Annotated in this window: 37 protein-coding genes and 2 tRNA genes (1 of these 39 running past the window's edge); 19 read left to right on the top strand and 20 right to left on the bottom strand. The window is 60.7% G+C overall.

Annotated features, from left to right (window positions below; translation table 11 throughout):
• Positions 1 to 136 precede the first annotated feature (136 nt).
• Positions 137 to 868 carry a Sir2 family NAD-dependent protein deacetylase gene (locus QZ460_RS07255; protein WP_290540907.1) on the bottom strand — a complete coding sequence of 244 codons (732 nt, stop codon included), beginning with the start codon at positions 866 to 868 and terminating at the stop codon, positions 137 to 139.
• 94 nt (positions 869 to 962) lie between these two features.
• On the opposite strand from QZ460_RS07255, the gene QZ460_RS07250 reads away from it, so the two are divergent.
• From QZ460_RS07250 to QZ460_RS07230, 5 genes are all read left to right on the top strand, one after another.
• Positions 963 to 2,378, top strand: a complete 1,416-nt coding sequence (locus tag QZ460_RS07250; protein ID WP_290540906.1) for a glutamate decarboxylase — start codon at positions 963 to 965, stop codon at positions 2,376 to 2,378.
• 519 nt (positions 2,379 to 2,897) lie between these two features.
• A complete protein-coding gene (locus QZ460_RS07245; protein WP_290540905.1) occupies positions 2,898 to 3,659 on the top strand; it encodes a DUF1295 domain-containing protein in 762 nt (253 codons plus the stop codon).
• A 203-nt stretch (positions 3,660 to 3,862) separates the two neighbouring features.
• Positions 3,863 to 5,077 (top strand): NADH:flavin oxidoreductase, encoded by a 1,215-nt coding sequence (locus QZ460_RS07240; RefSeq protein WP_290540904.1) that lies wholly within the window; start codon positions 3,863 to 3,865, stop codon positions 5,075 to 5,077.
• Positions 5,077 to 6,024 carry an SDR family NAD(P)-dependent oxidoreductase gene (locus tag QZ460_RS07235; RefSeq protein ID WP_290540903.1) on the top strand — a complete coding sequence of 316 codons (948 nt, stop codon included), beginning with the start codon at positions 5,077 to 5,079 and terminating at the stop codon, positions 6,022 to 6,024. Before QZ460_RS07240 ends, QZ460_RS07235 begins: the two co-directional genes overlap by 1 nt.
• A gap of 140 nt (positions 6,025 to 6,164) precedes the next feature.
• Positions 6,165 to 6,806 carry an HAD family phosphatase gene (locus QZ460_RS07230; RefSeq protein WP_290540902.1) on the top strand — a complete coding sequence of 214 codons (642 nt, stop codon included), beginning with the start codon at positions 6,165 to 6,167 and terminating at the stop codon, positions 6,804 to 6,806.
• An 81-nt stretch (positions 6,807 to 6,887) separates the two neighbouring features.
• Here QZ460_RS07230 and QZ460_RS07225 read toward each other — a convergent pair.
• The 4 genes from QZ460_RS07225 to QZ460_RS07210 all read right to left on the bottom strand — a co-directional run bounded on the left by QZ460_RS07225 (position 6,888) and on the right by QZ460_RS07210 (position 8,957).
• Positions 6,888 to 6,961 (bottom strand) — tRNA-Pro (locus tag QZ460_RS07225).
• A gap of 68 nt (positions 6,962 to 7,029) precedes the next feature.
• Positions 7,030 to 7,104 (bottom strand) — tRNA-Pro (locus QZ460_RS07220).
• 479 nt (positions 7,105 to 7,583) lie between these two features.
• A complete protein-coding gene (locus tag QZ460_RS07215; protein ID WP_290540901.1) occupies positions 7,584 to 8,657 on the bottom strand; it encodes a TIGR04133 family radical SAM/SPASM protein in 1,074 nt (357 codons plus the stop codon).
• 3 nt (positions 8,658 to 8,660) lie between these two features.
• Positions 8,661 to 8,957 (bottom strand): hypothetical protein, encoded by a 297-nt coding sequence (locus QZ460_RS07210; RefSeq protein WP_290540900.1) that lies wholly within the window; start codon positions 8,955 to 8,957, stop codon positions 8,661 to 8,663.
• 139 nt (positions 8,958 to 9,096) lie between these two features.
• On the opposite strand from QZ460_RS07210, the gene QZ460_RS07205 reads away from it, so the two are divergent.
• The 3 genes from QZ460_RS07205 to QZ460_RS07195 all read left to right on the top strand — a co-directional run bounded on the left by QZ460_RS07205 (position 9,097) and on the right by QZ460_RS07195 (position 11,664).
• On the top strand, positions 9,097 to 9,297 hold the full coding sequence (locus QZ460_RS07205) for a cold-shock protein (protein ID WP_290540899.1): 201 nt from the start codon (positions 9,097 to 9,099) through the stop codon (positions 9,295 to 9,297).
• A gap of 153 nt (positions 9,298 to 9,450) precedes the next feature.
• Complete coding sequence (locus QZ460_RS07200; RefSeq protein ID WP_290540898.1) at positions 9,451 to 10,686, top strand: 6-phosphofructokinase; 1,236 nt, start codon at positions 9,451 to 9,453, stop codon at positions 10,684 to 10,686.
• A gap of 87 nt (positions 10,687 to 10,773) precedes the next feature.
• Positions 10,774 to 11,664: a hypothetical protein gene (locus tag QZ460_RS07195; protein ID WP_290540897.1), complete on the top strand. Its 891-nt coding sequence runs from the start codon at positions 10,774 to 10,776 to the stop codon at positions 11,662 to 11,664.
• 48 nt (positions 11,665 to 11,712) lie between these two features.
• Here QZ460_RS07195 and QZ460_RS07190 read toward each other — a convergent pair whose 3' ends face one another.
• Positions 11,713 to 12,222 (bottom strand): SLOG family protein, encoded by a 510-nt coding sequence (locus tag QZ460_RS07190; protein WP_290540896.1) that lies wholly within the window; start codon positions 12,220 to 12,222, stop codon positions 11,713 to 11,715.
• Between the two features lie 68 nt (positions 12,223 to 12,290).
• Here QZ460_RS07190 and QZ460_RS07185 point away from each other — a divergent pair, with 68 nt between their 5' ends.
• Together QZ460_RS07185 and QZ460_RS07180 are read left to right on the top strand one after the other, a co-directional pair.
• Positions 12,291 to 12,500 carry a YtxH domain-containing protein gene (locus QZ460_RS07185; protein ID WP_290540895.1) on the top strand — a complete coding sequence of 70 codons (210 nt, stop codon included), beginning with the start codon at positions 12,291 to 12,293 and terminating at the stop codon, positions 12,498 to 12,500.
• A gap of 21 nt (positions 12,501 to 12,521) precedes the next feature.
• On the top strand, positions 12,522 to 12,857 hold the full coding sequence (locus QZ460_RS07180) for a hypothetical protein (RefSeq protein WP_290540894.1): 336 nt from the start codon (positions 12,522 to 12,524) through the stop codon (positions 12,855 to 12,857).
• A gap of 58 nt (positions 12,858 to 12,915) precedes the next feature.
• Here QZ460_RS07180 and QZ460_RS07175 read toward each other — a convergent pair whose 3' ends face one another.
• From QZ460_RS07175 to QZ460_RS07165, 3 genes are all read right to left on the bottom strand, one after another.
• Entirely contained in the window at positions 12,916 to 13,647 is a 732-nt protein-coding gene (locus tag QZ460_RS07175) for a DUF5036 family protein (RefSeq protein WP_290540893.1), read from the bottom strand.
• Positions 13,648 to 13,743: 96 nt separating this feature from the next.
• Positions 13,744 to 14,298: an NADH peroxidase gene (locus tag QZ460_RS07170; RefSeq protein ID WP_290540892.1), complete on the bottom strand. Its 555-nt coding sequence runs from the start codon at positions 14,296 to 14,298 to the stop codon at positions 13,744 to 13,746.
• 346 nt (positions 14,299 to 14,644) lie between these two features.
• Positions 14,645 to 15,577 carry a DUF5106 domain-containing protein gene (locus tag QZ460_RS07165; protein ID WP_290540891.1) on the bottom strand — a complete coding sequence of 311 codons (933 nt, stop codon included), beginning with the start codon at positions 15,575 to 15,577 and terminating at the stop codon, positions 14,645 to 14,647.
• Between the two features lie 150 nt (positions 15,578 to 15,727).
• Here QZ460_RS07165 and gadC point away from each other — a divergent pair, with 150 nt between their 5' ends.
• Positions 15,728 to 17,275 (top strand): putative glutamine/gamma-aminobutyrate antiporter GadC, encoded by a 1,548-nt coding sequence (gene gadC / locus QZ460_RS07160; protein ID WP_366934997.1) that lies wholly within the window; start codon positions 15,728 to 15,730, stop codon positions 17,273 to 17,275.
• A 151-nt stretch (positions 17,276 to 17,426) separates the two neighbouring features.
• Positions 17,427 to 18,431 (top strand): glutaminase A, encoded by a 1,005-nt coding sequence (gene glsA, locus QZ460_RS07155; RefSeq protein ID WP_290540889.1) that lies wholly within the window; start codon positions 17,427 to 17,429, stop codon positions 18,429 to 18,431.
• Positions 18,432 to 18,579: 148 nt separating this feature from the next.
• Here glsA and QZ460_RS07150 read toward each other — a convergent pair whose 3' ends face one another.
• From QZ460_RS07150 to QZ460_RS07125, 6 genes are all read right to left on the bottom strand, one after another.
• A complete protein-coding gene (locus QZ460_RS07150; protein WP_290540888.1) occupies positions 18,580 to 20,304 on the bottom strand; it encodes an acyl-CoA dehydrogenase family protein in 1,725 nt (574 codons plus the stop codon).
• Positions 20,304 to 21,323 carry an electron transfer flavoprotein subunit alpha/FixB family protein gene (locus QZ460_RS07145; protein WP_290540887.1) on the bottom strand — a complete coding sequence of 340 codons (1,020 nt, stop codon included), beginning with the start codon at positions 21,321 to 21,323 and terminating at the stop codon, positions 20,304 to 20,306. The genes QZ460_RS07150 and QZ460_RS07145 overlap by 1 nt, the downstream gene beginning before the upstream one ends.
• A 14-nt stretch (positions 21,324 to 21,337) precedes the next feature.
• Positions 21,338 to 22,219: an electron transfer flavoprotein subunit beta/FixA family protein gene (locus QZ460_RS07140; RefSeq protein ID WP_290540886.1), complete on the bottom strand. Its 882-nt coding sequence runs from the start codon at positions 22,217 to 22,219 to the stop codon at positions 21,338 to 21,340.
• 319 nt (positions 22,220 to 22,538) lie between these two features.
• The gene (locus QZ460_RS07135) at positions 22,539 to 23,804 is read right to left on the bottom strand and encodes an adenylosuccinate synthase (protein WP_290540885.1); all 1,266 of its coding nucleotides are present in this window, start codon (positions 23,802 to 23,804) and stop codon (positions 22,539 to 22,541) included.
• A 232-nt stretch (positions 23,805 to 24,036) separates the two neighbouring features.
• Entirely contained in the window at positions 24,037 to 24,645 is a 609-nt protein-coding gene (locus tag QZ460_RS07130; RefSeq protein WP_290540884.1) for a leucine-rich repeat domain-containing protein, read from the bottom strand.
• 8 nt (positions 24,646 to 24,653) lie between these two features.
• Complete coding sequence (locus QZ460_RS07125) at positions 24,654 to 24,989, bottom strand: hypothetical protein (RefSeq protein WP_290540883.1); 336 nt, start codon at positions 24,987 to 24,989, stop codon at positions 24,654 to 24,656.
• A gap of 149 nt (positions 24,990 to 25,138) precedes the next feature.
• On the opposite strand from QZ460_RS07125, the gene ligA reads away from it, so the two are divergent.
• Genes ligA through QZ460_RS07105 form a run of 4 tightly spaced genes read left to right on the top strand, consistent with a single transcriptional unit; the run spans position 25,139 to position 30,325 of the window.
• Positions 25,139 to 27,166, top strand: a complete 2,028-nt coding sequence (ligA, locus tag QZ460_RS07120; RefSeq protein WP_290540882.1) for an NAD-dependent DNA ligase LigA — start codon at positions 25,139 to 25,141, stop codon at positions 27,164 to 27,166.
• 33 nt (positions 27,167 to 27,199) lie between these two features.
• Positions 27,200 to 28,090, top strand: coding sequence for a 4-hydroxy-tetrahydrodipicolinate synthase (dapA, locus tag QZ460_RS07115; protein ID WP_290540881.1), 891 nt, complete (start codon positions 27,200 to 27,202; stop codon positions 28,088 to 28,090).
• Between the two features lie 28 nt (positions 28,091 to 28,118).
• Positions 28,119 to 28,856 (top strand): DUF4919 domain-containing protein, encoded by a 738-nt coding sequence (locus QZ460_RS07110; protein ID WP_290540880.1) that lies wholly within the window; start codon positions 28,119 to 28,121, stop codon positions 28,854 to 28,856.
• A complete protein-coding gene (locus QZ460_RS07105) occupies positions 28,853 to 30,325 on the top strand; it encodes a clostripain-related cysteine peptidase (protein WP_290540879.1) in 1,473 nt (490 codons plus the stop codon). Before QZ460_RS07110 ends, QZ460_RS07105 begins: the two co-directional genes overlap by 4 nt.
• 60 nt (positions 30,326 to 30,385) lie before the next feature.
• Here the strand turns inward: QZ460_RS07105 and QZ460_RS07100 are convergent, their stop codons facing one another.
• Complete coding sequence (locus tag QZ460_RS07100; RefSeq protein WP_290540878.1) at positions 30,386 to 31,792, bottom strand: pseudouridine synthase; 1,407 nt, start codon at positions 31,790 to 31,792, stop codon at positions 30,386 to 30,388.
• Between the two features lie 308 nt (positions 31,793 to 32,100).
• Between QZ460_RS07100 and QZ460_RS07095 the strand changes: the two genes are divergently transcribed.
• Positions 32,101 to 33,423, top strand: coding sequence for an MATE family efflux transporter (locus QZ460_RS07095; RefSeq protein ID WP_290540912.1), 1,323 nt, complete (start codon positions 32,101 to 32,103; stop codon positions 33,421 to 33,423).
• Between the two features lie 233 nt (positions 33,424 to 33,656).
• Here QZ460_RS07095 and QZ460_RS07090 read toward each other — a convergent pair whose 3' ends face one another.
• The 4 genes from QZ460_RS07090 to uxaC form a co-directional block, all read right to left on the bottom strand.
• Positions 33,657 to 35,114: an MFS transporter gene (locus QZ460_RS07090; RefSeq protein ID WP_290540877.1), complete on the bottom strand. Its 1,458-nt coding sequence runs from the start codon at positions 35,112 to 35,114 to the stop codon at positions 33,657 to 33,659.
• Between the two features lie 70 nt (positions 35,115 to 35,184).
• Entirely contained in the window at positions 35,185 to 35,859 is a 675-nt protein-coding gene (locus QZ460_RS07085) for a bifunctional 4-hydroxy-2-oxoglutarate aldolase/2-dehydro-3-deoxy-phosphogluconate aldolase (RefSeq protein WP_290540876.1), read from the bottom strand.
• 178 nt (positions 35,860 to 36,037) lie between these two features.
• Complete coding sequence (locus tag QZ460_RS07080) at positions 36,038 to 37,063, bottom strand: sugar kinase (protein WP_290540911.1); 1,026 nt, start codon at positions 37,061 to 37,063, stop codon at positions 36,038 to 36,040.
• Positions 37,064 to 37,072: 9 nt separating this feature from the next.
• Positions 37,073 to 38,485 (bottom strand): glucuronate isomerase, encoded by a 1,413-nt coding sequence (gene uxaC, locus QZ460_RS07075; RefSeq protein WP_290540875.1) that lies wholly within the window; start codon positions 38,483 to 38,485, stop codon positions 37,073 to 37,075.
• A gap of 196 nt (positions 38,486 to 38,681) precedes the next feature.
• Between uxaC and QZ460_RS07070 the strand changes: the two genes are divergently transcribed.
• Together QZ460_RS07070 and QZ460_RS07065 are read left to right on the top strand one after the other, a co-directional pair.
• Positions 38,682 to 39,803, top strand: a complete 1,122-nt coding sequence (locus tag QZ460_RS07070; protein ID WP_290540874.1) for a DUF4861 family protein — start codon at positions 38,682 to 38,684, stop codon at positions 39,801 to 39,803.
• A gap of 164 nt (positions 39,804 to 39,967) precedes the next feature.
• Positions 39,968 to 40,933, top strand: partial view of a sugar kinase gene (locus QZ460_RS07065; protein WP_290540873.1) — the 5' portion only. The gene runs 81 nt beyond the window's last position; 966 of the gene's 1,047 nt are visible here — the first part of the coding sequence; it begins with the start codon at positions 39,968 to 39,970; its stop codon lies beyond the right edge, outside the window.

Below are 40,933 nucleotides of genomic sequence, written 5' to 3'. Positions count from 1 at the left end.
GTCCGCCCAAAAGCCAGCAGACAAAAGCTGACGAACAAAAAACAACAGATAAAAACCAACCGCCAAAAAGCCAGCAGACAAAAGCCGACAGACGAAAATCGGCGGACGGAAACCGGCGAACAGACGGAAAAGCAGATTATGCCTCTCCGTCCAGAAGTGACTCGGGGCGGAGCAGCCCACAGGTCTTGAGCAGGCGGTCGGCCAGTTCGGGGACTCCCTCGGCGGCACGTTTGCGGATCACCTCCAGTGGATTGCGCACGCCGTGGATCGCCGGGGCTCCCGGGTCAACCACGTAAACCGGGATGTCGGGACGCACGCAACGCACCAGCGATGCCGCAGGATAGACCGCCAGCGAAGTCCCGACCACCACCAGGATGTCGGCTCCGGCGGCAAGTTCCGCCGCACGCTCGAATTCGGGAACCGCCTCGCCGAAGAAGACGATATGCGGACGCAGCAGCGACCCGTCCGGAGCCCGGTCGTCGAGACCCTGCTCGACGCCATCGAACGGCAGAATGAGCGACGAATCGGCCGTAGAACGAAGTTTGACAAGCTCCCCGTGCAGGTGGAGGATATGTGTCGAACCCGCCCTTTCGTGCAGATTGTCGACATTCTGGGTGATGACCTGAACGTCGAACGCGCGCTCCAGACCGGCAATGGCCAGGTGGGCGGCATTCGGCTCGGCACGGAGCATCTCGGCACGCCGCTCGTTGTAGAAACGAATGACGCCCTGACGGTTGAACTCAAGCGCTTCGGGGGTGCAGACCTCCTCGATCCGGTAATTCCCCCACGTTCCGTCGGAGCCGCGGAACGTCGCCAAACCGCTGTCGGCGCTGACTCCGGCTCCGGTGAAGACAACAAGCTTTTTCATTGGATGATGTGGTTTCGTCCCGTAAAGGTAGCAAATTTATGGCATAGTTCGTGCAAGATCGGTCCGATGTAAACCAAATAAATATTTTTACACCATGGATCAACAAAAACACACTGCCGAAGACACCCTGACCGATATTTTCGGCTCGAAAGAGATGCGTTCGCCCGCTCCCACGGAATTCATCCCCAAGCACAAAACCGCACCCGAAATCGCCTATCAGATGGTCAAGGACGAGACCTATCCCCAGACCCAGCCACGGCTCAATCTGGCGACATTCGTGACCACCTATATGGACGACTACGCCACACGGCTGATGAACGAAGCCATCAACATCAACTACATCGACGAGACGGAGTATCCGCGCGTCGCGGTGATGTGCGGCCGCTGCCTCAATATCGTGGCCAACATGTGGAACTCGCCCGAAAAGGCCGAATGGAAAACTGGAGCACTGGGCATCGGATCGTCCGAAGCGTGCATGCTGGGCGGTGTGGCCGCATGGCTGCGCTGGCGTGCGCGCCGCAAGGCCGCAGGCAAACCCTTTGACAAACCGAATCTGGTGATGAGCTCCGGATTTCAGGTCGTGTGGGAGAAATTCTGCCAGTTGTGGCAGATCGAGATGCGCACCGTGCCCCTGACGCTCGACCACCCGACGCTCGACATCGACGAGGCGCTGAAGGCCTGCGACGAGAACACCATCTGCATCGTGCCCATCGCCGGTGTGACGTGGACCGGTCTCGACGACGACATCGAGGGTCTCGACAAGGCGCTCGACGCCTACAATGCCCGGACTGGCTACGAAATCCCGATCCACGTCGATGCGGCCTCCGGCGGTTTCATCCTGCCGTTCCTCCGCCCCGAGAAGAAGTGGGACTTCCGGCTCAAATGGGTGCTGTCGATCTCCACGTCGGGCCACAAGTACGGACTGGTATACCCCGGACTGGGATGGGTCGTATGGAAGGACAAGAAGTATCTGCCCGACGAAATGTCGTTCTCGGTCAACTACCTCGGCGCGAGCATCACGCAGGTGGGCCTGAACTTCTCACGCCCGGCGGCGCAGATTCTCGGCCAGTACTACAACTTCATCCGGCTGGGATTCGAGGGATACAAGGAGGTGCAGCAGAATTCGATGGACATAGCCAGGTACTGCCACGAGCAGATCGGCAAGATGCCGTGCTTCAGAAACTACGCCAAGGAGGTCGTCAACCCGCTGTTCATCTGGATGATGGATCCCGAATACGAGAAGAAGGCCAAATGGACGCTCTTCGACCTGCAGGCTGCCTTGCAGCAGAGCGGATGGATGGTCCCGGCATACACCATGCCCAAGAACATCGACCGGATGATCGTCATGCGCGTCGTGGTCCGTCAGGGCATGTCGCGCGACATGGCCGACATGCTTCTGGGAGACATCCGCAATGCCGTGGCCGAGTTCGAGAAGCTCCGCTACCCCACCTCCTCGCGCATCAAGTTCGAGAACGAGGAGCACCAGAAAGGCAAGGTCTATACGCATTGAAACGGCACGGGGTCACCGGACCCCCAAGCGCCGGAACACTCGCGGGCAGAGCGCCCAGCGGAGGGCATGTTCCGGGCGCAGCATCCAACCGAGGCTTCCCAAGCCGCCCCGAAGGGCGCTTTCTCGCGGCTGGAAACGGCTGATTGAACATCCCGGGAACCTTCCCCGCGACACGCGCCCCCTCCGGGCGGCAGGATGCCGGACGGCTCACGCTTCACCCCCGAAGCGGAGCCGTCTTTTTTCATTTGCAGGCCACGGCGCTTCCCGTTCCGCACCGGCCGCCGAAACCCGGCACAGCCGCCACTGGCAGGGCCCGGGGCTGCCGCTGCAGGCCCGACACAACCCGGCACAGCCTCCGCAGGCAGGGCCCAATCTCCGCAAACAAGGTTCGCGCCCGGGCGCCCGGGCCGGACAAACAGCCCCGCAGCGGCACGACGCAACGAACAAAACATAGGGCACACAGGACTTGACGAGCCCGGAAAAAATGTCTATCTTTCGTGCGTTTTATCCCCAACGTCTATGAAAGAAAATTTCGACATTTTTCTGATCATCATGACTCTTCTGGCCGCCGTAGTCTACGCTGCGCTGCACTTCGTAGAGGCGGGCTACGGCTATCTCTTCGACCGCCGCTTCGGGCCGCCCGTACCCAACCGCGTAGGCTGGATGGTGATGGAAGCTCCGGTTTTCATACTCATGTGCGTGCTGTGGGCCTCGTCCGAGAGGATGTGGCAGGCCGGACCGCTGGTGCTGTTCTGCCTGTTTCAGGCCCACTACCTCCAGCGGGCCTTCATCTTCCCGCTGCTGATCCGCGGCAAGGGCCGCATGCCCCTCGGCATCGTCGCGATGGGCATGGTCTTCAACACGCTCAACGCCCTGATGCAGGGAGGCTGGATCTTCTACGTCTCGCCCCCAGACTACTACGCCGGATGGTTCGCACAACCCTACATCTATATCGGCGGAGCCCTGTTCGCGGCAGGGATGGTCATAAACCTCCATTCGGACCACATCATCCGCCACCTCCGCCGCCCGGGCGACACGCGCCACTACATCCCCCGCGGGGGCATGTTCCGCTACGTCTCGTCGGCCAACTACTTCGGCGAACTGCTCGAATGGGTGGGATTCGCCGTGGCTTCGTGGTCGTGGGCCGGAGCGGTCTTCGCATGGTGGACCTTCGCCAACCTCGCGCCGCGCGCCGCGTCGCTGCGCCGACGCTACGAACAGGAGTTCGGCGAAGAGTTTTCGCGCCTCCATCGGAAACGGATCATCCCCTTCGTCTACTGACCGGCCCCAAGAAGCCGGGGCGAATTGCGGGAAGGGCCGCCACGACACGTGCCGCCCGGGGTCGCTCCCGACGCGCGAAATGCCGCGATGCAGGCGGCTGCCGCAGCGCCGCCCGGAATTGCGATCCGGAGTTGTGACCGGTAGCTGCACCCGGATTTGTACCCCCAATTGTTTTCAACCGTCCATTCATAACTGTCAACCCAATGTCCTCTTTACTTTTCACCCCTTATAAGTTAGGTCCCATCACGCTGCGCAACCGCACGATCCGTTCGGCGGCCTTCGAATCCATGGGCAAGGACTTCGGTCCCACCCGCCAGCTCAAGGACTACCACGTCGCCGTGGCCCGCGGCGGTGTGGGCATGACCACACTGGCCTATGCCGCCGTATGTCGCAGCGGACTGTCGTTCAACAAGCAGCTGTGGCTGCGTCCCGAAATCGTCCCCGGGCTGCGCGAAATCACCGACGCCGTGCACCGCGAAGGGGCCGCAGCAGCCATTCAGATCGGGCACTGCGGCAACATGACCCACTGGACCACCGCCGGACAGATACCCATCGGCGCCTCGACGGGATTCAACCTCTACGCCTATACCCCCGTTCGGGGCATGAAGAAACGCGAGATCGAACAGGTGGCCCGCGACTTCGGGACGGCCGTGCGCACGGCCCGCGATGCCGGCTTCGACTCGGTGGAGGTGCACGCCGGGCACGGATACCTCATTTCGCAGTTCCTCTCGCCCTACACCAACCACCGGCACGACGAATACGGTGGTTCGTTCGAAAACCGCATCCGCTTCATGCGCATGTGTCTGGGCGAGGCCGTGGAGGCAGCCCGGTCATGCGGCATGGCGATCACCGTGAAGCACAACATGTACGACGGATTCAAAGGAGGCATCGAGATCCCCGAAAGCATCGAGATCGCAAAAGTCATCGAGTCGTTCGGCGTGGACGGCATCGTCCTCTCGGGCGGTTTTGTCTCGAAGGCCCCGATGGCCGTCATGCGGGGGCTGATACCGATCTACACCATGAGCTACTACTCGCCGCTGTGGCTGCGCTACTTCATCCGCTGGTGCGGCCCCTTGATGATAAAACAGTTCCCATTCGAGGAGTGCTATTTCCTCGAGGACGCCAAAAAATTCCGGGCCGCGCTGAAGGGTCCGCTGATCTATGTCGGGGGACTCGTCAGCCGCCAGGGCATCGACCGCGCGCTGGACGCGGGATTCGAGCTGGTCCAGATGGCCCGGGCACTTGTCAACGACCCGGCATTCGTCGCAAAACTCCGCGAGGGCGATGCGGCGACACGCAGCGCCTGCGACCACCGCAACTACTGCATCGCGCGGATGTACTCCGTGGACATGAAGTGTTGCAAGCACTGCGACAACCTCCCGCGACGGATCGTCGAAGAACTCAAACGCCTGCCGTGATGAAAAGCGAAACAAACACACGACGCGGGGAGTGCGGCGCCTCGCACGCAGACCGTTCCGGAAGCGGCCGCAGCACCGATCGGCGCCGACCGGCGGGGTCCGTCGCCCCGGGAAGCGCCTGGGCACTGGTCACGGGTGCCGGGTCAGGCATCGGACGCTGCTATGCCCTGCGGCTAGCGGCACTGGGTTACAATCTGGTGTTGGCGGGCAACTGCCGCGAACCGCTGGAGGCGGTACGGGACGAGATATGCTCAGCCGGAGCAGCGGCGGACGGCGCCGACCGGAAAGCGGCGTCCTCCACCGCCGGATTTCGGCCCGACGTGCGGATCGTGGAGATCGACCTGGCACGCGTCGATGCCGCCGCAGCATTGTGGGAAGCCGTGCAGCGCGAAGGAGCCGTCGTCGACGTGCTGGTGAACAACGCCGGGATCTTCTCGTTCCGCGACATCCTGCAAACCCCCGCCGAACGCATCGAGCGCATCATCCTGCTGCATGACCTGACGAACACCCAACTGTGCCGGATGGCGGCCGCCGATATGGTGCGCCGCGGCTGTCGGGGCCATATTCTCAACATGTCCTCCTTCTCGCTGTGGATGCCCTTTCCGGGACTGGCCCTGTACAGCGCGTCGAAGGCTTATCTGCGGTCGTTCTCGGTGGCCTTCGCGAAGGAGGTTCGGGAGCACGGCATCCGCGTCACGGCGGTCTGCCCGGCAGGCGTGGCCACCGACCTCTACGGCCTGCCTCCCCGCTGGCAGCACATCGGCACGCGTCTCGGAGTGCTTATCACGGCCGACTCGTGTGCCCGGCGCGGACTGCGCGCCCTGTGGCGGGGACGTCGGTGTATCGTCCCCGACTGGTGGAACCGCATGTGGATCCCCCTCTGCAAGATGCTGCCGATGTGCGTATTGCGTCCGATCCGCAAGTTCACGATGAAATTTCAGAAATAGGCGCTTCGGGCAGAGTGTCCTGCCGCCGGAGGAGGAGGCGTTGTCCGTCATCCGGGCAAAAGGGCACGATCGAAGGAAGCGCAGCGGGCCGAAGCCGGCTCAAAAAAAGAAGTATAACACGAAGAAAAAAACGACAGATCATGAACACAATCAAAACGGTCGTCTTCGACCTCGGAGGCGTGCTGGTCGACCTGGACAAGGACCGCTGCATCGCCGCTTTCCGGACTCTCGGAATGGATGCCGTGGCCGAGTTGATCAACCCCTACTACCCCGCCGAGATGATCGGACGGCTAGAGCGCGGCGACATCTCGTTCGGCGAGGCATGCGAGGAAATGCGCCGTCTGTCGGGCACTCCCCAGGTAAGCGACGAGCAGATCGCCTGGGCTTACGGGGAGTTCCTCGCGGGGATATCCCTCGCGAAGCTCCGTCAGATAGATGCTCTGCGCGGGCGCGGAATCCGGACCTGCGTGCTCTCGAACAACAACCCCGCGTCGATGGAGTACATCCGGCGGATGTTTACGGCCGACGGCAAGGCGATGGACGACTATTTCGACGCCGTCTACCTCTCCTACGAGCTGAACGAACTGAAGCCCTCGGAGGCGATCTTCCGCAAGATGATCGCTGCAGGCGGCATGTGCCCCGAAGAGACGCTCTTCATCGACGACGGACAGAAGAACATCGACACCGCGCAAAGGCTCGGATTCGCGGTTTACATGCCCGGTCCGGGGGAGGATTTCGGCCACATACTCGAAAATCTCAACCTCTACGACGAAATCCGGTAAAATAGCGGCGGGAGCCGAACGAGAGAACCCCTCCGATCGTACGATCAGAGGGGTTCTCGTTTCATCCATTTTCATTGTCTGTCGGAGTGACAGGATTCGAACCTGCGACCCTCTGGTCCCAAACCAGATACGCTACCGGACTGCGCTACACTCCGAACGCTGCGGCTTCCGCCGGATTTTCAATAAAAAAGCAGACTACCCTCTCAAGCAGTCTGCCGATTTGTCGGGGAGACTGGATTCGAACCAGCGACCTCCAACTCCCGAAGCTGGCGCGCTAACCGGACTGCGCTACACCCCGAACAAGTACCCTTATCATTTCTAAGAGCGCACAAAGATAAGTTTAAATTCCGAAAAGACAAAATTATTTCCGAAAAAACATGCTGCAAAAATAACAAACCGCCTCAAAAATCTCATTGCGGAGGATTATCAGGCCGGCCTTCAAGTCTTGCAACAATCTGTTTTCCCGATATTTCAGCCATACGAACTCTCTCCCGCTCCCCCAAAAGCAATTTTCCACAGTCCACTTCGCAGAAACAAGGAACGGAGAGGAGCTGGCAGAAAAGGGGCTGGCGGGAGCGAGCAAGCAGAAGCCGAGGCAAGGAAAAGGGGGCTGGCGGGAGCGAGCAGGCAGGAACCGGGGAACGGGAAGGGAGTTGACGGAAAGAAACCGGCGGGAAAAAACCGGCGGGAAAGGACAAACAGAAAAAGCCGGGAGGTCGGGCGGGAGGAAATGAGGAAATGAGGAAACGCGGAAATATCCGGCTCCGGACCGGACGGTCACAGCCGGTGGTAGTGGCAGTAGAGCAATTCGCCGTCGTCGCCCCGCAGGTGCATGCCCCCGCCCAGGCAGTAACGGAACATCGAGCATGAGGCACATTCGCCCTTGCGGGCCCATTCGCGGTCGCGGAACGGCTCGAAGCGGTTTTGCCACACGTCCCAGAACTTATCCCGGTAGATGTTCCCCTGATGGTAGTTAGCCCGGATCGACGTGCACCCCGAAATGGCCCCGTCGACACGGATCGAAGCCACCGAAACACCTGCGGCGCATTGGTAGAAATGGTCGCGGACCTCAGCCTCGTAACCGCCCAGGAAGCCTTCGCAGGCATAGCTGACCCCAATCCTGCCCTCCTGCCGCGTGCGGCGGATGAACTCCAGCATCTCGCGGAACTGGGCATCGGTCATCCGCAGCGTCGGGTCGTTCTTGGCCCGTCCCATCGGGAAAATCGAAAAGAGCCGCCAATGGCGCACCCCCTCCGCGAGGAGCATGTCGCCGAACGCCTCCAGATGCGGGACCATCGCCCCCGTGACGCAGGTGACCACGTCGTACGACAGCGAGGGTTCGCGCACGATCATCCGCACGGCCTCCAGCGCGCGGTCGTAACTGCGGGGATTCCCGCGGATATAGTTGTGCTCGCGCTCGAAACCGTCGAGGCTCACCGAGACCGTTTTCAGCCCCGCATCGAGCAGACGCCCGAACCGTTCCGGGGTCAGGGCCATGCCGTTGGTCACCATGCCCCACGGATAGCCGCGGCGCGTAACCGCGGCACCCGCCTCCTCCAGGTCCGCACGGACGAGCACTTCGCCCCCCGAGAAGATGATCAGCACATCGACGGGATCGACATGGGGCGTCACCTCCTCGTCGAGCACCTGCAGAAAATCAGCCAGCGGCATGTCCGCCACGCCGGGATCCACCCGGCAGTCGCTGCCGCAATGGCGGCACGAGAGGTTGCAGCGCAGCGTGCACTCCCAGAAAAGCGTATCCAGACGATGCTCGCGCACCGTCGAAGCATAGAGATCGGAAAAAATATTGAGGGCCAAACGTTTGCGAAGACCCAACCGGCGGCGTGACATGATCTATTTCGTGTCGACGGAAGGGTCCTCCTCCTGCGGACGTTCGGCCACGGGAGGCAGCGAATCGGGACGGCCGCGTTCCAGGCGTTTGAGCCGCTCGTTGTGGATGCTGTCCCGGTGGGGTGTAGGCACGCCGTACATGACCACCACGCGGCGGGGAAATTCGGAGTATCCCTTTACGGCCGTCGTATCGACATCCTGCCTCTTCGCATCCTCCTTCCGGGGAGCGTTTTTCACCGACGAGCAGGCTGCGGAGAAGCCCAGGAGGGCTGCCAGTGCGAGTTTCAGATTTCTATTCATAACGCCATGAGGTTAACATTCTCAATGCAAAGATAGAAATTTTCCGCATAAGACGAAAAAACATGCCAAAAAGTTTTGAAAGCCAACGATTTTTATTTTACTTTGCCGAACAAATTAACATTTTAATTCTCTAATTTTTATGACAGGTAAGGTAAAATGGTTCGATAGCAAGAAAGGCTACGGATTCATTACGGCGGAGAACGGAAAAGAGATTTTCGTACACTTCTCGGGCATCGCAAAGGATGGCTTCAAGTCGCTCAACGAAGGTCAGGCGGTCGAGTTCGAAGTTGGCTCCGGCGCCAAGGGAGAACAGGCTATTAACGTAACTGTAGTTGAGTAATCACGCAAACTATAAGTACAAGAGTGCAAAAAAGGAGGTCCCCGACTCACAAGGTGGTCTCCTTTTTTCTTGCCCGTTTGAAAAAAAAACAGTACTTTTGGGCGTCCGAAATCGAAAAAAAGGTTCTCAAAACATAAAAAACCTATCAAAAACATGAAAGAAGCAATCGCAATTCTGACCGGCGGCGGACCGGCTCCCGGCATGAATACCGTAGTGGGCAGTGTCGCCAAAACGTTCCTGCGCAAAGGCTATCGCGTCATCGGCCTGCACGAAGGATACACGGGACTGTTCAACCCCTCGCCCCGCACCGTAGACATCGACTACCCGATGGCCGACGGCATCTTCAACCAGGGAGGTTCGTTCCTGCAGATGAGCCGTTTCAAACCCAAGGACTCGGATTTCGAGAACAATTTCAACCTCAAGTTCTTCACCGACAACAACATCAAACTGCTGGTGACCGTCGGCGGCGACGACACGGCTTCGACCGCCAACCGTATCGCCAAGTTCCTGGAGGCAAAGAAATACCCCATCGCCAACATCCACGTGCCGAAGACCATCGACAACGACCTGCCCCTCCCCAAGGGAACGCCGACGTTCGGATACGAATCGGCCAAGGACAAGGGTGCCGTCATCGCCCGCGCCGTCTATGTCGACGCACGCACGAGCGGAAACTGGTTCGTGCTGGCTGCCATGGGCCGCTCGGCCGGACACTTGGCATTCGGTATCGGTGAGGCTTGCCACTACCCGATGATCGTCATCCCCGAGATGTTCGACAAGACAGAGATCACCGTCGAGAAGATCGTCAACCTGGTGATTTCGTCGATCATCAAGCGTAAGATCATGGGCATGGACTACGGTGCTGCCGTGATTTCCGAAGGCGTGTTCCACGCTCTGTCGGACGAGGAGATCCGCAAGAGCGGCATCCACTTCACCTACGACGAGCACGGACATCCCGAACTGGGCAAGGTTTCGAAGGCACACATCTTCAACGAGATGATCGAGATGAAGCTCAAGGAGCTGGGTCTCAAGGTCAAGAGCCGCCCCGTGGAACTGGGCTACGAGATCCGCTGCCAGACCCCGATCGCCTACGACCTGACCTACTGCTCGGAGCTGGGTATCGGCGTGCACAAGCTCTTCGCCGAGGGCAAGACGGGCTGCATGGTCTACGTGGATTCGGAGGGCAATGTCTCGCCGCTCTACCTCAAGGACCTGCAGGATCCCACAACGGGCAAGATTCCGCCCCGTCTGGTGGACATCCAGTCGGACAAATTCACGTCGGTGGTGGAGAACATCATCAACGCCATCACGCCGGCCGACTACGAAGCTGCCAAGGCATACGTCCCCAATCCCGAGGAGTATGACTTCCACAAGATCCTGAACTGGAAATAATCCAAGAACGATCCGATAAAATCCCGGAAAGCGCTTGCGCGGACTTTCCGGGATTTTACGTATCACACACTTTACCGAAAACCAATCATGAAACAAACCCAGGAACCGGTGTTCGAGCCGATGCCCGAAACACCTGCGGAGCCGGAATCCCCAACTCCCAAACCCGCCGGACAGCCGGCGGAATCGCTCGCCGAAGCGAAAAAGAACATCCTCGTCGGTCTGCTGTGGTGCATCGGCGGACTGGCTTTCAGCTTCATCTCCTACTACCTCACCGAGGCCGGAGGCCGCTACATCGTCGCCACGGGAGCTATTCTCTGGGGTGCCTGGCAGGCGATCAGAGGATGGTACATCTGGCTGAAAATCAAATACAGCGCGGGTGAATACGCCGCATTCTGGCGCATGCTTGCGGCGGCCGTCTGCACCGTCCTGCTCATCGGATACCTCACGGTGCTCTCCACACAGCTGGTGAACGAAAGCGGCGAACTGGTGCTGCTCGACGACGAACAGACCTACGACTGCCCGGACCTCGGGCTGCGAATCCGGATTCCCGCCGGATACACCGCCGTGGAAGAGGAGGCAGAGCCCGAAACCGACTCGACCTATGCCCGTTACACGATGTACGTTCTCGACGGCCAATGGGAGTTCAACATCGACGCCCTGCAAAACGCGATCGAAACGGACGTGGAGAACGTCGCCGACCTCTCGGACTTCTGCCAGAGCCGCGACTCGGCCTACTACGACGGCGGAATCATCAAGGCTTCGCGTCCCTTCACGGCGAACGGCATCGACATGCTGCGCAGCGAAGGCCGCCGGACGGAATACCCGGGATTTGTCTTCACGAACTACGACCTGAAACAGGGGCAGTCGCTCATCACCATCGGGATCAGCTTCCCGGCGGACGAATACGGCAAAACCTCGACGCTCCAGCGCATCGAGGGGCTGCTCCAAGGGATCGAACTGACAGAACCGACCGAATAGGAACATTCGCACCATCGACAAAGGCGGGCCCGGCGGGTCCGCCTTTTTTCATCCGAAGAGCATGGGCCCGGGAGCCGGCAGCGCGGGACCCGCCGGATGGAGGTCCAGAATCTCCAGCCCGCGGCCGAGGGCGCGGCGGAGGGTGTAATGCGTGCCGCCGGGCGTGCCGTCGTACCAGGCAACCAGCACCCGGACATGGTCGACGAGGTAATTGTTGCGGACGGCATAGCAACCCCGGTGGTAGACCGGGGAGAGGACCACGCTATCGGCGGCTTCGGCCAGCACACGGACGAAGCGGTCGCGGTCGGCCGGGCAGAAGCGCGTCTCCTGCCCCCGGAACGGAACCACGGCAACAAGCCGCACGTCTGCATGCCGACGCCCCAGTTCCAGCACGGCCTCGGCGGCGGCCAAATCGAATCCAACGGCCATGCCGCTCAAAAAGGTGCGGAAACCCCGGTCGTAGAGGGTCTCCAGCGTCCGACGCAGGATGTCGGCAGCCTCGCCGCGATAGGTGCGGTGGCCGGTAAAGGCGACGGATGTGCGGGGATCGGTGATCATGTGTCCAAAGGTAAGGTTTTGGCCCGGACTTTGCAAGCCTCATCCGTGCATTTAAACGCTTAACGACTATGAAAAACACAGGAATTGCCATCGTATCGCTCGTGGGCGGCATGATCATCGGCTCGGCCCTCACAATGCTCTTCACCCCTCAGTCCGGTCCGGAACTGCGGCAGAAAATCAAGGATTCGCTCGACGAGGAGATCGACAAGATGAAAGACAAACTCGGAAAAGTCGAGAAGGAGATCGAGGAAGCCCGCTGCAAATGCGACGAAAAATGACCCTCGCGGCACGCCACAACGATGGGGAATAAACCTTCCGGCGGCCATTTCATCGCCGCACTGCTCTTTTTCGCAACAACGGCGGGCATTGCCATCCTGCTGCTGCTCCTGGCGCTGGTCATCTGGCTTTCGTCCGTCACGGGTTCGGTCATCGCCTCGGCGCTGATCGCAGGCGGCTTTTTCGCCGTCCTCGCTCTGCTCGTCTATCTGTTCGCGATCCGCAATGCCGTGGAACAGATCCGCAGGCAGGCCGATACGGTTTACGAGGTGGCCCGCAGCGTGCAGACGGGCTACGAATGGATCGCCGGAAAGGTTTCTCTGTTTCTGAAACTCCGCGAGGAGTTGCTGAAAAATTGAAAAATCCGGAGCAGCAGATGCTGCTCCGGATTTTTCAATAGCGCCACGGCCGAATGTGTCACAGCGGCGCATCCACGTAGACATATACCTTCGTATAGCTCTCATTCATACGCAGAAAGAGTTCGAAACTTTCGTCAGCCATCCAGTAGTTGAGCCGGAATACCAGTTTTCCGCCGCGCCGCTCACATACTATTTTCTCGTTGCCATGGAAAACGTATTCGGCAGCGCCGTCCGGCAGCGACAACGACACCTCCTGTCCGAGATAGTCGATGTCGGAACTGGTGATCCGCAACACCGTACTCCCGTATTCGGGCAGTTTATAGGGCTTGGGCCGGTCGATAACGTACCGGATCGCTGCACCGACGGTCTTGGACTCCTCCATAAGCGGCGACACCACATAGATCTTCAGGTAATTCACCGCCTGATCCCCGATGGACATGGCGTGATTTCCGGAGGGGAACGCCATCAACGCCCCCGGACGCACGGCCACGTAGCCATGACCGACCTGCACGGCGGCCGTCGACGTACCCGTCACCAGCGACTTGGGCGTAATGGCACCCAGACCGCTGACCTTACCGAGCGCATAAAGAACGCAATTGTCTCCGCTCACGAAATTCTGCGCCTTGTCGATATAGATACCCGAATCGTCAAGTATGGTTTTGCCGTTGTTTTCGTCCATCATATTGAGGGAAACGGTCCCTTCGGGATCGCCGGGAATCTTGTCGTCTGAACAGGAAGAGGCACCGACCGCGAATGCCGCAAGAAGCAGCGGCAGGAGGATCTTTTTCATTGCAAAAATCAGTTTAAGTTACATGTAGCCGCGGCAAAGGTATAAAAAAAAAGCGGATCCGCAAAGGATCCGCTCCATGATTCCCTGAACGGGAAATTATTTGCCGAAATAGCGTTTGTAGAGGCCTTCGAAGCCTTTGCCGTGACGGGCCTCGTCCTTGGCCATCTCGTGGACGGTATCGTGGACGGCGTCGAGGTTTTCCTCCTTCGCCAAACGAGCCAGGCGCATCTTGTCCTCGCAGGCACCGCACTCGGCATTCATGCGCTTTTCGAGGTTGGTCTTGGTGTCCCACACGACCTCGCCGATCAGCTCGGCGAACTTCGAGGCATGCTCGGCCTCCTCCCAGGCGTAACGCTTGTAAGCCTCGGCGATCTCGGGATAACCCTCGCGGTCGGCCTGACGGCTCATTGCCAGATACATGCCCACCTCGGTGCACTCGCCCATGAAATGATTCTGAAGGCCCTCCCAGAGTTCCTTGCTGGCGCCCTTGCCGTCGCCGATCTTGTGTACCGTTACGAAATCCAGGTCGCCCTCGGACTCAACCAGTTCTACGAACTTCTCTTTGCCGACCTTGCACATCGGGCACTGATCGGGAGCCTCGGGACCTTCGTGAATGTAACCGCATACGGTACAACGCCATTTCTTTGCCATAATTTTCTACTGTTTAATGTGTGTGTGTGTGATTGTGTTCTGTTTGCGATGCAAAGATAGTAATTCGGAGCAAAGCACGTATCAATTTCCGATTGTCTTTTCTGATGCAGCAATAACATTTACTTATAGTCGCCCTGCAAGCCCCGACAAACAGCCTCCAGGCGCACGCACGCCGCCCCCAAAAGCAGCCGTCTTGTGCCGGGCGCAGAACCGGTCCGGGGTCGTCCGGGCCGTGGTCTCTCCGAAGAAGGGCACCGGAACACTCCGGGTCGTGGTCCATCCGAAGAAGGACACCGGAACGCTCCGGGTCGTGGTCCTCCGAAGAAAGGCGGCACCGGACGCCGGGTCAGGCGTGGCGGTCGATCACCTCCTCGATATGGGGGACATCGGTCGAATCCTTCACCAGCACCCGCTTGTTGCGGTCCAACAGGTACAGGGCCGGAATGGCATGCAGGTTGTACAGGTTCTTTTCGCGGATGACGCATCCCTTGTCGTAGGCATTGATCCACGACGCCGGAATGTGGTCGCGGTAGTTGTGCCACTCCGTAAGGTCCTCGTCCGGATAGAGGGTCAGCACCTTCAGCCGCCCCCGCTCGATCATCTCCGAAAGCATCGGCGAGGAGGAGATCGCCTCGCGGATTTCACGGCACATCGCGCAGCCGGGATTGTTGATGAACAGCAGCACGTATTCGGCATTCAGTCCGTAGAGCGTCCCCGAGGCGCCCGAGGCGAGTGTATAGCGGAAATCGTTGGCCGGCTCTCCCAGGCGGTTCTGCAGGGCCAGATTGAGCTCATACTGCGGAGCGATGCGTTCGTAGTCGTTGTAGAAGGGACTGGCGAGCTGCGCCCGGAGCACGGGAATGTAGAACTCGTCGTTGCGCAGCGGCGAGTTGGGGTCGTACAGCACCGTCGCGGCGAGCATCGCGAAATAGTCGAGCATCGGCTTCGACGACGAAGCCCGGTGCATGAGCGAATCCATCGGTGCGGAATCTGCCGGACGGTCGGAAAGCACCGCAATGTAGCGCGCAAAGGCCTCGATCATCTGCAGCGTGTCGGCTTCGGAGACGAAAAGCGAGTCGGAGAAGTCGAAACGGTCCCAATAGTGGCTGCGGAGATAGTCGCGCTGCTCGTCGGGAGCAAGTCCCGCAGGGGCGATGGCCGGGAGAAAAACCCGCGGACTGGGTGCGGGAGCCGCACTCTCCGGCGAGGATGCGCTCCGGCGGCGACCGCACGAGGCGACGCACAGGACTGTCAGGAGGAGGATCAGGATGCGTTGCATGGGCTTGAAGGTTATTTACACAGGCAAAGATAGAAATTTCCGGCAACAATCCTGCTCCCGAAGGCTACAAAGGAGGCCGTCCGGCGGTTTTGCACGGTAGTTGCAACACTCAACAGCGACAAAAAACCAAATCAACCAAATCAAGTCATTATGGATGTAAAGAAAACTACCACAAGCACAGGGTTCAAATTGAGTGTCATGACACTGGCAATTATGAACGTGACTGCCGTAGTGAGTCTGCGCGGACTGCCGGCCGAAGCGGTCTACGGACTTTCGTCGGCATTCTACTACCTGTTTGCAGCCATCGTGTTTCTGATCCCGACGGCGATGGTCGCCGCCGAACTGGCCGCGATGTTCTCCGACAAGCAGGGCGGTGTGTTCCGCTGGGTCGGCGAAGCCTACGGCGCCCGCACGGGATTCCTCGCAATCTGGCTGCAATGGACCGAATCGACGATCTGGTACCCGACGGTGCTGACCTTCGGCGCCGTGTCGATCGCCTTCATCGGCATGAACGACACGCACGACGAGATGCTGGCCTCGAACAAGCTGTTCACGCTCTGCGTCGTGCTGGCCATCTACTGGATCGCAACGTTCGTCGCCCTGAAGGGCCTCGGATGGGTCGGAAAAATCAGCAAATGGGGCGGTATGATCGGTACGGTCATTCCCGCGGGACTGCTGATCGTGCTGGGTGTCATCTACGTGGCCACCGGCGGACACAACCACATGGACATGTCGCAGGGATTCTTCCCCGATCTGTCGAAATTCGACAACCTCGTGCTGGCAAGCAGTATCTTCCTCTTCTATGCAGGTATGGAGATGATGGGTATCCACGTCATGGACGTGAAGAACCCCTCGCGAAACTACCCCAAGGCCATCCTCATGGGTTCGCTGGTCACGGTGGTGATCTTCATCCTGGGAACCTTCTCGCTGGGACTGATCATCCCCGCCAAGGACATCAGCCTCACGCAGTCGCTGCTGGTTGGATTTGACAACTACTTCCACTACCTCCACATGTCGTGGGCCGGGCCGATCATCGCCGTCGCCCTGATGTTCGGCGTGCTCGCAGGCGTGCTGACCTGGGTGGCAGGCCCCTCGAAGGGTATCTTCGCCGTGGGAAAGGCCGGCTATCTGCCCCCGTTCTTCCAGAAAACCAACAAACACGGCGTACAGAAGAATATCCTGCTGATCCAGGGTTGTGTCGTGACGCTGCTCTCGCTGCTCTTCGTCGTGATGCCCTCGGTGCAGTCGTTCTACCAGATCCTCTCGCAGCTGACCGTGCTGCTCTACCTGATCATGTACATGCTGATGTTCGCGGCAGGCATCACCCTGCGCTACAAGATGAAAAACACTCCCCGGCCGTTCCGTCTGGGCAAAAGCAACGGCCTGATGTGGTTCATCGGAAGCCTCGGATTCCTCGGTTCGCTGCTGGCCTTCATCCTGAGCTTCGTGCCGCCCAGCCAGATTACGACCGGCAGCAACGCCGTCTGGTTCTCGGTGCTGATCATCGGCTGCGTGGTGGTCGTTATCGCCCCATTCGTCATCTACTCCATGCGCAAACCCTCGTGGAAAGACCCCGAAGCCGCCGCCGATTTCGCTCCCTTCCATTGGGAGGAGCAGGCCGGGGCGGCAGCGCCCGCCGCAGCTCCGGCAGCCGCGAAAGCGTCGCCGGCCACAACCAAGTCAAACGGCAACAAATAACATCCGGGCCTGCGGTTCTCACTCTCCCAAACTCCCGCCCTTGCGCCGGGGAGGGAGTTCGGAGCAGGTCGGGTCTGCAGTCGCGGCATCGCGCCGTGACTGCGACCGACGACCGCAGACACACAGGTCCAATTAAAATCCATATTCCATCATGATTCAGAAAATCGACAAGAAAGCGGTTCAGGATGCCGTGCAGATGGCATACGAGCGCTGCAAGAACGAAACCGGCGGCAAAAACGCCGACTATATCCCTTATCTGGCCGATGTGCCCTCGAACCTATTCGGCATCGCGGCCTGTCTTCCCGACGGCGAGGTGGTGGCCGCGGGCGACACGGACTACAAATTCGGCATCGAATCGGTGTCGAAGGTCCCCACGGCGATCCTGGCCATGAACCAGTACGGCGGCCGGGAGGTGCTCGACAAAATCGGCGCCGACGCCACGGGACTACCCTTCAACTCGATCATGGCCATCCTGCTCGAAAACGACCACCCCTCGACACCACTGGTGAACGCCGGGGCCATTTCGGCCTGCTCGATGATCAAGCCCGTGGGTGACAGCGACGGCAAATGGAATGCCATCGTCTCGTTCATCGCCGACATGGCGGGATCGGACGTGGCGGTGATCGACGAACTCTACAAGTCGGAATCGGCGACCAACTTCAACAACAAGTCGATCGCGTGGCTGCTCAGGAACTACAACCGCATCTACGACGACCCCGACATGGCGCTGGACATCTACACGCGCCAGTGCTCGATCGGCGTGACGGCCCGGCAGCTGGCAACGATGGCCGCGACGATTGCCAACAGCGGCGTGAATCCCGTGACCGGCAAGGCCGTGTTCAAACCCGAGCTGACTCCCAGGATCGTCTCGATGATGGCGACCGTGGGTTTCTACGAGCACACGGGCGACTGGCTCTTCACGACAGGGCTTCCGGCCAAGACCGGCGTGGGCGGCGGCATCATGGGCGTCGTGCCGGGTGTGATGGGCGTTGCGGCATTCGCTCCTCCGCTCGACGGGGCCGGCAACTCGGTGAAGGCCCAGAAGGCACTGGCCTTCATCGCCGGGCACCTCAACCTCAACCTCTTCGGCACGACGCGCTGTGTGATGGCCGAAAAAGAGGCCGCAAAGGTGCATAAAGAGCCCGCAAAGGTGTAGAACGCCCGGCAAAGGTGTAGAACATCTGGCAAAGGCGCGGCAAACACCCCGCAAAGGCCCGCCCCGCGGGGAGAGGCGCCGAAAAAAGGAGGGGGGGGGTGCATTCCTCACAGAATGCACCCCCCTCTTCGTATCCGGTCCGGAGGATCTAAAACTCGGTTTCAACGTTCTTGAACAGCGCGACGTCCTCCGTCGTGGAGTTCATCACGTAGGTATAGGCCTCGGCGATCTTCGCCTCGGCGAGTTTGCAGTAGACACGCGCCGAAGCGGCATACTCCTCCGACTCACCGGCCTGACGGGCCAGCAGGTAGGTGATGATGATGTGTCCGGCGGTCTCCACTAGGCGGCGGGCATGGAAATCCTTGAATCCGCCGACCTCCTTGTCGCCGGCCTCGACCCGGGCCTGCATCTCCGAGAATCTGACGGTCAGATCCTTGAGCTTCGTCACCACGGGACACATGGTCTCCGCATAGCTTTCGGCGGCATAGCGCCCGATCTGCTCCAGGAACGTGCCCTTCGTCACGGCGTTGATCGCCGCAACGACCTGCAGCTGCGAGGTTCCCTCATAGATGTTCATGATGCGCGCGTCGCGGTAGAGGCGCTCGCAGGGATAGTCCTTCATGAAACCCGATCCGCCGTGGATCTGGATGGCGTCGTAGGCCAGCTGGTTGGCATACTCCGACGAGAAGAGTTTCACCAGCGGGGTGAAGCCGTCGGCAAGGCGGTTGTAGAACTTCATCTCCTGGCGCTCCTCCCCTTCGAGCGAACGCTCGTGGGCGATGTGGCCATACTGCTTGTAGACCTCGACAAAGCGGGCCGTTTCGTAGAGCAGCGCACGCGCGCCCTGCACCTTGGCCTTCATGTTCGAGAGCATCTCCGAAACGGCGGCGAACTGAATGATCGGCTTGCCGAACTGCTCGCGCTCGTGGGCGTACTTCAGCCCCTCGCGGTAAGCCGCCTCGCACAGACCCACCGACTGGGCCCCGATGCCCAGACGTGCGGCGTTCATCAGCGACATCACATACTTGATGAGGCCCATCTTGCGGTCGCCGACCAGCTGCGCCGGGGCGTTGGTGAAGACCAGCTCGCACGTCGGCGATCCCTTGATGCCGAGCTTGTTCTCGATGCGGCGCACCTTCACGCCGCCGTCGCGCTTGTCGTAGACGAGCATCGAGAGGCCGCGGGCATCGGCCGTACCCTCTTCGGTACGCGCCAGCACCAGCGAAACCTCGCCGTCGCCGTTGGTGATGAACCGTTTCACTCCGTTCAGCAGCCACGTCTGCCGCTCCTCCGACCAGGTGGCCTTGAGCATCACGGCCCCGAGGTCCGAACCGGCGTCCGGCTCCGTGAGATCCATGGCACACGTCGCACCGGCCGAAACCCACGGCAGGTACTTCTGCTTGATCTCCTCCGAAGCAAACTCGTTCAGCGTCTCGGCGCAGTCCTGCAATCCCCAGATGTTCTCGAAGCTGGCATCAGCGCGGGCCACCATCTCGTTGGCCATCACGAAGCAGACCAGCGGGAAGTTCAGGCCGTCGTACTTGCGCGGGAGCGTCATGCCGCTCAGACCCGCGTCCACAACGGCCTTCATGTTCGCGACCGTACCCGAAGCATACTCCACATGGTCGTTGACCACGCGCGGACCCTCGTGGTCCACACCCTCGGCATTGGGGGCGATCACCTCGCCGCAGACCTCGCCGACGATCTCCAGCACGCGGCGGTAGTTGTCCATCGCGTCGTCGAAATCCTGCGGCGCATAGTCGTAAAGGTCCTTCTCCGCGAAACCGCGCTCCTTCAGTTCCACGATCTTGCGCATCAGCGGATGCTGGAGGTGGAACTGCAAATCCTTGTTATCTGAAAAGAAATTAGCCATTACTTTGAATTTTGTTTGTAGTACTTGATCATCTTGGGGATAATCTCATTGACGTCGCCCGTGATGGCGTAGTCGGCGATCTTGTTGATCGGCGCTTCGGGGTCCGAGTTGATCGAAATCACCATCGACGACTGGTCCATGCCGGCCGTGTGCTGGATCTGACCCGAAATGCCGCAGGCGATGTAGAGTTTCGGACGCACCGTGACACCCGTCTGCCCCACCTGACGCGCATGCTCCGTGAAGCCCGCATCGACGGCGGCGCGGCTGGCGCCCACTTCTCCGCCCAGCACATCGGCAAGTTCATGCACCAGGCGGAAATTCTCCTTCGAACCCATGCCATAGCCGCCGGCAACGATGATGCCCGCACCCTTGATGTCGATCTTGCGCTCCTCGATCTGACGGTCGATGATCGTCACCACAAGGTCTGCGTCCGTGACCATCTTCTTCCAGTCGATCGCCCGGACCTCGCCAGCACCGGGCTGCGCGGCGTACTCCTTGCGCATGACACCCTCGCGGACGGTGGCCATCTGCGGACGGTGGTCGGGATTGACGATCGTGGCGATGATGTTGCCGCCGAACGCCGGGCGGATCTGGTAGAGAAGGTTCTTGTACTCCGTGCCCGTTTTGGCATCCTTGTGGTCGCCGATTTCGAGCTGCGTGCAGTCGGCAGTCAGTCCGCTGTGCAGAGCCGATGATACGCGGGGTGCGAAGTCGCGACCCACGGGCGTGGCGCCGAACAGTACGATCTGGGGCTTCTCCTGCTCGATCAGGCCGCACATGACCGCCGTATGGGGCAGCGTGCGGAACGGGGAAAACATCGGATCGTCGGCAACCCAGACCGTATCGGTCCCGTACAGGGACAGTTCCTTGTCGATGCCGGCGAGGTTGTGGCCCAGGACGACGGCTTCGAGTTTCACGCCGAGCGTCGTGGCCAGTTCGCGGCCTTTGGTAAGCAGTTCGAGACTCACGTCGGCGACCTTGCCGCCCTCCATCTCGATATATACGAATATATTGTTCATCTCAAAAAAACGCATTAACCGAGCGTGTGGCTCGCGATGAGTTCAACCATAAGTTCATTGATGTCGCTGTCGGAAGCGGTGAGTTTCTTGGCCTCCTTGGCGGCGAAAACCACATTCTCGATCTTCTTGACCTTCGTGGGCGAGCCCTGGAGGCCGAGCTGTGCGGGATCGGGGTCGACATCGGCGGCGGCCCACTCCACGATGCGGAGGTAGTCCTTGGCGGCGGCACGCTGCGCGGCGGGTGAATCCGGAGCTGCAGCGATCTCCGAACCGGACAGCGCCCCCTTGTACTTCATCACACGCCGGGCGTTGCGCGGGCGGCACTCGGCGGCCGAGGCGTTGACCGTCACAACGGCCGGAATCGGGCACACAACGACCTCCGTGCCGTGCTCCAGGCGGCGCTTGATGACCAGCGACCGCTCCCGAACTTCGAGAATCTCCTCGGCATAGGTCACCTGCGGAAGGCCGAGCTTTTCGGCAACCTGCGGACCCACCTGCGCCGTGTCGCCGTCGATGGCCTGACGGCCTGCGAAGATCACGTCGGGGGCGATTTTCTTCAGCGCACACGAAAGCGCATAGGAGGTGGCCAGCGTGTCCGAGCCGGCGAACTCCCGGCCCGAAAGCAGGTAGCCGCCGTCGGCCCCGCGGAACATCGCGTCGCGGATGATGTCGGCGGCGCGCTGCGGACCCATCGTAAGGATATGAACCGTGGAACCCGGCACACGGTCCTTGAGCCGCAGGGCGGCTTCGAGCGCATTGAGGTCCTCGGGATTGAAGATGGCCGGCAGTGCCGCGCGGTTGACCGTCCCTTCGGGAGTCATCGCGTCCTTGCCTACATTGCGGGTATCGGGAACCTGCTTGGCCAAAACAAGAATTTTGAGGTTTTGCTGTTGCATATCAAATTAGTATTACTATAAGTAGTAGGTTCTTCTTCTGTTCGGTGTCCGCGACGCCGCCTTTGGCATCGTTTCCGGGGCTGATTCCCGCCCCATCTCCGGAGGGGGCCCAAGGTGCAAAAGGCGCTTCCTGGTCGTGCGTCGCCCGGTACACCCCGGGCGACGGGGCCCGTCCGTATCCGCAGATGTCGCCGCGCAAGCGGGCTATCACCCAAAATGCGGGCGGAAGCGTCCGCCTTCAGAGGCCGCGGTGCCGGGACTGAAATCAGACAAAAACGCATCCCTAACCTGCCATCTGGCAGCCGGGATGCGCGGTTGTTTATCGGATGATCGTTTCGCCACGGTCGGGGCCCACGGAGATGATCTTCACGGGGACGCCCGTCTGCCGCTCGATGAACTCCACATAGCGTTTGAACGCCTCGGGGAACTCGTCATAGCTGCTGCACCGGTGCAGGTCGCATTTCCAGCCCTCGAACTCGGTGTAGACCGGGCGGAGGTCACCGGAGATTTCGTAGGGGAACTCCGAGGTGGTGCGCCCGTCGATCTCGTAGGCCGTGGCCACGCGGATCGTGTCGAAATCGTTCATCACGTCGGATTTCATCATGATCAGCTGCGTCACGCCGTTGATCATGATCGAATATTTCAGCGCCACCATGTCCAGCCATCCGCAGCGGCGGCGGCGGCCCGTAACGGCGCCGAACTCATGGCCGATGTCGCACAGCCGCTCGCCCGTCTCGTCGAACAGCTCCGTAGGGAAGGGTCCGCTGCCCACGCGCGTACAATAGGCCTTGAAAATGCCGAAAACCTCGCCAATGCGGTTCGGAGCCACACCCAGTCCAGTGCAGACGCCCGCGCAAACGGTGTTCGACGAGGTGACGAACGGATAGGAACCGAAGTCCACGTCCAGAAGCGTACCCTGCGCACCTTCGGCCAGGATCGACTTGTCCTGCGAGAGGCAGTCGTTGACGAAATATTCGCTGTCGATGATGTGGAAACGGCGGAGGTATTTCACCGCCTCGAACCACTGTTTCTCCAGCTCGGTGATGTCGTAGCTATAGCCCAGACTTTCCAGGATCTGCTCGTGGCGCGCCTTGGCCGCGGCGTAGATGCTTTCGAAATCGGGGCTCAACAGATCGCCGACGCGCATGCCGTTGCGGCTTATCTTATCGGTATAGGTGGGGCCGATGCCCTTGCCCGTCGTGCCGATCCTGGCGCTGCCCTTCGCCGCTTCGTACGCAGCGTCGAGCATGCGGTGCGTGGGCAGGATCAGGTGGGCCTTCTTCGAAATGCAGAGCTGTTTGGTCAGATCGTGGCCGCTGGCAGCCAATGCTTCGGCCTCCTCACGGAAGAGTACCGCGTCGATCACCACGCCGTTGCCGATGATGTTGGTTTTGCCGCCCTGGAAAATGCCCGAAGGAATCGAGCGGAGCACGTATTTCTCGCCGTTGAATTCCAACGTGTGACCGGCATTGGGACCTCCCTGGAAGCGGGCCACGACCTCGTAGCGAGGCGTCAGCACGTCCACAACCTTCCCTTTGCCCTCGTCACCCCATTGCAGGCCGAGGATAACGTCAACTTTTTTCATTGTATCCGGTTCTGTTTAATGTTTACAAAAGACATTTTTTGCATCCAAAGGTACAAATTATTATCCGAAATGCCCAAGCTGCGCGCCGGACTTTTCAACAAATTATAAAGAAAATCCGTCCTTTTCGGACGGATTGCTGCCGAAAACGGGAAAATGAAGGCACACCGAAGCGGACCGCTCCGCCCTGAAGCGATCTCCGCACAACGGCACGGCGGCCGTTTCTCGCCGGGAATCAGGGGTGAACGAGCTGGGTCTGTCCGTCGGATTCGACGCTTTGCGACGCAAGGCAGTAGACCGTGGCAAGGGAGGCGTTGCCGCGCACGTCGGCACGCAGCCCCGAGGCACAGGAGGTCACGTCCAACACCCCTGCAAGGGCATTGTCCGAACACAGGAGCGTTGCCAGCGAGGCGTTCGACTGCAGGTCGAGGCGCGGCAGCGAGTTGCCGCCGCAATCGAGGTATGCGAGGCCGCGCAGGCCGTTCACGTCGAGCGCCACAAGGGCGTTGTCCGAACAGTCGAGCCATTCGAGACGCGTCGGCGTGACATCCAGCTGCGTGAGCGCATTGCCCCGGCAGTCGAGCCGCTCCAGGTGCGGGAACTCCTTCAGGTCAGAGAGCGAGGCGATACCCCGCTCGGGACACGTCATCGTGCGGACACGCTGCGCCTCGTAGCGCGAGATGCACCCGTTGCCATCGATGTCGAATTCGCTCAGGCAGTAGGCCTCGAAGGCCTTGTCGTAAAATGTCAGGTGGATGTATCTGTTCTTCTCGTCGCGCTCATCCTCGGCAAGGCCGCAGGCCGTACCGAACAGCAGGAGCAGGGCGGGAAGGGCGCGGACCATAGGCGATGTCAGATATTCACGTCGTCGTCCGAAGCGTCCGAAGCGTCCGAACTGTCGTCGTCGCCCTGAATGTCGTCGGCTCCCTTGATCTCGTCGTCGTAATAGTCCTTGTCGTCATCGTCGTGCGAGTTGTCGTCGATCTTCACGTCGATCTTCACCATGTAGGCAATTTCGTCCGTATCATAGGGAACGGCATAGAAAAAATCACCGTTGGGTTTGTCGACGCGGATCATCGCATCGGTGAATCCCAGCGGATATTTCGCTTTTACAGCCTCCTGCAATTCGGAGCTGAGGTTATGAAAACTCGTCGCAATGTGTTTCTTCGCGATATTCGGTTTAATCATGATAGTGTCTCGAAATTTTTTGCAATTATAAGCAAAATTTGAATATCGCACCACTTCTGCTATTTTTTTTTGCATTTTTTTTGATTTTACGCCAAAATCACTCGTTGTTGGGACAAAATATGTAACTTTACGCACGTTATTTTAGGATTATGGTACGCGAACGGATCGAGGAGCTGCGCCGACAGCTCGAACAGCATAACTTCAAATATTACGTCGAAAATGCCCCCGAGATCTCGGATTTCGAATTCGATGCGATGATGCGCGAACTCCAGGATCTGGAGCGCGCACACCCCGAATATGCCGACCCCAACTCGCCCTCGGTGCGCGTAGGAAGCGACCTGACGACCGAATTCCGGACCGTGCAGCACCGCCATGCAATGCTGTCGCTGGGCAACACCTACTCGCTGGACGAACTGCACGAGTTCATCGGCCGCATCGAACGCGAAGCCGGAACGACGGACTACGTCTGCGAACTGAAATTCGACGGCACGGCCATCTCGCTCACCTACGAGCACGGACGGCTCGTGCGCGCCGTGACGCGCGGCGACGGCGTCGCGGGCGACGACGTGACGGCCAACGTCCGCACCGTGCGTTCGGTGCCCCTGCGCCTGCGGGGCACGGACTGGCCCGGGCAGTTCGAAATCCGCGGCGAGATACTGATGCCCTACGCCTCGTTCGACCGCCTCAACGCCGAGCGCGAGGCCAACGGCGAGCAGCTCTTCGCCAACCCCCGCAACGCCGCCGCCGGGACGCTCAAGCAGCAGTCGTCGGCCGTGGTGGCCCGGCGCGGACTGGACTGCACGCTCTACCAGCTGGCGGGCGACGATCTGCCCTTCACGAACCACTGGGAGAGCCTCGAGAAGGCCCGTCAATGGGGATTCAAGGTCTCGGACGCAGCGCGCATCTGCCACAGCGTCGCCCAGATCGACGCATTCATCCAATACTGGGACACCGCACGGCACCAACTGCCCTTCCCGACCGACGGCGTGGTGATCAAGGTCAACGACTTCGCCATCCGGCGCCAGCTGGGATTCACGGCCAAGGCACCCAAGTGGGCCGTGGCCTACAAGTTCAAGGCCGAACGGGTCGCCACGCGGCTCGACGGCGTCTCGTTCCAGGTCGGCCGCACGGGGGCCATCACCCCCGTCGCCAACCTCGAGCCCGTGCTGCTGGCCGGGACCACCGTGCGGCGTGCGACGCTGCACAACGCCGAGCAGATGACCCTGCTGGACATCCGCCCGGGCGACACGGTCTATGTCGAGAAGGGCGGCGAGATCATCCCGAAGATCGTCGGCGTGGATCTCGCACAGCGTCCGGCCGACAGCCGGCCGTTCCACTACATCGACACATGTCCCGAATGCGGGACGCCGCTGGTGCGCTACGAGGGCGAGGCCAAGCACTACTGCCCCAACCAGAGCGGCTGCCGGCCCCAGATCATCGGGCGCATCATCCACTTCATCCGCCGCAAGGCCCTCGACATCGAGGGTCTGGGCGAGGAGACCGTCGAACTGCTCTACGAAAACGGCCTGGTGCGCGACGTGGCGGACCTCTACGACCTGCGGGCCGAGCAGCTGGTCCCCCTACCCCGACTGGGCGAGAAGTCGGCCGAAAACATCATCCGCTCGGTGGAACGCTCCAGGGCGGTTCCGTTCCAGCGCGTGCTGTTCGGACTGGGAATCCGCTTCGTGGGCGAGACCACGGCCAAATACCTCGCCGAGCATTTCCGCTCGCTGGATGCCGTGATGCGGGCCACGCGCGAGGAGCTAGTCGAGGCCGACGAGGTGGGCGGACGCATCGCCGACGCCATCATCGAATACTTCGCCCAGGAGGACAACCTGCGCATCATCGGCCGCCTGCGCGCCGCGGGGCTGCAATTCGAAGCCGAGGCGCGCACGCTGGCCTCGGAGGTGCTGGCCGGCCGGAGTTTTGTGGTCTCGGGCAAATTCACGCGGAGCCGCGACGAAATGAAGGAGCTGATCGAATCGCACGGAGGGCGGAACCTCGCGGCGGTATCGGGCAGCGTCGACTTTCTCGTGGCGGGCGACAAGATGGGACCCGCGAAGCTCAAGAAGGCCGAAAAGCTGGGCATAAGGATCATCTCCGAAGAGGAGTTCATCCGGATGATCGAAGGCGACTCCCCGGCGGGGACAACCGCACGGCAGGGAGCACTTTTCTGATTCAGAATCTATCAAGCCAAGGATTATAACACTATGCTACGACACAAACTTTCCGGCGTGGGCGCCGCGATGATCACCCCGTTTACCGAAGAGGGCCGCGTGGACTACGAAGCGCTGGCCCGCATGATCGACTATGTAATCGACGGCGGCGTGGACTACATCGTCGCCCTCGGCACCACGGCCGAGACCCCCACGCTCTACATGCCCGAACGCGCCGTGATCGCCATGTTCATCACCAACCAGATTGCCGGCCGCGTGCCGCTGGTGATGGGCTGCGGCGGCAACTCCACCTCGGAGGTGCTGGACCAGCTGCGCGAATTCGACCTGCGGGGTGCCGACGCCATTTTGAGCGTGACGCCCTATTACAACAAACCTTCGCAGGAGGGCCTTTACCAGCATTTCCGCACCGTCTCGGAGCACTCGCCCCTGCCGGTGATCCTCTACAACATCCCGGGCCGCTCGGGCGTCAACATGACGGCCGAGACCACGCTCCGCTGTGCGGCCGACTTCCGCAACGTCATCGGCATCAAGGAGGCGTCGGGCAACATCGAACAGATGCAGCGCATACTGGACAACCGTCCCGCGGATTTTCTCGTGCTGTCGGGCGACGACGGCATGACCCTCGAACTGATGCGCCGCGGTGGCGACGGCGTGATCTCCGTGGCGGCGAACGCCTTCCCGCAGCGGTTCATGGAGTGTGTGAACCACGCCAAGGCCGGTGACTTCGATGCGGCGGAAAAGATCTACGCCACGCTGGACGAAGCCGTGCATGCACTCTTCGCGGAGGGCAACCCCGTGGGTGTGAAGTGCGCCCTCTCGGTGATGGGACGCATCGGCGACACGCTGCGTCTGCCGCTGGTCGCCGGATCGGAACAACTCCGCGCCAAGTTCGAAGAACTGATCGCCAGATACGATTTGCGCTGATTTTACGTTTGTACCGGAAACGACCGCCATGAAACGACTGCTGCTTTTCCTACTGCTGATTCCGGCGCTGGCTGCCGCCGGAGTCCCCGACGAGGAGATGATCCTCGACCGCACGATAGACTCCCGTTCGGCGTTCTACTACCCCGCGCTGATGATGCGCTACAACGCGGGCGACGAGACGCTGACCGACGAGGATTACCACTACCTCTACTACGGCTATGCCTACCGCGACGAATACAAGCCGCTGGCCGTGAACCCCGATTTGGACAAACTGCTGATGCTGGCCTCGGGCATCAACCCCGACAAGCCGGACAGAACCGCACTGGAAACGATGATCTCGATGGGAGGCGACGCCCTGAAGCACGACCCGTTCAGTCCCAAGATCCTCAACCTCATGTCGTTCGCCTACGGTGCCCTGGGCGACAAGGAGCAGGAGAAAGCCTGGGCGGAGCGCATGAAGAGGGTCATCCGCACGATCCTCGACTCGGGCGACGGATTCACGCAGAAGACCCCGCGCCACGTGCTGATGTTCGACCATGCGCTCGACGTGCTGGCCGCCGAAGGCTTCACCTTCGGCAAGGCGCGCATCGTCAGCCGCACGGTGGAGTTCGTACCGCTGATCGTCCCCAGTGTGATCGAGGGCAAGAAGCGCAAGGGCTTCTATTTCGATTTCAGCCGCGTCTACTGGAACAAACCCGAGGGCTACACCTACCAGCGCGACCGCACGTGGCAGTTCAACAACCTCAAACCCCGCACCTATAAATGAGCCGCATTCTCCGGCATACGCTCTGCCTTGCCCTGCTGCTGACGCTCGCAGCCTGTGAAAAAGAACACGAACCGCGCCTCGCGGTCTCGACGGGAGAGATCCACCTCCCGGGCGACGCTTCGTCCGGGGCGACATTCACCGTATCGGCCGAAGGAGCGTGGACCCTGTCGTACAGCGGGGAGGGCTTCGCCGTGACCCCGGACGGCGGCGACCGCGGGGAGACGACGGTCACGGTGACCGCCTCCGGAGCCAACTCCGCCAGGGAGCGCCGGAAGCTGGGCACGATAACCGTAAGCCACGCCGCCAGGCCGGGCGGCTATCCGGTCGAGGTCTACCAGCGGCCCGCCGTGGCGACACAGACCCTGCTGCTGTACATGCCCGGGCAGAGCCTGCTCACCTATTACGAGCAGAACATCGAGGATGTCAGCGCGGCCGTGACGGACCGGATCCCGGGCGACGGACGCATTCTGATCTGCTACCAGCCCGAGAAGCACACGTCGGCCCTCCTGCAGGAGATTCGTTATGACCCGGCAACGAACCGGTGCCAACGGACGACGCTGAAAACCTACGACGACTTCAACGCCGGGGATCCCGACAAGGTGCGGCAGCTCTTCGCCGATGCCGCGGAGGCGGCTCCGGCCCGGAACTACGGGCTAATCATCGGCTGCCACGGCAAGGCCTGGATCCCGGCCTCCGGCGGCCCGATCCCCTACACGTCGCAACGTCCGTCCGCGGAGGAGGCATGGACCACGGTCCCGGGGGCCAAGCAGACCCGTTCGTTCGGCGACAAGGGCTACGAACTGGACATCATGGAGCTGAAGGCAGCGCTCGAGGCGCAGCAGTTCCGCTTCGACTACCTGATCTTCGACGACTGCTTCATGGCCAACATCGAAACTCTCTACGACCTGCGTTCGGTCGTCGGCTACATCGTGGCCTCGCCCTGCGAAATCATGAGCGACGGATTCCCCTACGACCGGATCATCCCCCACCTGTTCGAAACGGAAGCAGTCGCGGTGCGGCTCACGAAATCCTGCCGCGAGTTCTGGAACCTCTACCAAAACGAATACCAGAGCACGACCTGGAAGGAGCAGTCGGGCTGCATCTCTATGGCTGTCACGTCGCAACTGGACGCTCTGGCCGAGGTCATGCGCCGCATCAACCAAGCCAAGAAACAGCCCTTCGAACTCTCGGAATTGCAGTATTACAAGGGAGGCAGGACGCCGCTTTTTTACGACCTGGGCCATTACGTCGCGCTGAGCTGCGGCGACCCGGCGCTCGTCGACGAATTCTCAAGGCAGCTCGACCGGGCATTCCCCTCCGACTGCCGCCTTCACACGGCGCGCTTCTACTCGGCATACGGACAGGGCCGCCACGAGGTGCATCACTATACAGGCGTCTCCGTGAGCGAACCCTCGCCCCAATACGCCGCCGAAAACCGGATGACGAACTGGTATCGGGACACACATTAAATGAAAAAGAGCGATCCGGTGGGAATCGCTCTTTTTTCATATTCATACAGCCCGAACACTCTATTCATACTGCCCGGACTTCAGCCGCTCGACCTCCTCGCGGGTCAGGAAGCGCCATGCTCCGCGCTTGAGGTTCTTCTTCGTGAGACCCGCATAGTAAACGCGGTCGAGTTTGGTCACGGTGTAGCCCAGGAACTCGAAAATACGGCGCACGATGCGGTTGCGGCCCGAGTGGATTTCGATACCCACCTCCTGCTTGTTCTCCTTGACATAGGAAATCTCGTCGGCGAAGATCTCGCCGTCCTCCAGCGTGACACCCTCGGCGATGCGGTCCATGTCGGCGCGCGTCAGGGGTTTGTCGAGCGTCACCTGGTAGATCTTCTTCTTCTTGTAGGAAGGGTGCGTAAGCTGTTTGGTGAGGTCGCCGTCGTTGGTGAAGAGCAGCAACCCGAGGCTGTTCTTGTCCAGACGCCCCACGGGATAGATACGCTCCGTGCAGGCGCCCGCAACCAGCTCCATGACCGTCTTGCCGGCATGGGGATCGTCGAGCGAGGTGACATAGCCCTTGGGCTTGTTCAGCACCAGGTAGACCTTCTTCTCGCCCTGCACCGGCTCGTCGTTGAAACGCACCTCGTCGGTCGGCAGTACCTTGGTCCCCAGCTCGGTGACGATCTTGCCGTTGACCGAAACGACGCCCGCCGTGATGAAATCGTCGGCCTCACGGCGCGAGCAGATGCCCGACTGAGCGATGAAACGGTTCAGACGCATCTCGCCCAACTGCTTCTCGGGGTTGAATTTCGGATACGACACCGGTTTGTCGTCGTGGTTCCCATAGCCGGGCCTGAAGGGTTTGTCGCCAAACTTCCGGTCACCGAACTTCCGATCGCCGAATTTCCGGTCGCCGAACTTTTTCCCGTCATGGGGCTTGTCGCCGAACTTCTTGGGGCCGAATTTCCGCTCGCCGTAGGCCGGCTTGTCACCGGGATTGCGGCGCGGACGCTCCTCGTCGTTGCGGCGACGGTCGCCATCGTAACGGGGTTTGTCGCCGAAGGAACGCCGCGGACGATCGTCATACTCACGCGGACGGTCACCGTACTGCCTCGGGCGGTCGCCGTACTCACGCGGGCGGTCGCCATACTGCCGCGGACGGTCACCATATTCACGCGGACGGTCGCCGTATTGACGCGGGCGGTCGCCGTATTGACGCGGACGGTCGCCCTCGCGGCGGGAGTTGTCGTCGTAGTGCGGCTTCTCGAAGACCGGGCGGTTGTCGGCCGTGAAATTGGGGTTATACGAGGCCCGGCGCTGGGGTCTGTTCTCAAAGGAGGGTTGCTCCGAATCGGCAGCATCACGCTGCAAACGCGGGCGACGCTCGACACGCTCCACCGTAGCCACTACCGTGCGCTTGCGTTTGTCGCGTCCGAAGCGTTCGAGCACCGGGGTCGAGTCGTTTTCAGGATCTTTCATTTTCTATTCGTCTAATAAATTATCGGGGCAGGGAACGGTGCGTGCCGACCGGATTCACACGTGTAAAAGCGGACACAGCCCGTCCGAGCAGGTTTTCACCCGGCAAAGGTAATTCATTTTTCCGGATTATAACACATAACGTGCCCGATTTCAACCGTTTTGGGAATAATTGCGCCGGAAGGCGACAAAACACCCGCTTTTGCCGTATCTTTGCCGGAAAACAGGCCCCGATGAGCGGCAGCATTCCGGCAGAAAGCAGACAGAAAGCCGGCACTGCCCGGCACCGGCGCCCCACCCGATTCCGCATGATGAAACTGAACCTCGAAATACTGCGCATCGCGCTTCCCAATATCATCTCGAACATCACCGTGCCGTTCATGGGCATCGTATCGACCGCCATCGCCGGACACTGGGGAAACGACTCCGCCGCCACGATCGGAGCACTAGCCATCGGCGTCTCGATCTTCAACTTCATCTACTGGAACTGCTCGTTCATACGCATGGGAACCAGCGGACTGACGGCCCAGGCCTTCGGCGCAGGCAACTTCCGCGAGTGTACCAACATGCTGGCCCGCGCCCTGACGGTGGCGGTGGTCATGGGTGTGGTGATGGTCCTGATCCAATACCCCGTGGGAGAGCTGGCCCTCTGGGTCATGAACGGCAGCGAAATGACCCGCGACTACTTCTACGCCCGCATCTGGGCCGTGCCGGCGGGCATCCTGCTCTTCGGCTTCAACGGCTGGTTCACGGGAATGCAGAATGCCATATTCCCCATGCTGACGGCCATCACCGTCAACACCATCCACATCCTTTGCAGCCTCTGGTTCGCATACCGGATGGACATGGGCATCGTGGGCATCGCCTACGCCTCGGTGACCGCCCAATGGATCGGCGTGGCGCTCTCGACGCTGCTGCTCCTCGCCAAATACCGCCCGATCCTCACCGGGATCGACTGGTCGGAGGTGCTGGACTTCAAACCCCTGAAGCGATTCTTCATCATCAACCGCGACATCATCCTGCGCACGTTCTGCATCGTCGCCGTCTACACCTTCTTCACCGGGGCGTCGGCACGCATGGACGACCCCGCGCTGCTGGCCGTGAACACCCTGCTGCTGCAGTTCTTCACGCTCTTTTCCTACGGAAGCGACGGATTCGCCTACGCCGCCGAGGCCCTCACGGGGCGCTTCATCGGCGCCCGCGACAGCGTCTCGCTGCGCAAGTGTCTGCGCAAGTGCATCACCTGGGGGATATTCCTGTCGGTGGTCTACGCCGGCTCGTACCTCGTCTGGTGGCGCGATCTGATGGCCGAATTCGTTGATCCCTCGATGCCCAATGCCGGGGTGATCGAGGAGCTGGCCGGACGCTACATCGTCTGGATCATCCTCATCCCGATCGTCTCGGCCGTCCCCTTCATCATGGACGGCATCATGGTCGGGGCCTCCGAAACGCGCGTCATGCGCAATTCGATGTTCGGGGCCACGGCGGCCTATTTCGCCATCTACTACGCCTGCTCGCCGCTGATCGGCAACAACGCCCTGTGGCTGGCCTTCACCCTCTACATGTTCCTGCGCGGGGTGATTCAGTTCATCATAACCCGCCGCCTGAAGACCATCTACGCCAAGATCGCGTAAGGCCCGCAACCCTCCGCTCCCCATGCGGAACGGCGGCCGAAACCCGGAAAAGGAAATCGCCCCCGCCGGAAAAACTCCGGCAGGGGCGAATCCCAAACCACAGGGCCTTTCGGTCCGTCTATTGCGCAACGCCTTTACCTTCGTCGCGCATCCGTAGCCTGCCAACAGGGCAGCCGCTACATTTCCGACGGCCGGCCGGACCCTCGCCCCAGCGTCGCGGGGCCGGGTTGCTATCAATCCAATACAATCGGCTTGTATTTCGGAACCAGCGTCTTCATCACGATCCAGCCGATGAGGTAAGCCATGGCGCAGATGCAGAATACGACGAAGTATCCGGCGGGTTTACCCTCGAAACCCATGAAGTGCATCGCCGTTTCGTCGGCGTATACGAACAGCCATCCGGCGAACCACTGCAGGATCATCGACCCGACACCGCCGGCCATGCCGCCGATACCCGTCACGGTGGCGATCGCCGACTTGGGGAACATGTCGCCGATGGTCGAGAAGATATTGGCCGACCACGACTGGTGCGCCGCGCCGCCCAGACCGATCAGGATGATCGGGAACCACGGCGAAATGGTGCCCAGCGGCTGTGCCAGCAGCACCAGCAGGGGGATGAACGCAAAGATCAGCATGGCGCGCATGCGTGCCGCATAGGGATTGAGTCCCGTTTTGTTGATGATGATCGTCGGGAGCTTGCCGCCGTAGATCGACAGCATCGTGATGGCGTAGAGCGTGAAGATCAGCGCCACGCCCAGTCCTTCGGACATCTTGATGCCAAACTGAGAATTGAGGTACGAAGGGGTCCAGAAGAGGAAGAACCACCACACGCCGTCGGTCATGAACTTGCCGAAGGCAAAGGCCCACGTCTGCCGGAAACCGAGCGTTTTCCAGAACGAGATCTTCTCGCCCTCCTGCTCCTTGCCAACAGTTGCGCCGTCGACCACTTCGTGCTGGTCCTGTTCGATATACTCCAACTCGGCGGCATTCACCTTCGGGTGGTCGGAGGGTCTCTTGTACATGAAGACCCAGAAGCCCATCCAGACGAAGCCCAGGGCGCCGATCACGATGAAGGCCATCTCCCAGCCCCAGGCTTTCGCCAGCAGCGGGATGGTCAGCGGGGCGAACAGCGCGCCGATCGAAGCCCCGGCGTTGAAGATCGAGGTGGCATAGGCGCGGTCCTTCTTGGGGAAGTACTCGGCCGTCACCTTGATGGCTGCCGGGAAGTTGCCCGCCTCACCCAGCGCGAGGATGCAGCGCGCGGCGATGAAGAAATACATGCTGACCATGGCGATGGTCGCGGCAAGGGCCGAGCCTACCTCGACGGCGCGCAGAGCTGCGGCGTCGGGAAGCCCCACCCAAGCCTCGGTGGCGATGCCGCAGAGGGCGTGCATGCAGGCTCCCAACGACCAGACGCCGATGGCCCACAGATAACCTTTCTTGGTTCCCATCCAGTCGATGAAACGGCCCGCAAAGAGCATGCAGACGGCATAGACGATCGAGAAGATCGAAGTGATAAGCCCGTAGTGGTATTCGTTCCAGTGGAACTCGGGCTTGATGAATTCGTCCCACGTCAGCGAAAGCACCTGACGGTCGAGGTAGTTAACGGTCGTTGCGAAGAAGAGCATCGCACAGATGACCCAGCGATACTGCGTCATCTTCCCAGCGAGAGTCGATTTGTTGTTTGTCATTATGGAGATTTGATTAAGTAGTGTCCGATCTGTCAGTGAGTGCAGGCGCGCCCTCCGGCGGCCTGCCGGATTAGATGCTACGCAGTCCGGCGATGACGCCGAGGACGAAACGACATTTCTCGGTGATCGCTGCCCAGTCCTTCGCGGCAATGACCTCCTTGGGGAAGAGTTGCGAACCCATGCCCACGCAATAGACCCCGGCCTTGAACCACGCCGTGAGATTCTCCGCGGTAGGCTCCACCGCTCCGGTGGCCATGATGTTCGACCACGGCAGCGGGGCCTTGACGTTCTTGACGAACGACGGACCGCCCACGTTGCCCGCGGGGAAGACCTTCGTCAGGTCGCAGCCCAACTCCTGGGCCAGTCCGATCTCGGTGACCGAGCCGCAGCCGGGGGTATAGGGAACCAGATGGCGGTTGCAGACCCTGGCCACCTCCGGATTGAGGTAGGGACCCACAACGAAATTGGCGCCGTACTGCATGTAGAGCGCGGCCGTCGGGGCGTCGACCACCGAACCGATGCCCAGAACCATCTCTGGGCACTCCGCGGCGGCGAACTTCACCAGCCGGATGAACACCTCCGAAGCGAAATCGCCGCGGTTGGTGAACTCGAAAGCGCGTACACCGCCTTCGTAGCAGGCTTTGAGCACCTGCTCGGCCACGTCGGCATCGGCGTGGTAGAACACGGGGACCATACCGGTCTTGCCGATGGCCTCCATCACTTGGAATTTAGAAAATCTTGCCATTATCTTTTTTGGTTTTCAATTACTTGTCAATCGTTTGACGCATACAGCGCGGTTGCTGATTCCGGGAAGCGCCGCGCCTCCGCTCCTCACAACATTTGGCACGGACGGGACATACGGACCGTATTTCCCGCCCGGGACAAAGAGAGAAGAGCGGAAGCCGCCCTCCAAAAACGGAATTCTAACGCTGTACCCGACCGCTCGCGTTGCCTCCGGCCAACGATTCGACCTCCTCGGCCGATACGAGGTTGAAGTCGCCGTTGATCGTGTGCTTCAGGGCCGATGCCGCCACAGCGAACTCCAGGGCCTCGCCCTGCGTGGGCTTGGTCAGCAGGCCGTGGATCACACCTCCCGAGAACGAGTCGCCGCCGCCCACGCGGTCGATGATCGGGTCGATGTCGTAACGCTTCGACTCGTAAAACTCCTCTCCGTTGTAGATCATGGCCTTCCAGCCGTTGTGCGTCGCCGAGAACGACTCGCGCAGGGTCGAGATCACATACTTGAACCCGAAGGTCGCGGCCATCTGGCGGAAAATGCCCTTGTAGCCCTCGGCGTTGGTCTCGCCGCCCTCGACATCGGCGTCGGGCTTGAACCCGAGGCAGAGTTCGGCGTCCTCCTCGTTGCCGATGCAGACATCGACATACTCCATCAGGGGCTTCATGACCGACTGCGCCTTCTCCTTGGTCCAGAGCTTCTTGCGGAAGTTCAGGTCCACGGAAACCGTCACGCCGTGACGCTTGGCGGCCTCACAGGCCAGGCGGGTCAGCTCGGCGGCCTTGTCCGAAATTGCGGGCGTGATGCCCGACCAGTGGAACCAGTCGGCGCCCTCCATGATGGCGTCGAAGTCGAAATCCTGCGGATCGGCCTCGGCGATCGACGAATGTGCGCGGTCGTAGATCACCTTCGAGGGACGCATCGAAGCCCCGGTTTCGAGGTAGTAGATGCCCACACGGTCGCCGCCGCGGGCGATGAAATCGGTCCGGACGCCGTATTTGCGCAGCGCATTGACCGCCGACTGGCCGATCTCGTGCGTCGGGAGCTTCGAGACGAAGTAGGCCTCGTGGCCGTAGTTGGCACACGAAACGGCCACATTGGCCTCGCCGCCACCGTAGACGACATCGAACGAATCGGACTGAACGAAACGCGTGTTTCCGGGCGTCGAAAGACGCAGCATGATTTCACCTAATGTTACGATTTTCATGATTATGGTATCAACTTAAAATTTGAAATAGTTCCTGGCGTTGCGGTAACAGATGCCCTCGACAAGCTCCCGGCCGATGAAATCGATCTCCGAGGCGGGCAGCAGCCCCTTCTCGATGTCGTTGCCCAGCAGGTTGCACAGCGTGCGGCGGAAATACTCGTGGCGCGGGTATGAGAGGAACGACCGCGAGTCGGTCAGCATGCCCACGAAGCGGCTCAACAGACCCAGCGTCGAGAGGGCATTCATCTGCCGCTCCATACCGTCCTTCTGGTCGAGGAACCACCAGCCCGAGCCGAACTGGATCTTCCCGGCACCGTAGCGGCCGTCCTGGAAATTGCCGATCATCGTGGCCACAAGTTCGTTGTCGCGCGGATTGAGGTTGTAAACAATGGTCTTGGCGAGGCGGTCGCCGCGGTCGAGCATGTCGAAGAATTTCGACATCTGCCGGCCGACTGTGAAGTCGCCGATCGAGTCGAAACCCGTGTCGGCACCCAGACGTTCGAACATGCGGGAGTTGTTGTTGCGGATGGCTCCGTAGTGGAACTGCTGGGTCCAGCCGGTCTCCCAGTCCATCGTGGCAAATTCGACCATCATGGCGGTCTTGAACTTGAGGATCTCCCCGCGGGTGAGCGTGTGGCCGCCGTATACCTTATTAAATATAGCGTCGATCTCGGACTGCGTATAATCCTCGGCATAGAACTCCTCGATGCCGTGGTCCGAAAGGCGGCAGCCGACCGACTCGAAGAACCGGTGACGCACGCGGAGCGCATCGATCAGGTCAGCGAACTTCGCGATCGTGACGCCCGAAACCTCGGAGAGTTTCTCCACATAAGCCCGGAAACCGGCCGGCTCCTCCACGGCCATCGCCTTGTCGGGACGCCACGTGGGGAGCACCTTCGTCTCAAAACCGTCCTCGCGGACCTTGATGTGGTGTTCGAGCGAATCCACCGGATCGTCCGTCGTGCAGACCACCTCGACGTTGTAGCGACGCATCAGACCGCGAGCGTGGTATTCGGGACGCTGCAACAGCGCCGTGCAATGGTCGTAGATCTCGCGGGCCGTCGCAGGGCTGAGCAGTTTCGTCACCCCGAAGGCCGTCTTCAACTCGAGGTGGGTCCAGTGGTAGAGCGGGTTGCGCATCGTATAGGGAACCGTTTCGGCCCACTTCTCAAACTTCTCCCAGGCGGTCGTCTCCTTTCCCGTGCAATATTTCTCTTCGACCCCGTTGGTGCGCATGGCGCGCCATTTGTAATGGTCGCCGTCGAGCCAGATTTCCGCCAGGTTGGCAAACCCGTGGTCCGAAGCCACGTACTCGGGAATCAGGTGGCAATGGTAGTCGATAATCGGCATCCGGGCCGCATGCTCATGGTAGAGCCGTTCGGCCGTCGGGGTCTGCAACAAAAAGTTGTCGTCGTTGAACTGTTTCATAACAAATAAAAGCTGTCACGGCCAGGATTCCACACGCATCCGTCTGCGTTTCATTCCGGAAATGAGCGACTTCCAGCCACCCGAAATCGGAAAAATCAAGGGATCGAACAGAATATGTACCGTTTTGGTTGACCAATATACGGAAAATTTGTAAATTTGCCTAAAAATAACGAAAAAAAACGTCAACTCTAACTTTATGAAAAACCCAATTATGTGGGTTGCAGGCCTTCTGATGGCTTCCTGCACACCCGGTTTGAATGTCGAAGTCGTCAACACGACCCCTATCGAACGCGATGATGAAACCGTCGAAATCGCCTGGTCCGAAGTGGCAGCGCTCAAGGGCGTGACGCCGGACAACATCGTCGTACTGGACGACGACAACGAGCAAATCCCCTCCCAGGTCCTCTTCCGCGGCGGAACGGAGCCGCAGGCGCTGATCTTCCAGACCGACGCCGAGCCAATGCAAAGCAGGCGTTTCAAACTGGTCACCGGCCAGCGCGAGAACTACCCCGCCGAGGCATTCGGACGCACGGTCCCCGAGCGTTACGACGACTACGCCTGGGAAAACAACAAGGTAGCCTACCGCCTCTACGGTCCGGCACTCGAGACCTCTCCCGAGAAGCTCGTCACCCCGGGCATCGACGTATGGGTGAAGTGCGCCGACAAACTGGTGATCGACGAGTGGTATGCCCGGGGCAACTACCACCACAACTACGGCGACGGCATGGACTGCTACAAGGTGGGCGTGACGCTCGGATCGGGGGCATCGCTGCCCTTCGTCGGCGGTAAATTCTGGATGATGGGCCACAACTACGCCACGGCCCGGACGCTCGACAACGGCCCGATCCGCACCTCGGTCGAACTGACCTACGCCCCGTTCGATGTCGACGGCACGCCCGTGACGCTCACCAAGGTCATCTCGCTCGATGCCAACCAGCGTTTCAACCGCATGGACAACATCTATCAGGGAGCATTCGCCGAACTGCCCATTGCCGCGGGCTTCGTGCGCCACGACGTGAAACAGATGGAGCGCGGCGAAGGCTGGATGGGCATGTGCGAGGCCGTTTCGGACTCGAAGGACCCCGCACGCGACGGCGACATCTATCTAGGCGTGATTCTGCCCGGGGCCGAGATGCTCCCCGACACGCTGGGCCACGCCGTAGCCGTCAAGACCGTGGAACCCGGCCGGACGCTGACCTACTACGCCGGTTCGGGCTGGAGCCAGGGCGGCGTCGAGGACATGGAGGAGTGGATCGAGGAGATCGGGCAGGCGCAAGCCGCCGCCGTGACGCCGCTCAAAGTGAGCATCCGCAAATAGACATCCCCCACCCAAGGGCAGGCACACGCCCTGCCCTGCGCAACAGGCCCGGTCCAACGACCGGGCCTGTTGTTATCCGGCATCCGTTTTGGGACCGGATGCGATTCGGCTTGCAGTTGTCCGGCATTTTCTGTACATTTGTTACCGACTATTTCTCAAAAATCATGGACAGACAAAAGATCGTTACCTTCGGGGAGATCATGATGCGGCTCACGCCGCCCGACTACCTGCGTTTCAACCAGACGAACCTCTTCCGCGCCAGCTACGGCGGAAGCGAGGCCAACGTCGCCGTATCGCTGGCCAACTACGGCCTGCAAAGCGAATTCGTCACCCGCCTGCCGGACAACCGGGTAGCCGACGCCTGCATCGACGACCTGCGCCGCTACGGCGTAGGGACCGGGGCCATCCTGCGCGGCGGCAAGCGGCTCGGAATCTACTACATGGAGGAGGCCGCCGCAATACGCTCGTCACACGTCGTCTACGACCGCGCAGACTCGGCCTTCGACACCCTGCAACCGGGGATGATCGACTGGGCCGGCATCTTCCGCGACGCCTCGTGGTTCCACTGGTCGGGGATTTCGGCCGCGGTGAGCGCCAGCACGGCTGCCGTGTGCGCCGAGGCAATTGAGGCGGCACACGCGGCGGGACTGACCGTCTCGTGCGACATCAACTACCGCAAGAATCTCTGGAAATACGGCAAGGAGCCGCAGGAGGTGCTCCCGCCGCTGATGGAGCAGTGCGACGCCTTTTTCGGCACGGACGACGAATACGAAAAAGTGCTCGGCATGCAGTTGCCGCGATTTGCGGCCTGCGACGCCGCCTACCGCCCCGATACGGAGGGTTACGAACGGGCTTCGGCGGAGGTTGCGGCACGCTTCCCCCGCTGCCGGAGCATCGTCTTCGGTTTGCGCAGCGTGTTGAGCGCCAACCACCACCTGATTTCAGGAACGCTCTTCACGGACGGGCATCTGCTCTCCACGCGGGTCTACGACGTCAACCCCGTGATCGACTGCGTCGGCGTGGGCGACGCCTTCGTGGGCGGATTGCTCTACGGCATGGCCGCGCATCCCCACGATGCGCAGTTTGCTCTGGACTTCGGAACCGCAGCCTGCGCATTGAAAAACACCGTC

It is taken from the genome of Alistipes sp. (genome assembly GCF_020026455.1).
Lineage (GTDB): Bacteria > Bacteroidota > Bacteroidia > Bacteroidales > Rikenellaceae > Alistipes.
This window is presented reverse-complemented; position numbering and strand designations above follow the sequence as displayed.

Bases quoted from the DNA above. Each gene is read 5' to 3' on its own strand.
- QZ460_RS07255 (WP_290540907.1), bottom strand. From the start codon at position 868: ATGAAAAAGCTTGTTGTCTTCACCGGAGCCGGAGTCAGCGCCGACAGC.
- QZ460_RS07250 (WP_290540906.1), top strand. From the start codon at position 963: ATGGATCAACAAAAACACACTGCCGAAGACACCCTGACCGATATTTTC.
- QZ460_RS07245 (WP_290540905.1), top strand. From the start codon at position 2,898: ATGAAAGAAAATTTCGACATTTTTCTGATCATCATGACTCTTCTGGCC.
- QZ460_RS07240 (WP_290540904.1), top strand. From the start codon at position 3,863: ATGTCCTCTTTACTTTTCACCCCTTATAAGTTAGGTCCCATCACGCTG.
- QZ460_RS07235 (WP_290540903.1), top strand. From the start codon at position 5,077: ATGAAAAGCGAAACAAACACACGACGCGGGGAGTGCGGCGCCTCGCAC.
- QZ460_RS07230 (WP_290540902.1), top strand. From the start codon at position 6,165: ATGAACACAATCAAAACGGTCGTCTTCGACCTCGGAGGCGTGCTGGTC.
- QZ460_RS07215 (WP_290540901.1), bottom strand. From the start codon at position 8,657: ATGTCACGCCGCCGGTTGGGTCTTCGCAAACGTTTGGCCCTCAATATT.
- QZ460_RS07210 (WP_290540900.1), bottom strand. From the start codon at position 8,957: ATGAATAGAAATCTGAAACTCGCACTGGCAGCCCTCCTGGGCTTCTCC.
- QZ460_RS07205 (WP_290540899.1), top strand. From the start codon at position 9,097: ATGACAGGTAAGGTAAAATGGTTCGATAGCAAGAAAGGCTACGGATTC.
- QZ460_RS07200 (WP_290540898.1), top strand. From the start codon at position 9,451: ATGAAAGAAGCAATCGCAATTCTGACCGGCGGCGGACCGGCTCCCGGC.
- QZ460_RS07195 (WP_290540897.1), top strand. From the start codon at position 10,774: ATGAAACAAACCCAGGAACCGGTGTTCGAGCCGATGCCCGAAACACCT.
- QZ460_RS07190 (WP_290540896.1), bottom strand. From the start codon at position 12,222: ATGATCACCGATCCCCGCACATCCGTCGCCTTTACCGGCCACCGCACC.
- QZ460_RS07185 (WP_290540895.1), top strand. From the start codon at position 12,291: ATGAAAAACACAGGAATTGCCATCGTATCGCTCGTGGGCGGCATGATC.
- QZ460_RS07180 (WP_290540894.1), top strand. From the start codon at position 12,522: ATGGGGAATAAACCTTCCGGCGGCCATTTCATCGCCGCACTGCTCTTT.
- QZ460_RS07175 (WP_290540893.1), bottom strand. From the start codon at position 13,647: ATGAAAAAGATCCTCCTGCCGCTGCTTCTTGCGGCATTCGCGGTCGGT.
- QZ460_RS07170 (WP_290540892.1), bottom strand. From the start codon at position 14,298: ATGGCAAAGAAATGGCGTTGTACCGTATGCGGTTACATTCACGAAGGT.
- QZ460_RS07165 (WP_290540891.1), bottom strand. From the start codon at position 15,577: ATGCAACGCATCCTGATCCTCCTCCTGACAGTCCTGTGCGTCGCCTCG.
- gadC (WP_366934997.1), top strand. From the start codon at position 15,728: ATGGATGTAAAGAAAACTACCACAAGCACAGGGTTCAAATTGAGTGTC.
- glsA (WP_290540889.1), top strand. From the start codon at position 17,427: ATGATTCAGAAAATCGACAAGAAAGCGGTTCAGGATGCCGTGCAGATG.
- QZ460_RS07150 (WP_290540888.1), bottom strand. From the start codon at position 20,304: ATGGCTAATTTCTTTTCAGATAACAAGGATTTGCAGTTCCACCTCCAG.
- QZ460_RS07145 (WP_290540887.1), bottom strand. From the start codon at position 21,323: ATGAACAATATATTCGTATATATCGAGATGGAGGGCGGCAAGGTCGCC.
- QZ460_RS07140 (WP_290540886.1), bottom strand. From the start codon at position 22,219: ATGCAACAGCAAAACCTCAAAATTCTTGTTTTGGCCAAGCAGGTTCCC.
- QZ460_RS07135 (WP_290540885.1), bottom strand. From the start codon at position 23,804: ATGAAAAAAGTTGACGTTATCCTCGGCCTGCAATGGGGTGACGAGGGC.
- QZ460_RS07130 (WP_290540884.1), bottom strand. From the start codon at position 24,645: ATGGTCCGCGCCCTTCCCGCCCTGCTCCTGCTGTTCGGTACGGCCTGC.
- QZ460_RS07125 (WP_290540883.1), bottom strand. From the start codon at position 24,989: ATGATTAAACCGAATATCGCGAAGAAACACATTGCGACGAGTTTTCAT.
- ligA (WP_290540882.1), top strand. From the start codon at position 25,139: ATGGTACGCGAACGGATCGAGGAGCTGCGCCGACAGCTCGAACAGCAT.
- dapA (WP_290540881.1), top strand. From the start codon at position 27,200: ATGCTACGACACAAACTTTCCGGCGTGGGCGCCGCGATGATCACCCCG.
- QZ460_RS07110 (WP_290540880.1), top strand. From the start codon at position 28,119: ATGAAACGACTGCTGCTTTTCCTACTGCTGATTCCGGCGCTGGCTGCC.
- QZ460_RS07105 (WP_290540879.1), top strand. From the start codon at position 28,853: ATGAGCCGCATTCTCCGGCATACGCTCTGCCTTGCCCTGCTGCTGACG.
- QZ460_RS07100 (WP_290540878.1), bottom strand. From the start codon at position 31,792: ATGAAAGATCCTGAAAACGACTCGACCCCGGTGCTCGAACGCTTCGGA.
- QZ460_RS07095 (WP_290540912.1), top strand. From the start codon at position 32,101: ATGAAACTGAACCTCGAAATACTGCGCATCGCGCTTCCCAATATCATC.
- QZ460_RS07090 (WP_290540877.1), bottom strand. From the start codon at position 35,114: ATGACAAACAACAAATCGACTCTCGCTGGGAAGATGACGCAGTATCGC.
- QZ460_RS07085 (WP_290540876.1), bottom strand. From the start codon at position 35,859: ATGGCAAGATTTTCTAAATTCCAAGTGATGGAGGCCATCGGCAAGACC.
- uxaC (WP_290540875.1), bottom strand. From the start codon at position 38,485: ATGAAACAGTTCAACGACGACAACTTTTTGTTGCAGACCCCGACGGCC.
- QZ460_RS07070 (WP_290540874.1), top strand. From the start codon at position 38,682: ATGAAAAACCCAATTATGTGGGTTGCAGGCCTTCTGATGGCTTCCTGC.